The organism is Pseudomonas cuatrocienegasensis (assembly GCF_900110925.1).
Lineage (GTDB): Bacteria > Pseudomonadota > Gammaproteobacteria > Pseudomonadales > Pseudomonadaceae > Aquipseudomonas > Aquipseudomonas cuatrocienegasensis.
In genome coordinates, this window is sequence record NZ_FOFP01000002.1 from 401,788 (window position 1) to 458,341 (window position 56,554).

Sequence of the window (56,554 nt, forward strand, 5' to 3'; positions counted from 1 at the left end):
CGGGCAAATCGTCGGCCTGGTACCGCACTTCCAGGTCATCGCTTACGACATGCTTGGCCACGGTGCCAGCCCACGCCCACAGCCAGGGATCGGGATGGAGGGTTATGCCGAGCAATTGCACGAGCTGCTCGAGCATTTGCAGGTGCAGCAGGCCATGGTTGTCGGGTTTTCCATGGGCGGCTTGGTGGCGCGAGCATTTGCCCTGCATTACCCGCAGCACACACAAGCACTGGTGATTCTCAACAGCGTGTTCCAGCGCAGTGAGCAACAGCGCGCGAGCGTCGTTGAACGCACCCGCCAGGCGGCCGAACATGGCCCAGATGCCAACGCACAGGAAGCGCTGTCGCGCTGGTTCAGCCGTGAATACCAAGCGGCCAACCCGGCGCAGATTGCCGCCATCCGCCAGACCTTGGCGAGCAACGACCCCCTGGGCTACCTAACGGCTTACGAACTCTTTGCCACCCAGGACATGTACCGCGCCGACGACTTGACCAGTATCAAGGTGCCGACCCTGGTCGCGACCGGTGAGCTAGACCCCGGTTCAACCCCGCAGATGGCTCGGCAGCTGGCCGCGCAGATTGCCGACGCGCAGGTCGTGGTGCTCAAGGAGCAACGGCATATGATGCCGGTGGAGTCCCCGCGCCTGGTCAACCAGATGCTGCTGGACTTTCTGCAAACCGCCTGTCACCTGAGCCCACCGATAAAGGGAATAGTTGCATGAGCCTCGTCCGCTTTCAGATGTGCATCGACGGCCAGTGGGTCGACGCCGTATCCGGCGCGACCTTCCAGAGCTTCGACCCCTCATCGGCACTCGCCTGGGCCGAGTTGCCCGATGCCGATGAACGCGATGTCGAGCGCGCCGTGCAAGCGGCGCAGCAGGCGTTTGAGCAGCCGAGCTGGCGTAGCCTGAGTGCAACCGCCAGGGGTAAGTTGCTGCGCCGCCTGGGCGATCTGATTGCAGAAAACCAGGAGCAACTGGCGCAGTTGGAAAGCCGCGACAACGGCAAGCTGATCCGCGAGACCCGTGGCCAGGTCGGTTATTTACCGGAGTTCTTTCATTACACCGCCGGGCTGGCCGACAAGTTGGAGGGCGGCACCCTGCCCTTGGACAAGCCAGATATGTTGGCTTATACCCTGCATGAACCGCTGGGTGTGGTGGCCGCCATCATCCCGTGGAACAGCCCCCTCTACCTCGCGGCGATCAAGCTGGCGCCGGCCCTGGCGGCTGGCAATACCATTGTCCTCAAGCCTTCGGAACACGCCTCGGCCACCATCCTTGAGTTGGCTCGCCTGGCCCTGCAAGCCGGCATACCGCCCGGTGTAGTCAACGTGCTCACCGGCTTCGGTCCCAGCGCCGGCGCCGCCCTCTCCCGCCATCCTCTGGTGCGCAAGGTCGCCTTTACCGGCGGTGCTGCCACCGCGCGCCACGTCGTGCGCAACAGCGCAGAGAACTTCGCCAAGCTGTCCCTGGAACTGGGAGGTAAGTCGCCCAATATTATTTTTGCCGATGCCGATCTGGACAGCGCCATCAATGGCGCGGTGGCCGGCATCTACGCCGCCTCCGGGCAAAGCTGCGTAGCCGGCTCACGTTTGCTGGTGCAAGACAGCATCTACGACGAGTTCGTCCAGCGCCTGGTGCAACGCGCCCAGCGCATCCGCATCGGCAGCCCTCAGGACAACGCCAGCGAGATGGGCCCATTGGCCACGGCGCAACAACTGGCGGTGGTCGAAGGCCTGGTGGCCGACGCCCTGGCCGAGGGTGCGCGCCTGCGTTTGGGTGGCAAGCGCCCCACGCTCGACAGCAACGGCTGGTACTACGAACCAACGCTGTTCGAGTGCGACCGCAACTCGATGAAGATCATGCAGGAAGAAGTCTTCGGCCCCGTGGCCTCCGTCATCCGCTTCAAGGACGAAGCCGAGGCCCTGGCGATGGCCAACGACTCACAGTTTGGCCTGGCAGCCGGCATCTGGACTCGCGACCTGGGCCGAGCGCACCGCATGGCGCGGGATATTCGCTCCGGCATCGTCTGGATCAACACCTACCGCGCAGTGTCGGCCATGGCGCCAATCGGCGGATTCAACAACAGCGGCTATGGCCGCGAGAGCGGCATCGACTCGGTGCTGGCCTACACCGAACTGAAGACGGTGTGGATCAACCTCTCGCAAGCGCCCATGGCCGACCCCTTCATCATGCGTTAATGAGGACGCCTGACATGATCGATGCCGCACGCTACAAAGAAGTCATGGGTGCCTTCCCCTCAGGCGTGACCGTTGTCACCACGCTGGATGGCAATGGCGCGCTGGTCGGCCTCACCGCCAGCGCGTTCAGCGCCCTCTCGCTGGACCCCGCGCTGGTGCTGTTCTGCCCTAACTATGCCTCGGACACCTACCCGGTTCTGCGCGACAGCCAGCAGTTCGCCATCCACCTCCTGGCGGGCGACCAACAGGCCGAAGCCTATGCGTTTGCCAGCAAGGGTAAGGACAAAGCCCAGGGCATCGAGTGGTACCTAAGCGAACTGGGCAACCCGCTGCTGATGAAGGCCACGGCGATTATCGAATGCGCGCTCTGGCGTGAGTACGATGGTGGCGACCACGCCATTATCGTCGGTGCCGTGCAAAACCTGATCCTGCCGACAACCCCAGTCATGCCAATGCTCTATCACCGCGGCAAGCTCGGCGCCCTGCCTGAAATTGCCTGCTCCTGAGGAGGCTTGATGAACACTAACAAATACGCCAAAGGCCTGGAAATTCGCACCCAGGTTTTAGGCGAAGCCTATGTGAAGCAGTCCATCGCGAACGCCGATGACTTCAGCCGCCCCCTGCAAGAGCTGGTCACCGAGTACTGCTGGGGCCACGTCTGGGGGCGGGAGGGCTTATCGCTGCAAGAACGCAGCATGATAAACTTGGCCATGATTTCGGCGCTCAATCGGCCCCACGAACTGAAGTTGCATATCCAAGGCGCCCTGCGCAACGGCCTGAGTCAGGAGCAGATCCGCGAAATACTCCTGCAAGTCGGCATATACTGCGGCGTGCCCGCAGCGGTAGACAGCTTCAGGGTGGCCAAGGAAGCCTTTGCTGACTTCGACGCCAACGCCCAACCATAAACACCACGCCATGGCTGCGTAGCGTTGAGGGCGTCATGCTTGCCGACGTTTCAGTCATTTTCAGAGCGGACCTTATGAAACGCATGCCCCTCGACGACAGCTTCAAAGTCAACCACAACCCCATCACCCTGCGTGAAATAGTCCTCGAAAAACTGCGTGGCGCTATCCTCAACTTCCAACTGATGCCGGGTGACCGACTGGTTGAGCGAGACCTCTGCGAGCGCTTGGGAGTCAGCCGCACCTCGGTACGCGAAGCCCTGCGCCACCTGGAGTCCGAAGGGCTGGTGGAGTTCGCCGATGCCAAAGGCCCACGGGTGGCCATCATCACCCTGGCTGACGCCTGCGACATCTACGAGCTGCGCTGCGTACTGGAGGGCTTGATCGTCCAACTCTTTACCCTCAACGCCGACACCAAGGCCATCCGCGCCCTTGAGCGCGCGCTCGAGGAAAACCGCACGGCGCTGGAGGAAGGCGAGCTGCAGCAGGTGCTGGAGTCTGTGCAGCGCTTCTACGATGTACTGATGGAAGGCTCCGGCAACCCGATCGCAGCGACCCAACTGCGCCAGCTGCAGGCACGCATCAGCTACCTGCGCGCCACCTCGGTATCCCAGGCGAATCGCCGCGGGGCCAGTAACCTGGAGATGGAGCGCATCGTCGAGGCGATCAAGAGCGGTGATCCCCTGGCCGCTCACCAAGCTTCAGTGGACCATGTTCGCTCAGCCGCAAAAGTCGCCCTGGACTACCTCAAGGCCAAACAGGATGAGCCGAGCAACATTCGCGAGATCACGGTGCCCATCGCCCTGCAAGAGCCCCGCATAGGACGCTAACGGCATGCCCACCCTGCGCTTCTGCCCCTGCTGCGGCGCCGATGGGCTCAGCTATAGCCTGCCACCTGGCGATACGCATGCGCGCCTGAGCTGCCAGGCATGCGGCTATATCCACTACCAAAATCCGAAGATCATCGCCGGCTGCATTATCGAGCAAGACGGCAAATACCTGCTCTGCCAGCGCGCCATCCCCCCGCGCCCAGGCACCTGGACCCTACCCGCCGGATTTATGGAGCAAGGCGAAACCACCGAACAGGCGGCCTTGCGCGAAGTCTGGGAAGAAAGCGGCGTGCGGGCGGAAATTCTCTCGCCCTACTCTATCTTCAGTGTCCCGACGATCAGCGAGGTCTACATCATCTTCCGTGCCACGGCCCTGGAAGTGACCGGCCACTTCGGCCCGGAAACCCTCGCCTGCCACTTCTTCGCGCCCGAAGACATCCCGTGGCAGCACATCTATTACCCTGCCATCCAGCAGATACTCGAACGCTATATCGCAGAACGTCAGGCCGGGGTCTATGGCCTCTATATGGGCAGCGACGACAGTGGCAACGTACACTTTATCCGCTAGGGGCTGTTGAGGCGTGTTTGCGGCGGCGGTGGAAACTGAGATCAAGCGAATGGGAATTTGGGATCGGATTTTTGGTGGCAGCTTTAGCATGCCGCCACCAGAAGGCACTAACCTCAGCGACAGCGAATGCTTCAAGGCATTAAGACCGGAACTACCTCAGCAACGTCGGGCCTTGAAAGCGCTTCTCGAAGCTATATTAATCTGCACGCCCGACGCCGAGCGCAGCAGGCTGGTGCGACGCGCACTACGAAAGTTAGACAATGGGTACTGCCCCAGTGATGCTTTATACGAAGGCCTCGTTGAGGAAAAGCGCGGGCAAAAACTGAATGAGCTAGCACTAATGGCCTGTGACTTCCGTGGCTTCGACTCCTTCGAGTACCTCGCCCCGCACCTCGTTCGCGCGAGCGGCATCACAACGCCCTTTGTCTACTCAAACAACAGTCTGATGACTCTGGCCGAGGTCTTAACGGAATTTGACCTCTGGTTGAAACCCTACGGCCGACGCTATTTGCACCTGAATACTGGGGGCGATGAGTATGTAGGATTTATCGCGAGAGAAGAACGCGTAGCTGAGATCATCGTGCTGGCAAAAGAGGCAATGGTTCAGGTCAGCCTAGAGAATTTCTAGTGTCGTGCTAGCAATGATCTGTCGCGCTATCGCGAATAAATTCGATCCTACAAAAGTCTGGATCGCCCGCAAGCGGGCTCCTACAAGAAGCACCTCCCGCGCAGCCTGCCATTGACCGACAGTTAATGCTTGAGACGACGCAAGGTGTAGGCCTGGCCTAACGATTTTCCGCAGCAACCCCGCTCACACCATCCCCTCCACAGTCCCAAGCCCCTCCACCACAATCACTTCGACGATGGCCGCGCCCTGGCGATGTTGGGCGGCGTGTTGGTACTCGGGTGAGTGGTAGCACGCCAGCGCTTGCTCATAGGAGGCAAATTCGATCACCACGCTGCGTTGCGGGGTGCTTCGGCCCTCCAGTGCCTGCGCGCGCCCGCCCCGTGCCAGTAGGCGGCCGCCGTACTGGGCAAATACTGCTGGCGCACGGGCGGTGTATTCGCCGTATTGCTCGGGGTTGGTCACGTCGACCTGTGCGATCCAATAGCCTTTCATGGCATTCCCTCTGTTGTTAAATTTGTATTATGGTATACCAAAATACCATGACACATTCCAACGGGGACGCCGGTATGCCTTTTAATAGCACCGAAGAGATCATCGAGGATTTTCGCCAAGGCAAAATGGTTTTGCTGGTCGACGATGAGGACCGGGAAAACGAAGGCGACTTGCTCCTCGCCGCCGAGGCCTGTACCCCCGAGGCCATTAATTTCATGGCGCGAGAGGCGCGCGGCCTGATCTGCCTGACGCTGACCGACGCACATTGTCAGCGCCTCGGGCTTGAGCAAATGGTGCCAAATAATGGCAGCGCGTTTGCCACCGCCTTTACCGTTTCGATCGAAGCCGCCCAGGGGGTGACGACCGGCATATCTGCGGCTGATCGCAACCGCACCATAGAGGCAGCGGTGGCGGCTGATGCCTGCGCCGATGACCTGGTCCAACCCGGCCATGTCTTCCCTCTACGCGCCCGCGAAGGTGGCGTGCTGAGCCGTGCCGGGCACACCGAGGCCGGCTGCGACCTGGCGCGCCTGGCGGGCTTTAGCCCGGCTGCGGTGATCGTCGAGGTCATGAACGACGACGGCAGCATGGCTCGCCGCCCGGAGCTGGAGGCCTTCGCCGCGCGCCACGGGATCAAGATCGGCACCATCGCCGACCTCATCCATTACCGCCTCAGTACGGAACACACGGTCCGCCGTATTGGTGAGCGGGAACTGCCCACCGTGCACGGCACTTTCCGCCTGGTGACCTATGAAGACTGCCTCGACGGAGGCGTCCACCTGGCCATGGTGATGGGCGATATACAGCGCGATCACGCCTGCCTGGTGCGCGTGCATGCCCTGGATCCGCTGCGCGACCTGGTGGGCGCGGAATACAGCGGCCCGCCAGCGTGGACGCTTTGGGCCGCTCTGCAAAAGGTCGCAGCCGCAGGCAACGGCGTGGTGGTCGTGTTGGCCAACCACGAGTCTTCCCAGGCGCTGCTGGAACGGGTACCGCAGCTGACGCAAGCCAAGCGCCCATTCAATCAGGTCGCGTCGCGCAGTTACTCGGAGGTGGGGACAGGTGCACAGATATTGCAGGACCTGGGCGTGGGCGTCTTTCACCACCTGGGGCCGCCGCTGAAATATGTCGGCCTGGCGGGCTATAACCTGGAGGTGCTGAGCAGCATTCCATATGAGCCGGCACCTGCCAGCTGAGCATCAGCGGCCCTGGCTGCAGATTAATACCTTACAAATCAAAAGCTCCTGTGTACGACCTGGAAAAAGACAAAGAGATCGCGGTAATCGACCCTGGCAAAGGCTTGCAGAAAGTTTGGAATACCATAATATGACATTCCGTAGGCCGAGCTAATTGATGAAGCGCCCGCAAGGGAAAGTCCTAATAACAGCTTCCGATCTGGCCACCTTTTTAAGGCCCCCATGGACCTACTGCTCCTTAAAGCGTGTGTGGGCATACGTGATGCTCATGTGCGTAAACCACAAGAAAGAGGGCATTCATGATGGTGTTGAAAAAATCTGCATTAACGCTGATCGCAGCAGGGCTTCTGGGCATGGGCGTGGCCAACGCCGCTGAGCAGAGCATGAGTTTCGTCAGCTGGGGCGGTACCACTCAAGACGCCCAGAAAGAGGCCTGGGCTGACCCATTCACCGACGCCACCGGCATCAAGGTGCTGCAGGACGGCCCCACCGACTACGGCAAGCTCAAGGCCATGGTCGAAAGCGGCAACGTGCAATGGGATGTGGTCGATGTTGAGGCCGACTTCGCCCTGCGGGCCGCCAGCGAAGGCTTGCTGGAACCCCTGGACTTCAACGTCATCGCACGCGATAAAATCGACCCGCGCTTCGTCTCCGATCACGGTGTCGGCTCCTTCTACTTTTCCTTCGTGCTCGGTTACAATCAGAAACGCAGTGGCGATAAAGCCCCGCAAGACTGGAGTGCCCTGTTCGACACCACGACCTTCCCCGGCAAACGTGCACTCTACAAATGGCCAAGCCCTGGGGTGATCGAGCTGGCGCTGCTGGCCGACGGCGTAACGCCGGACAAGCTCTACCCGCTGGACCTGGACCGCGCCTTCACGAAACTCGACACCATCAAGAAAGACATCATCTGGTGGGGCAGCGGCGCACAATCCCAGCAGTTTCTGGCCTCAGGAGAAGCCGCTATCGGCCAGTTCTGGAACGGGCGGGTGCATGCCCTGATGCAAGAAGGTGCATCGGTTGGCGTGAGCTGGAAACAGAACCTGGTCATGGCTGACTTCCTGGTCATTCCCAAAGGTGCCAAGAACAAAGAGGCCGCCATGAAGTTTCTGGCCCAGGCCAGCAGTGCCGCCGGCCAGGCCGAGTTTGCCAACCTGACAGCCTACGCACCGGTCAACGTCGACAGCGTCAGCTTGCTGGAGCCTGACCTGGCCAGCAGCCTGCCCACCGCCCACGCCGCCGATCAGATCACGCTCGACTACGCCTACTGGGCCAAGAACGGCGCCGAAATCGCGACACGCTGGAATGAGTGGCTGGTGAAATGAAGATGGCCGCGCGCCCAACTCCGGCGGCGAACCTGGCAGCGCGCGCAAGTCGCGCGCCCACGGCCCAATCGCACAGTGGCGAGCAGGCGGTGCGCTGGCGCGGTGCAACGTACCTGCTACCCGCGCTGCTGTTCCTGGGTTTGTTCTTCCTCGTACCGCTACTGGGGTTGCTGCTGCGCGGTGTGCTGGAGCCAACGCCTGGCCTGGGCAATTACGAACAACTTTTTGCCAGCTCGGCCTACTCGAAGGTGCTGTTCAACACTTTCGCAGTGGCCAGTCTGGTGACTCTGTTCAGTCTGCTGCTGGGTTTCCCCCTGGCCTGGGCGATTACTCTGACACCCAATGGCTGGGGCCGCTGGTTGCTGAACATCGTACTGCTGTCGATGTGGACCAGCCTGCTGGCACGTACCTATTCATGGCTGGTGTTGCTGCAATCATCAGGGGTGATCAATAGCACCTTGCAAAGCCTGGGGCTGATCAATGAACCGCTGGCGATGGTGCATAACCTCACCGGCGTGGTGATCGGCATGAGCTACATCATGATCCCGTTCATTGTGCTGCCGTTGCAGGCCACCATGAGCGCCATCGACCCCATGGTGCTGCAGGCCGGCTCGATATGCGGCGCGAGCCCACTGCGCAGCTTCTTCAAGGTCTTTCTGCCGCTGTGCCGACCGGGCATTTTTTCCGGCGGTCTGATGGTCTTCGTCATGTCCCTCGGCTACTACGTCACTCCGGCGCTGCTCGGCGGGGCGCAGAACATGATGCTGCCGGAGTTCATCATCCAACAGGTGCAATCGTTCCTCAATTGGGGGCTGGCCAGTGCGGCAGCGGCCTTGTTGATCCTGATTACCCTGGTGCTGTTCTATGTCTACTTGAAGCTGCAAGCGGAATCGCCTGTGGCTTCCAGCACAGCGAGGTAAGTTGTCATGCTGCTATCGCCCAATGCCATGGGACGGCGCCTGCGCTATGGCCTGTTCTGCACCACGGCAATTATCGCGCTGTTTTTACTGCTGCCGATCGTCTTCATTGTGCTGCTGTCCTTCGGCTCGTCGCAGTGGCTGATTTTCCCACCGCCGGGCTGGACCCTGAAATGGTACGGCCAGTTCTTCGCCAATGAACAATGGATGACCTCCGCCCTGGTCAGCCTCAAGGTGGCCGTGCTGACTACGATCTGCGCACTCGCGCTGGGCCTGCCAGCTGCCTTTGCCTTGGTGCGCGGGCGCTTCCCTGGGCGCGAGCTGCTCTATGCACTGTTCACCCTGCCCATGATTGTGCCGCTGGTGATTATCGCGGTGGCGGTCTACGCGCTGTTTCTCAAGCTTGGCTACACCGGCACGCTGTTCGCCTTCGTGGTCAGCCATGTGATCGTCGCCTTGCCGTTCACCGTCATCTCGCTGATCAACTCGCTCAAGCTCTTCGATCAAGCCATCGAAGATGCGGCGGTGATTTGTGGTGCCTCGCGCCTGCAAGCCATCCTCAAGGTGACCTTCCCGGCGATTCGTCCAGGCATCGTGGCCGGCGCGCTGTTTGCGTTTCTGGTGTCATGGGATGAAGTGGTACTCAGCGTGATGATGGCCAGCCCGAGCCTGCAGACCTTGCCAGTGAAAATGTGGACCACCCTGCGCCAGGACCTGACCCCTGTGATTGCCGTCGCCTCGACACTGCTGATCGGCCTGTCTTTTCTGGTGATGCTGATCGCCGCCCTGCTGCGCCGACGCACGTCACCCACCCGTTGATCCCGAGGAGAACTGCATGAGTGCCGTGATCACCGATACCTCCCAGGCCGCCGCGACACCCTTGGTACGCCTGAGCAAATTGAATAAGCACTACGGCGACTTCGTCGCGGTGGACAACCTCTCGCTGGATATCCATGAAGGCGAGTTTCTAACCTTCCTCGGCTCCAGCGGCTCCGGCAAAAGCACCACCCTGTCGATGCTCGCGGGCTTCGAGACGCCCAGCTCCGGGGAGATCCTGGTGCAAGGCAAATCACTGATCAATGTGCCGCCGCACAAACGCGATATCGGTATGGTGTTCCAGCGTTACTCGCTGTTCCCGCACCTCTCCGTACGCGGCAATATCAGCTTCCCCCTGGATATCCGCAAACTCGCCGCCGATGAATGCGAGCGCCGGGTCGAGGCTATGCTCAAGCTGGTACAACTGGAGAGCTTCGCCCACCGCCGCCCTTCTCAACTCTCGGGTGGCCAGCAGCAACGGGTGGCGATTGCTCGGGCGCTGGTCTACGAGCCGCGCATTCTGCTGATGGACGAACCCCTCGGTGCGCTGGATAAAAAACTCCGCGAGGATTTGCAAGACGAACTGCGCCACCTGCATCGCCGCCTGGGCATCACCATTGTCTACGTGACCCATGACCAAGAGGAAGCCATGCGTCTATCCCAGCGCATTGCCATCTTCAGCCACGGCCGCATCGTCGGCCTCGGCACCGGGCAGACGCTGTACCAGAACCCGCCCAACGCCTTCGTTGCCTCCTTTCTCGGTAACTCCAACTTCCTCCAGGGCACCCTCACGGGCAATGCCTCGGTGCAGTTCGAGCAGCAAGCGTTAGCCATAAAACCGCAAAACCTGCCCCTCAACAGCGACGTGCTGCTTATGGTGCGCCCGGAAAAAGCCCAGGTGCTGCCACTGGACGCGCCAACGCCGCTGCTGACCGGCTGGAACGAAATAACCGCCCAGGTCAGCGAAGTGGTGTTCCTCGGTGACAGCCTGACCTGCAGCGTCGTGACCCCAGGGGGCAGTCGTCTGACCGTAAAAGCCCTGCCCCATGGTCAGGCACCGTTGCACAGTGGTGCTCAGGTGCGGGTGCGCTGGGCCGCGGCGGATGCCTGCGTGTACAGCGAATGGAATGCCGCCGACCTGAGCAAAAGCGCCGCACACTAACTCAAGCGGCGTCCTGCACAGTCATCCGCCAGGCAAACGTGGCCTGAGTCACACCCCCTCACGCCTTCAGGCCCATCGACCTACAGAAATATGGCATACCGGCATACAACTTGCGTCTTTCATTCGTTCAATCACAGAGCAGCCTCCCATGCACTGAATAGAGGATGAATGCGTATGAGTATGTCGTTGAAGGTTCGTCGGCTCGCCATCTGCTTGGCGTTTGTCTGCCTGCCCACCTACGCACAGGACCCTCTGACATTGGTCAGTTGGGGCGGCACCACCCAGGCAGCCCAGCAAAGCACCTGGGCCGACGGGTTCACCCAGGAAACCGGTATCCCGGTGCGCCAGGCGGGGCCCACCGACTACGAAGCGTTCCGCGCCATGGTGCAGAGCGGCGACGTGCAATGGGATGTGGTGGATGTCGAGGCCGATTTCGCCCTCAAGGCCGGCCGTGAAGGCTTGCTCGAACCCCTGGACTTGAAACAGGTCGGTCAGCGCAACATCGACCCGCGTTTCGTCACCATCTATGGGGTGGGTTCGTTCTATTTTTCATTTGTGCTGGGCTACAACAGTTCGCAACTGACCAGCGCCCCCGAGGGCTGGACTGCCCTCTTCGACACCCAGAAATACCCCGGCAAACGTGCCCTCTACAAATGGCCAAGCCCCGGCGTGCTGGAAATGGCCCTGCTCGCCGATGGTGTTGCGCCAGAGCGCCTCTACCCGTTGGATGTGGACAGAGCATTTCGCAAACTCGACACCCTGAAACCGCACATTCTCTGGTGGGGCAGCGGCGACGAGTCACAACAGTTACTGTCGAGCGGGCAAGCCAGTCTGGGGATGTTCTGGAATGGCCGCGTCCATGCGCTCCAGCAAAGCGGCTCGCCGGTGGCAATCAACTGGCAGCAGAACCTCGTCTCCGGCGATTTCCTGGTGATCCCGCGGGGCTCGAAAAATGCCGCGGCGGCCAAACAATTTCTCGGCTATGTCACCGCACCGCAACCTCAGGCCGACTTCGCCATCCAGACCGGTTATGCCCCGGTCAACCTGAAAAGCGCCGCGCTTATCCCCGCCAACCTGGCCAGCAACTTACCCAGCGCCAATACCGACAGCCAGATCACCCTGAACTTCAAGTTCTGGAGCAAGCAGGGCGATGCCATTGCCAAGCGCTGGTACGCCTGGCAAGCCGAATAAGCCCAACCGTTGTGCGGTCGCGCAGCATGCACAAGGAGTTGCAAGAATACAATATTATGGTATACCAGATAACAACATAAGCAGTGAGTGGCTACGTCCAGCGCGGGGCATTGCTGCCCAGGCAATGGGTAAATGCCGCCAGGATCACTCAGATCACGCCCCACCCGGCCACCCAGGCCGATGATTAATACTGCCGAGGTAAGCGTCATGAAGTTTTCGTTGTTCGTACACATGGAGCGCTACGATGAGCACAGCAGCCATCGCCAGTTGTTTGAAGACCTCTGCGAGCTGACCTTGCTCGCCGAAGCCGGTGGTTTCAGTACGGTGTGGATCGGCGAACACCATGCGATGGACTACACCATCTCGCCAAGTCCCATGCCGCTGCTGGCTTACCTGGCTGCGCGCACCCAGACTATCCGCCTAGGTGCTGGCACCATCATTGCGCCGTTCTGGCACCCCATCCGCGTCGCGGGCGAGTGCGCTCTGCTCGATGTCATCAGCAATGGCCGTATGGAAGTGGGGCTGGCCCGAGGTGCCTACCAGTATGAGTTCGACCGCATGGCGGGCGGCATTCCAGCATCATCCGGCGGCCAGCACCTGCGGGAAATGGTGCCGGTGGTCAAAGCCTTGTGGCAGGGCGACTGTGCCCATGACGGCGACATCTGGAAATTCCCCACCGCCACCTCCTCCCCCCGGCCCATACAGCACCCTCACCCGCCGATGTGGATCGCCGCCCGCGACCCTGACTCCCACGACTTCGCCGTCAAGCATGGCTGCAACGTCATGGTCACACCGCTGATGAAAGGCGATGAAGAAGTCCTCGATCTGAAGAACAAATTCGATACCGCCCTGGCCAACCACCCCGAAGTGCCTCGCCCACAACTGATGGTGCTGCGCCATACCCATGTACACAGCCCGCAGGAGCCGGACGGCTGGAAAGTCGGCGCCGAGGCCATCTCGCATTTTTACCGCACCTTCGATGCCTGGTTCGGCAATAAACAGACCCCAGTCAACGGCCTGCTACCGGCCAGCCCGCTGGAGAAGTTCAAGGACCGTCCCGAGTTCGAACTGCAGAACATCCGCAAGAACACCATGATCGGTACCCCCGCCGAAGTCATCGCACGGATCCGCCATTACCAGGAGCTGGGGGTCGACGAGTTCAGCTTCTGGGCCGACAACAGCCTGCCCCATGCCGAGAAGAAAAAGTCCCTGCAACTGTTTATCGAGCAGGTCATGCCGGCGTTTAACTAGTGTCGCGTCACCCATCAAATGTCGGTCAATGTCAGGAGCGCGGGAGGGACCGGGCGGCGCTCCGCTTTAGCCGCGATGCTTTCGGCGATTTCAAGGTCTATCGCGAATAAATTCGCTCCTACAGATAGCGACCTATCATTTTTGTCGCGACACGAGGCGCGCCCTCCGCGCCTACAGGCCGGATCACTCCTGATTGCAGCGCACCGCTTGCTTGCGCGCATCGACCAGCACACCGCTCAGCCCTTTCTGCTCCATGTCGAACAGCACCAGCACGCCATCGATACACTGCGCCACCTGGCTGGCGGGCTTGAGTGAGACTTTGTAGTCCTCACCGGGAATGGTCTTGAGCATGGTGAATTCGGACAGCAGCAAAGCATCCTCAGGCTTGGCGACATGCAGGTAGCCGTAGTAACCGAGCACCGCCACGGTGGCGCAGACACTGCCAATACCGGTGAGGATGAAGGGAATCAGGTTGCGTTCACTCATTGTGCACTCTCTACAGAAGGAACTTCAGCCAGACGCCGCAAGCCGGTAAAACCGTGCGGATCGCCCATAAACAGCAGCATCACCTGGCGCCAGGTCGGGTCGGCGAAGGTCTGCACGTGGCCACCGCGAGTCGGCTGGAACACCCGCGGCGGGGGCGCAGCTTGATACAAGCGCACGCCGTTGGAAAGAGGCACCACGGCATCGTCGATGCTGTGGTAGATCAGCAGTGGCAAGCCCTGCAAGCCGCCAATGGCCTGGATGGCGCTGTCGCCGTCGGGCACAAACCAGGACAGCGGCACCTGCAGCGGCCAGGTCAGCCAGGCGTTGCCGAGAGTGAAGCGCGCCACCTCGCGGTAACTGGCCGGCACACCGTCGAGCACCAGAGCACTCAGGCGTTCACGCTGCAGCCCGTGCTCAGCCAGGTAATGCACGGCAATCGCACCGCCCAGGCTCTGGCCGAGCAGCACCAGGGGCGTGCCTTGCACCTCGGGAGCAGTGGCCAGCCAGGCAAAGGCGGCGTCGACATCCTGGTAGACATCGGGCAGCTTCGGTGCCCCTTCGGACAGACCGTAGCCGCGATAATCCAGCATCAACACCTGATAACCCTGCTCAGGCAGCCAGTAACTGCCGCCCAGGTGGGTGGCCAGGTTGCCGCCATTGCCATGCAGGTGCAGCACCGTGCCTTTGACCGCCACCCCTGGTTTGGCCGGCAGCCACCAGGCATGCAAGCGTGTGCCATCGGCGGCCGTCAGTTGCACATCACGGTAAGCCAGGCCAGCGCGCTCGGGAGTGAACGGCAATTGCCGCTGCGGGTAAAACAGCAGGCTGCTGCAGCCCTGCAGCAACAGCAGAGCCAGGACCAGCAGCGCCCTCATTTGCCGCCCGCGCGAACTTCCTCGCGCGCCTTGAAGGTCGACTCATAGACCCGCGCCGCCAGCCGCGAAAACGGCAGGCTCTGAATCCATACCGTACCGCTGCCCTTGAGCGTGGCCAGCACGATACCCTCGCCGCCGAACAGCATGCTGCGCAGGCCACCCGACAGGGCAATGTCGTAATCGATGCCAGCGGTAAAACCTACCAGACAGCCAGTATCCAGACGCAGGGTTTCATTGTTGAGCTGCTTGCGGATCACCGTGCCACCGGCATGCACGAAGGCCAGGCCATCGCCCTGAAGCTTTTGCAGAATAAAGCCCTCGCCGCCAAAAAAGCCGGCGCCCAGGCGCTTGTTAAAGCTGATGCCCACCGAGGTGCCGTAGGCGGCGCAGAGAAAGGCGTCCTTCTGGCAGATCAAGGTGCCACCGATCTCACTCAGGGCGATGGGCACCACGGTGCCAGGGTAAGGCGCGGCGAAAGCGACCCGTGCGGGGGTTTTGCCGGCGTTGGAAAAATGCGTCATAAACAGCGACTCGCCGGTGAGCATGCGCTTGCCCACGCCCCACAATTTACCCAGCACACCGCTGGCCGAGCCATCGCCCATGCGCGTTTCAAAGCGGATGCCGTCGGTCATGTAATTCATCGCCCCGGCTTCGGCGATCACCGTTTCACCGGGGTCGAGGATGATTTCGATACTTTGCGCCGAAGCGCCGAGGATCTCGTAATCGAGTTGATGGCTAGGCATGGGGGAACCTTCGGTTAGCGGCAAGCTTCAATCGGCAAGTGGAGCAGGTAAACCGCTTGTAACTTGCCGCTTGCGGCTTTAAAGAATATTGGCGTAGTCGGCTTCGATACGGTCCAGGCTCAAGTGGTTGAGGAAGTTGGAGAAGCACATCCAGGCCGACAATGAGTTGAGGTCACGGAACTGCGGCGGCAGGTACTTGGGCGGCACCACCAGGCCCTCGTCGACCAACTGACGCAGGGTGCGCATGTCTTCCAGGGTGGTCTTGCCGCAGAACAGCAGCGGAATCTGCTCCAGCTTGCCTTTGCGCACGGCGAGCTGGATGTAGTTGTAAACCATGATGAAACCCTTCAAATAGGACAGGTCCTTGGTGAAGGGCAGCCCAGTCGGGCTGGAGCCGCGAAACGCGCGGCTGGCATTGCTATAGCTGTCTTCCAGGGTGAAGCCCTGTTCGCGGTAGAAGTCGCAGACCTGCACGAAGTCAGCGCCCTGCTCGGCCATATGGATGGCGCGAGTGCGGTTGGTCAATTTGCGCAGGCGACTGGGGTAGGAGGCGAAGGCGATCACTTCCATAAGGATCGCCAGGCCTTCCTGGGTCACGGTCGAGGACGGCGGCCCCTTGGCCAGGAAGGTGCAAATCGGCTGGTTCTGCCCGTTCAGGGTGGTCGCCACATGCACCAGCCCCTCGTGGACTTCCAGGGCCTTGACGTCGCGTTCGTTGAACAGCGCATCGCTGCGGATCTTGATGTAATCGGCACCGGCCGCCGCGTCGGCCAGAATACCGTCGGACTCGAACACGCGGATGGTGTCATCGGCTTCGCCGAACACCCGATTAAGTCGCTGCTGCAACAGCGCCACGGCATCCTTGGCAGTGAGCAGCTTAGGCTCGTCCTTGAGGTCGCCGCGCTTATCGATGTTGTTGAGAAAGTCGGAAAACATCACCCCCAGATCAGCCAGCGTCGGGTCGCCGGCATGGAAAGCGTCCGAGGCCGCGCCATAGAGTTCCTGGGAGATCAGGCCGAAGTCCTCGGTGCCGCGGGCTTCGAGCATGCGAATGACCATGCGGTACTCGCGGCACATGCGGCGCATGATCTGCCCCACCGGGTTGAACTGGCCGAGCAGGCGGGTGATGTCGCGCTCGATGTTCTGGAATTCGAGCTTCTTGGCCGTAGCATCGAACGCCAGCGGACGGTTGAGGTAGTAGTCGCGGTCCACGGCGGGCAACTCGCGGCCTTTGGCCTTGATAAACCCGCGGCGTACCGACTCGTCCCATTTCACCGCGTCCAGCACGCGAATCGGCGTTTGTGCATCGACGATACGGTCGGACAGCGCCCGCACCGTCAGTTGGTAGTCATCCAGCCCGGCAACACTGTTCATGGGCGCTTCAAGTCTCCTGGGGCGGCTGGCTCAGTCACCAGCACGTTGAAAACGGGCCACTTCGATAAACACATCGGCATTGGCCTGGTCGTCGAGGTAGGCAAAGACCTCATCCAGCGGGCTGGTGATGAGCACGCCATCGCCTTCGGACATATCCACGCTCTGCCCCTTCAAGCGTCCGGCCTGCATCTCCTGGCTGATGCGACCGACATCGAGGTTATAAAGAACCAGCTCATTGCCCGTGGTCAGTTCGAAGCCGGCAATGGCGAAGTTTGCCCCCAGGCTCTTCGGCAGGCCCGCCGAGAGGTACCAGCGGCGACCATGATGGGCAACGGTGAAGCCGTATTCATCGAGGCTCTCTTCGCTATCCGGGCTGTCGATCCAGGTACGTGCCTTGTAGACGTTGGAGCCGGCCCGACTGATCTGCAGAAACTGCTGCTCGCCCCACTCATTGGTGCGTGACCACTCGCCGAGCAGGGGGATAGGCGCCGCCTCGTTGGCAGGAATCGGATCGGTGAAGGTAACCAGGCAGCCACTCAGCAGCAGGCAGGACACGGCGACCAGTACGCGCCAGGCTTTCATTTCGCTCTCCTTGGACAAACACCCGACATGGGCCTCACGCGCGTGCAGCAGCACAGCGATAGTCCATCCACCTCAGGATAGCCGTCAAGCGCAGTGCATGACGGCCGTGATCAGGGCATGAAAAAGCCGCCCGAAGGCGGCTTGATTTCAACCCTGTGGACGCATATGCGGGAACAGGATGACATCGCGGATCGACGGTGAGTTGGTCAACAGCATCACCAGGCGGTCGATACCAATGCCCTCGCCCGCAGTCGGCGGCATGCCGTACTCCAGGGCGCGGACGAAGTCAGCGTCGTAGTGCATGGCTTCGTCATCGCCGGCGTCCTTGTCGGCCACTTGCTGCATAAAACGCGCAGCCTGGTCTTCCGCGTCATTCAACTCGGAGTAGGCGTTGGCAATCTCGCGGCCACCGATAAATAGCTCGAAGCGGTCGGTAACGCTCGGATCATCGTCGCTACGACGGGCCAGCGGCGAGACTTCGAACGGGTAGCGGGTAATGAAGTGCGGCTGCTCCAGCTTGTGCTCGACCAGCTCTTCGAAAATCATTACCTGCAGTTTGCCCAGACCCTCGAAGCCGAGCACCTTGGCGCCGGCTTTCTTGGCGATTTCACGGGCCTTGTCGATATCCTGCAGGTCCGCTGCGCTGATCTCCGGGTTGTACTTGAGGATCGAGTCGAACACCGACAGGCGCACGAACGGCTCGCCGAAGTGGAACACCTTGTCGCCGTAGGGCACGTCGGTGCTGCCGAGGACCAACTGGGCCAGCTCGCGGAACAGCTCCTCGGTCAGGTCCATGTTGTCCTCGTAATCGGCGTAGGCCTGGTAGAACTCAAGCATGGTGAACTCGGGGTTGTGCCGAGTGGAGACGCCTTCGTTACGGAAGTTGCGGTTGATCTCGAAGACCTTCTCAAAGCCACCGACAACAAGGCGCTTGAGGTACAGCTCCGGGGCGATACGCAGGAACATCTGCATATCCAGGGCGTTGTGGTGGGTCTCGAACGGTTTGGCCGCCGCACCGCCGGGGATGGTCTGCAGCATCGGCGTTTCCACTTCGAGGAAGTCACGCTGCATCAGGAAGCTGCGGATGTGCGCGATGACCTGCGAACGTACACGGAAGGTCTGACGCACCTCTTCATTGACCATCAGGTCGACGTAACGCTGACGGTAACGCTGCTCGGTGTCGGTCAGGCCGTGGTGCTTGTCCGGCAGCGGGCGCAGCGACTTGGTCAGCAGGCGCACGTCGGTCATTTCCACGTACAGGTCGCCCTTGCCGGAACGGGCCAGGGTGCCAACGGCGGAGATGATGTCGCCCATGTCCCAGGTTTTCACCGCGGCCAGGGTCTCTTCCGACAGGGTCTTGCGGTTGACGTAGACCTGGATGCGCCCGGTCATGTCCTGGATCACCATGAACGAGCCACGGTTGAGCATGATGCGCCCGGCAACCTTGACCACAATACCGGCCTCGGCCAGCTCTTCCTTGCTCGATTCGGCGTACTGTTTCTGCAGGTCGGCGCAGTAGTTGTCACGGCGGAAGTCGTTGGGGAAGGCGTTGCCCTGCTCACGGAGGGCAGCAAGCTTGTCCTTGCGCTGGGCAATCAGCTTGTTTTCTTCCTGTTGCAGTTGCTGCTGGTCGAGTTGTTGGTCGCTCATGTTCGTCAGGATTCCATCACGGTATAGTCGCCGCCCCTCTCAGGGCGGAACCAAAAGGTATTACAGACCTTGTTTGAGGCTGGCTTCGAGGTATTCGTCGAGGTCGCCGTCGAGCACCTTGTCGCAGTCGCTACGCTCGATGTTGGTACGCAGATCCTTGATCCGCGAGGCATCCAGCACGTAGGAGCGAATCTGGTGGCCCCAGCCGATATCCGACTTGGTGTCCTCCAGCGCCTGGGAGGCGGCGTTGCGTTTCTGCACTTCCTGCTCATACAAGCGCGCACGCAGCATCTTCATCGCGGTGTCCTTGTTGGCGTGCTGAGAACGTTCGTTCTGGCAGCTGACCACGGTGTTGGTCGGCACGTGGGTAATCCGCACCGCCGAATCGGTGGTGTTAACGTGCTGACCACCGGCACCGGAGGAGCGATAGGTGTCGATACGCAGGTCGGCCGGGTTGATCTCGATTTCGATGTTGTCGTCGATTTCCGGCGAGACGAACACCGCGGTAAACGAGGTGTGGCGGCGGTTACCGGAGTCGAACGGGCTCTTGCGCACCAGACGGTGCACGCCGATCTCGGTGCGCAGCCAGCCAAAGGCGTACTCGCCCTTGATGTGCACGGTCGCGCCCTTGATCCCGGCCACTTCGCCGGCGGACAGCTCCATGATGGTCGCGTCGAAACCGCGCTTGTCGGCCCAGCGCAGGTACATGCGCAGAAGCATGTTGGCCCAGTCTTGCGCTTCGGTACCGCCAGAGCCGGCCTGGATGTCCAGGTAGGCGTTGTTGGGGTCCATTTCGCCACTGAACATGCGGCGGAACTCGAGTTTCTCGAGGATCCCGCGCAGGCGCTCGACCTCACTGGCGACATCGTCGGCAGCGTCCTGGTCGTCTTCTTCAGCGGCCATCTGCAACAAGTCACGCGAATCGCCGAGGCTGCCCTCGAGGTCGTCGATGGTCTCGACGATCTGCGCCAGGGTAGCGCGCTCACGGCCCAGGTTCTGGGCGTACTCGGGGTTGTTCCAGACGTTCGGGTCTTCGAGTTCGCGGTTTACTTCGACAAGACGATCATGCTTTTGATCGTAGTCAAAGATACCCCCGAATGGACTGGGTGCGTTCGGACAGGTCCTTGATGCTGTTGAGGATCGGGTTGATTTCCATGGCTGGCAGCACTCGCAGGTCAAACTTTCGGAAAAGCCGGCGAGTATACCTTAACTACCGGGTCGCCGGCAGTGCGCAATCGGCGGTGCGGCGCAGCCCCTAAGTGCGCTGAGCGCTTATACTGCCAGGCAAAATCCTGCTTGCCTCTGGAGTTCCCCCCTGCATGCGCTCAACGCACAGCCTGCGCAGTCGCTTCGCTATCCTCATCGCCCTGCTGGTCGGCTCATTGACCTGGCTGCTCGGCACCCTGATGGGCAACGACGCCAGCGAGCGCATTCGCGAGGAGGTGGGGCGGGACCTGGCCGAGCTGTCGTACATGATGATCGACAGGCTGGATCGCGACATGGAAAGCCGCGCCGGCATGCTGCAGGTGCTGGGTCAGCTGCAAGTACTGGGGCAATCCCGCGACACAGCCCAGGTGCGCCGCCTGCTTGATCGCTTGCAGGCCGAATTCCCCAGCATTGCCTGGATCGGCCTGACCGATGAGGCGGGCACGGTGCTGGCATCCAGCAATGGCATTCTGGAAAACGTCAGTATTGCCCAGCGCCCGGTGTTTCTCGAAGGTAGCAAAGGCTTGTTTATCGGTGATGTGCACGAGGCGGTACTGCTGGCCAAGCTGCTGCCCAACCCCACGGGTGAGGCGATGAAGTTCGTCGATATCAGCTTGCCGGTGCACGATGCCGCCGGCAGTCTGCGCGGCGTGCTGGCCTCGCACTTGTCCTGGTCCTGGGCTGATGAAGTGCGCCAATCGATCCTTGAGCCGATCCAGCAGCGCCGGCATGTCGACTTTTTCGTTATCGGCAGCGACCGCACTCTGATCCTCGGGCCCAAGGAGCTGATCGGACAGCGCCTGCACCTGGCGGCCCTGGACGACCTCAAGCCCGGCGAGAGCCGCTGGGCTGTTGAGCAATGGCCAGATGGCACCGAGTACCTCACGGGCCTGTCTCTGAGCCATGGGCACAATGACTATGCCGGCCTTGGCTGGACGGTAATCGCCCGCCAGCCACTTGAGGACGCCTATGCGCCGGCCTACGAGGTCCTGCGCGCGATTCTGATCTGGGGCAGTGCCCTGGCGTTGCTATTTGCCTTTATCGGCTGGCTGCTGGCGGGCTATTTCACCCGTCCACTGCAGCAGATCGCCGACGCCGCCGACCGCCTGAGTGCCGGGCAGCCCAGTGCCATCCCCGAACTGAGTGGCACGCGAGAAATCGAACAGCTCAGCCAGTCGATCCGCCACCTGGTCGAGAGCCTGACAAACCAGGAAGCCGCCCTCGGCACCCTGGAAAACCTCGCCCACCACGATGCACTCACCGGCCTGCCCAACCGCACAGCCCTGGACAGGTTCCTGCTGCACGCCCAGCAACGCTGCCAGTTGACCAACAGCACGCTCGCTCTGCTCTACCTGGACCTGGACGGTTTCAAGCCGATCAACGACCGCTTTGGTCATGCCACCGGTGACCAGGTATTGCGCGAAACGGCGATTCGCCTGCGCGGCTGCCTGCGCGAAGGCGATCTGGTAGCCCGCTTGGGCGGCGATGAGTTTCTTATGGTGCTGATGGTGCCCACCGAGGACGCCCTGCAGCAGGCTGAACTGATTGCCCAGCGCACCCTTAGCGCGCTCAGCGCGCCGGTACGTCTGGAAGATCAACAGCTACAGGTCGGCTGCAGCATCGGCGGGGCGCTCTGGCCATTGCACAGCGAGCAGCTCGATGAAGCGCTGAAACTGGCGGATCAGGCACTTTATCGAGCCAAACACGCAGGGCGTAATCGCGTGCTGTTTCACTCGGGCCCGACCAGCTGACGTTAAACAGCAAGGACAGTTTCGCGTAACGGCGCCTGAGCGAGACGCTGATGCCCTTGCAGGATCAGCTCGGCCGCTTTCTCCGCAATCATCAACACCGGCGAGCAGGTGTTGCCGGAGACGATCGACGGCATGATCGAGGCATCGGCAATGCGCAGCCCGGCAATCCCATGCACCCGCAGCTGCGCATCGACCACCGCATCCGGTCCCTGGCCCATCTTGCAGGTACCGACCGGGTGGAAGATGGTCGTGCCAATCTCCGCCGCCGCACGGTGCAGGTCTTCTTCACTCTGGTAGTCCGGGCCGGGCTTGTACTCGACCGGTTTGAAAGCAGCCAGGGCTGGCGCAGCGGCAATGCGCCGGGTCAGGCGAATGGCATCGGCTGCCACCGCCAGGTCCCGCGTGTCGCTCAGGTAGTTGGGCTGAATCAGTGGCGCATCGGCCACATCCAGCGAACGGATGGCCACCGAGCCACGGCTGTACGGCCGCAAATTGCACACCGAGGCGGTAAAGGCCGGGAAGGCATGCAGCGGCTCACCGAAGCGCTCCAACGACAGCGGCTGCACGTGGTACTGCAAATTGGCCGACGCCTGCTCGGGGCTCGACCGGGCAAAGGCGCCCAACTGACTCGGCGCCATGGCCAGCGGCCCGCTGCGCTTGAACAGATACTCCAGGCCCATGCCGGCCTTGCCCCACAGGCTGCCGGCGATCTGGTTGAGCGTCGGCACGCCGCTGACCTGGTAAACCAGGCGCAGCTGTAAATGATCCTGCAAGTTGGCGCCCACGCCAGGCAATGCATGGGCCACGCCAACCCCCACCTGCTGCAGCAGCGAGGGTGCACCTATACCGGAGCGTTGCAGAATCGCCGGCGTGCCGATGGCACCACTGCACAGCAGCACCTCGCGGCGCGCCCGAAGCAATTGCTCACGCCCCTGCCAGCGCACGTGCAGCCCTTCCGCCCGCCCGCTAGCCAGCGCCACCCGCTGCACTTCGGCACCCGTCAGCACCCGCAGGTTGGGGCGCTCGGCAATGCCGCGCAAAAAGGCTTTGGACGCATTCCAACGCACACCACTGCGCTGGTTGACCTGAAAGTAGCTGCACCCTTCGTTATCGCCGCCGTTGAAATCCTCGATGCTGGCGATACCGCTCTGCGCCGCCGCACCGCGAAAGGCCTCAAGCAGCGCCCAGGACAACCGCTGACGCTCCACCCGCCACTCGCCCGCCGCACCATGCAGGGCACTGTCGCCGGCATAGTGGTTTTCCGTACGTTTGAACAGCGGCAAGACATCCTGCCACGCCCACCCAGGATTGCCGGCGGCAGCCCAGGCATCGTAATCACCGGCCTGGCCACGCATGTAGATCATGCCGTTGATCGACGAACTGCCGCCGAGCACACGCCCCCGCGGATAACGCAACGCCCGGCCGTTCAGCCCTGCTTGCGGTTCGGTGTCGTAGCACCAGTCCGTACGTGGATTGCCGATGCAGTAGAGGTAGCCAACGGGGATATGAATCCAGGGGTAGTTATCGCGTCCACCCGCTTCGAGCAGCAGGACACTGACACTGGGGTCAGCTGATAAGCGATTGGCCAACAGGCAACCGGCCGGGCCGGCACCTGCGATAAGGTAGTCGTAGCTGTCTTGGAGTGGGTCCACGCGTGCCTCGCATCATCCTGTCGATGCGACTGAGACTAGACGCAAGCCCGACGCAGGGGAAATGCCCCTTTGGTCGCACGCGTGACGACAGCACTGCCGGCTTAGACCTCGGCCAACTCGCGGCGCGTCTGTGCTTCCAACTCAGCCTTGAGCTGCGGGTCGAGCTTGAGCTGGCGGGCCAGTTCGTCCAGGTAGGCGCGCTCCATAAAGTGCTCCTCATCGACCATCAGCACGCTGGCCACGTACATTTCTGCGGCCATTTCCGGGGTGCTGGCCGCGCGGGCCACATCGGCCGGATCGAGCGGTTTGTTCAGCTCACTCTCCAGCCAGCGCTGCACCTCGGCATCGCCGGTCAGTTTGACGAACTCGCCTTCGATCAGCTCGCGCTCGCGGGCATCGACATGGCCGTCGGCCTTTGCCGCAGCCACCAGGGCCTTGAGAATCGCCTGGCTGTGCAGCTCGACCTGGGGCGCGGGCAGGCGATCCAGGGTCTGCGGGTCACCCTGCGGTGCCTGGGCCTGCTGCGCCTGCCAGTTGCCGTAGGCCTTGTAGGCAATCACCCCGAGCGCCGCCAGGCCACCGTAGGTCAGCGCCTTGCCACCAAACTTGCGCGCGCTCTTGTTACCCAGCAACAGCCCCAGCGCCCCACCTGCCAGCGCGCCCTTACCGGCGCCACCACCCAGCACACTGCCCAGGCCGCCTTTGCCGGCACCGGACAACAGACCACCCAGGCCGCCGCCAGCCGATGAACCGCCCGCCTTGTTCTGCAGCAGGTCCTGGCCGGATTTGAGCAACTGATCGAGCAAACCGCGCGTATTCATTGATTGTTCTCCATATCGGGATGCAAATCAGAACACAGGCGGCGAACAAAAATTCCGCTATTGCAGCCGCGATATGCGACCAGATATTGCCGCTCAGCGCGGCGCCAGGTGGGCGATCATCAGCTGTACACTCTCGTTGCCACGAAACTCGTTGAGGTCGAGTTTGTAGGCCAGTTCGGCCCAGCGCACCGTGGGGTTGGGCCAGATCTCACGGTCGACGTTGAAGGCGATGGCGTCGAGTTGCATGCTGCCGCACTCGGTCTTGAGTACCAACTTGAGATGGCGCTCGCCGACCACCCGCTGGTTGACGATCTGGAACACGCCATGGAACAGCGGCTCGGGAAAATGCTGGCCCCAGGGCCCGGCATTGCGCAGCGCACGGGCCAGTTCCAGATGGAACTCGGTGACGCCGAGCTGGCCATCGGAGAGCAGGCGCCCGGTCAGGTCATCCTCACAGAGCTGACGGCGCACTTCGGCATCAAAGGCGGCGGCGAAAGCGCCGAAGTTTTCCTGCGGCAGCGACAACCCGGCCGCCATGGCATGGCCACCGAATTTGCTGATCAGTTGCGGGTGCCTGGCGGCCACCGCATCCAATGCATCGCGAATATGGAAACCCGGCACCGAGCGCGCCGAACCTTTGAGCACGCCCTCGCCGGCATCGGCAAAGGCAATGGTCGGGCGGTGGTAGCGTTCCTTGAGACGCGAGGCGAGGATGCCGATCACCCCCTGGTGCCAATCGGCCTCGAACAGGCACAGGCCGAACGGCATGTCATCCAGCGGCAGGTCCTTGAGCTGGGCCAGGGCTTCGCGCTGCATGCCCTGCTCGATGGCCTTGCGGTCCTGGTTCAGTTGGTCGAGCTGCACCGCCATGTCGCGGGCCAGGGCTTCGTCTTCGCAGAGCAGGCATTCGATGCCCAGGGCCATGTCATCCAGACGCCCGGCGGCATTCAAGCGTGGACCGAGGATAAAACCGAGGTCGGTGGAAGTGATGCGCCGGTGATCGCGCCCCGCCACCTCCAGAATCGCCCGCAAACCAGGCCGCGCCCGACCGGCACGGATGCGCGCCAGGCCCTGATGCACCAGGATGCGGTTATTGGCATCCAGCGGCACCACATCGGCCACGCTGCCCAGGGCCACCAGGTCGAGCAGCTCACCCAGATTCGGCTCCTGCCGCGTAGCGAACCAGCCCATCTCACGCAGGCGCGCGCGCAGCGCCAGCAGCACGTAGAACATCACACCGACGCCGGCCATGGCCTTGCTGGGGAAATCGCAACCCGGCTGGTTGGGGTTGACGATGGCATCGGCTGCCGGCAATTCAGCACCTGGCAAGTGGTGGTCGGTGACCAGCACGCGCAAGCCGGCGGCCTTGGCTGCGGCGACGCCGTCGACGCTGGAAATGCCGTTATCCACAGTGAGCAGCAGATCCGGCTGGCGCTCAAGCGCCACGGCGACGATCTCGGGGGTCAGGCCATAGCCGTATTCAAAGCGATTCGGCACCAGGTAATCGACATGGGCTGCGCCGAGCAGACGCAAGCCGAGCACGCCGACCGTGCTGGCGGTGGCACCGTCGGCATCGAAGTCGCCGACAATCAGGATGCGCTGACGCTGCTCCAGCGCCTCGACCAGCAACTGCACCGCCGCGTCGATACCCTTGAGCTGCTGATAGGGGATCAAGCGCGCCAGGCCCTTGTCCAGCTCCTCGGCGGATTGCACACCGCGGGCGGCATACAAACGGGTCAACAGCGGCGGCAGGTTGCCCAGGTCGGGCAGCGTAGCGGGAAGGGGGCGGGCTTCAATGCGCATGGGGGTTGTGTCTACCAGGTGAAAGGTCGCTCAGGTGAGCGCCGGCATTGGCGTGAATCAAGGACCCCAGCAACGCGCCAAGGCCCGCGCGGCTCAGCGTTCGCCCGCCAGCCATTGCATGGGGATCTCGTGCTGACCAAGCTCGTCGGTGACGAACAGCTCGCCGTCGCTGATCATCACGCTCCAGTTCAAGGCCCGCGGCATGTTCAGCGCCAGGCTGGCCAGCGCCTCCTGGTCCAGGGCCACGACGTTGATATTCTTCAGGCTGCGTACCGGGTCCAGGGCCTTGGTCTGCCACACGCGCAGGTTGCCGTAGGCCACCAGGCTGAACTTCTCGGTGCGCCGCGAACACCAGGTGATACGGTCGCTGTCTGGCTGGCCGACTTCGATCCAGTGCAGCACCCGGTCATCCAGGCTCTTTTCCCACAACGCCGGCTCGTCGACATCCGACAGGCCACGGCCAAACGCCAGGTGCTCGTGATAGAACAGGGCGTAGCCAATCAACCGTGCGGCCAGGCGTTCCTCGGTTTCCGACGGGTGTCGGGCCACGGTAAAACGCAGGCTCTCGTAGACACTGCGGTCCATGTCCGTGAGGTTCAGGTCGATTTTGTAGGTGGTGGACGGCTGTGCCATGGGTGAACTTCTTGATTGAGCGACGTAGCGCGCCAGTCTACCCCATGCGCGGTCTGCGGTCAGGCGGCCTGATCGGATGAACGCCTGACGCACCCTGTCGTCTACCCTGTACAGACCGGAGAACCACAGATGCCGACACCTCTACCCCCGCTGCCTGAGGATATCGCCCGCGCCGTACGCTTCGGCGAACGGGATTACGCCCTGCAGCGCCTGCGTGAGCACCTCAACCTGAGCGAAGCAGACGCCAGCGAACTGCTCAATCGTTACCAGGAAGACACCCCGCCGATTCGCTTACGCGGTGCCGGAATCATCCGCCGCAGCCCGCTCAATGCACTGGTGTGGCTGGCCTTCATCCTGATACTGGCCGTCGTCGGGCTACTCCTGAGCCGCTGAGCTATTAAAAGGCTAGCCTTGGCAGCGTCTCTGCAATGCGTATGATGCGGCGCTTTTGGACTGCCCCTGCATGCCCCTGCGCCGTACGCTTGTTCTGCTCTGCTCGCTTCTGTGTACCCCTGCTCTCGCCAATCCACCCACCAGCTTCAGCGCCGCCAAGAAAATTGGCTGGACCCTCTACGCCCGTCAGTCAGTCGAGTTCTACTGCGGCTGCAAATTCACCGGCACCCGCGTCGACCTCAAGAGCTGCGGCTACGTACCGCGCAAGAACGCTAACCGCGCCGCGCGCATCGAATGGGAGCATATAGTTCCAGCCTGGCAGATCGGTCATCAGCGCCAGTGCTGGCAGAACGGCGGGCGCAAGAACTGCAGCAAGAACGACAGCGTATTCCGCCGCGCCGAGGCCGACCTGCACAATCTGGTGCCGGCCATCGGCGAGGTCAATGGCGACCGCAGCAACTATGACTTCGCCTGGCTACCCCAGGCGCCCAACCAATACGGCGCCTGCCCCACAGTGGTCGACTTCAAGGCGCGCAAGGTCATGCCGCGCAAGGAGATACGCGGGATGATCGCGCGCACTTATCTGTACATGGGCGAGCGCTACAAGCTGCGCCTGTCGAAACAGAATCGCCAACTGTTCAGCGCCTGGCATAAGACCTATCCCGCGCAGCCGTGGGAGCGCCAGCGCAACCAGTTGATGAGCTGCGTAATGGGCTGGAGCAATCCCTATGTCGGCCCCTACGACAAAGCCGCTTGCCCACCGGCACAGACGTTGGTGCGACGTTGACGTTGCCCACGCACAAGAACGCCCTGCATCTGCCGGCTGTTTTAACGTCAATTCAGCTCCTGTAGGAGCGAATTTATTCGCGAATGAATTCGTTCCACAGATGCAGCAGCTAATACACATAACCAAGAAAAAGGCCGGTCTCTTGCGAGTACCGGCCTTGTTCATCACTGTTTGAGTTACAGCGGCTTACCACGGTTGCCATGATTGGCGACAAAGGCCTGCACGGTCAGCAGGTCATTGGCCAGCACGGTGCAGCGCTCGTCGCGCTCGAACAGGTCAGCCAGGTGCGCCGGCAGCTCCAGTTCGTTGGCCACCCCGGCTTTTTCCACCGCCTCGGGGAATTTGACCGGGTGGGCGGTGCCGAGGATCACCATGGGCACGGCCAGGCTGCGCCGGCACTCGCGCGCAGCACGCACGCCGATAGCCGTGTGCGGGTCGAGCAGCTCGCCGGACTCGGCCAGAACCTGGGCGATGGTCTCGCTGGTCTGCTCGTCGCTGACCGCCAGGGAATCGAACAGCTTGCGCGCTTCGGTCCAGCGGTCTTGCTCGACGCTGAAACCGCCACCCTGCTTGAAGTTGGCCATCAGCTCGGCAATCGCCGCGCCGTTGCGGCCGTGCAGGTCGAACAGCAGACGCTCGAAATTCGAGGAGACCATGATGTCCATCGACGGCGACAGGGTCGGATACAGGTCGCCCTTGACGTACTGATTGCCGCTCATAAAGCGGTGCAGAATGTCGTTGCGGTTGGTCGCGACGATCAGTTGGCTGATCGGCAGGCCCATGTTACGCGCCAGGTAGCCAGCGAAGATGTCGCCAAAGTTACCGGTCGGCACCGAGAACGCCACGGAACGCGCCGGCCCGCCGAGCTGCAGGGCGGCGTGAAAGTAGTAGACGATCTGGGCCATGATCCGCGCCCAGTTGATCGAGTTGACCGCCACCAAACGGGTGCCCTTGAGGAAGCCCTGGTCGGCGAAGCTGGCCTTGACCATTTCCTGGCAGTCGTCGAAGTTACCTTCGATGGCGATGTTGTGGATATTCTCGCCGAAGATGGTCGTCATCTGCCGACGCTGCACCTCGGACACGCGCTGGTGCGGGTGCATGATAAAGATGTCGACATTCTCGCAGGCCTTGCAGCCTTCGATGGCAGCCGAGCCGGTATCGCCCGAGGTGGCGCCCATGATCACCACACGCTCGTTGCGCTTGGCCAGCACGTAATCGAGCAGGCGGCCGAGCAACTGCAGGGCAAAGTCCTTGAACGCCAGGGTCGGGCCGTGGAACAGCTCCAGTACCCATTCGTTGCCATTGAGCTGGCGCAGTGGCGCCACGGCATTGTGAGCGAACACACCATCGGCGCCGGTCGCATATGTCTGTTCGAGGATCTGCTTGAAATCGGCGTCCGGAATACTGCCGGTAACGAACGGGCGCATCACCCGGAAGGCCAGCTCGTGGTACGGCAGGCCAGCCCAGGACGCGATTTCTTCCTGGGTGAAGCGCGGCAGATTTTCCGGCACATAGAGGCCGCCATCGGTCGCCAGACCGGCCAGCAGCACATCTTCAAAATTGAGGGCCGGTGCCTGGCCGCGGGTGCTGATATAACGCATGACTACTTCCTCAGACCAGTTGCTCGACGCGGATGCGCACGACAGGACCAACCACGTCGTCCAGGGCCTCCAGGGCGCTGATCGCCTCATTGATATGCACTTCGAGCACGCGATGGGTGACCAGGATCATCGGCACCAGGCCATCGTGCTCCTCGGCCTCCTTCTGCATGATCGACTCGATATTGATACCGCGCCCGGAAAGAATGCTCGCCACCTGGGCCAGCACGCCGGGGCGGTCCTTGGCCTGAATGCGCAGGTAGTAAGCGCTCTCGCAGGCACTGATCGGCAGGATCGGGTGCTCGGATAGCGCATCGGGCTGGAAGGCCAGATGCGGTACGCGGTTGCTCGGGTCAGCAGTTAGCGCGCGGACCACGTCGACCAGATCAGCGACCACCGAAGAAGCGGTCGGCTCCATACCAGCGCCGGCACCGTAATACAGGGTGCTACCGGCGGCATCGCCGTTGACCATCACCGCGTTCATCACGCCGTTGACGTTGGCGATCAGGCGATCGGCAGGGATCAGCGTCGGGTGCACGCGCAGCTCGATTCCTGCGTCGGTACGCCGGGCCACACCCAGGTGCTTGATGCGGTAGCCCAGCGCTTCGGCATAGTTCACGTCAGCGGTGGTCAGCTGGGTGATGCCTTCGGTATAGGCCTTGTCGAACTGCAGCGGGATGCCGAAGGCAATGGACGCCAGGATGGTCAGCTTGTGCGCCGCATCGATGCCTTCGACGTCGAAGGTTGGATCGGCTTCGGCATAACCCAGCGCCTGTGCTTCCTTGAGCACGTCGTCGAAGGCACGGCCTTTTTCGCGCATCTCACTGAGAATGAAGTTGCCGGTGCCGTTGATGATGCCGGCCAGCCAGTTGATGCGGTTGGCCGCCAGACCTTCGCGAATCGCCTTGATCACCGGAATACCACCGGCCACCGCCGCTTCAAAGGCGACGATCACACCCTTCTCGCGGGCCTTGGCGAAGATCTCATTGCCGTGCACGGCGATCAGCGCCTTGTTCGCGGTAACCACGTGCTTGCCATTGTCGATGGCTTTAAGCACCAGTTCCTTGGCCAGGGTGTAACCACCGATCAGCTCGACCACTATGTCGATTTCAGGGTTGTTGACCAGCTCGAACGCATCGCTGGTCATGCTAATACCGGTCGTATCGTACTGCGGCTTGGGCGAACGAATAGCAATCTGGGCAACTTCAATACCGCGCCCTGCGCGCCGGGTAATTTCCTCGGCATTACGCTTGAGTACATTCAACGTACCGCCACCGACGGTACCGAGCCCACAGATGCCTACTTTGACCGGTTTCACACTGAACTCCCATCTGCACTGCGTAAAACGGCCGGAGCATGCTCCGGCCGTGGAATAAAAGAGCCGCACCTTACGAAGCGGCTGTTTAATAGTCAATTGGCGGGGCGGGGTCTGAGCGAAGGAAACGGGAACAGACCCAAGGCCTCACTGCGCGTCGAGCGCCAGCTTGGCCAACTGCGGCGCAGGCTGGTAACCGGGGATCATCTTGCCATTGGCTAGGACGATGGCCGGCGTGCCACTGACACCAATCATCTGTCCCAGCTCGTACTGCTTGGCCACCGGGTTGTCGCACTGCGCGGTATCGACGCTCTGACGATTCTTCGCCCGGTTCATCGCCGACTGTTTGTCCTTGGCGCACCAAACGTTGACCAGCTCCTGTGCCGCCGGGCTATTCAGCCCCTGACGCGGGAACGCCACATAACGGACTTCGACGCCAAGGCGGTTAAGTTCCGGCACTTCGCTGTGCAGTTTCTGGCAATAACCGCAATCGGTGTCGGTAAACACAGTGATATGGGTCTTGGGCTTATCGGCACCAAATACCACCATATCCTTGGCTGGAATGGCATCGATCACCTTGGCGATGCCCCGCCCCTCTTCCTGCTCGGTCAGGTTGACCGCTTTGCCATCCTTGAACTGGAACAGATAACCCTGCAGCAGGAACTGGCCATCGGCACTGGCATACAGTTGACGGCCACCGGTGAGCTGAACCTGATAAACCCCTGGCATCGGGCTCTCGGCAATGGCCTCGATCGGCAGGTCGGGCTGGATCGACTGCAGGTTCTTGCGGATCGCCTGATCAGGATCGGCAGCCAGGACAATACTGCTGGCGAGGCCCAGGGCCGCGACGGCGAAAAGACGGGAAACGCGCATGAAAACTCCTGTCGAGCGACGGACTGTCGAAGATGGACAAAGCCTACCATAGAAGCACCCAAACACCGACCGCAGGCGGGTAGGCGGTTCTCTTAGCCGCGCGGGTGGTGCTGGCTGTGCAGGGCTTGCAAACGGGCACGGGCGACATGGGTGTAGATTTGCGTAGTCGACAAATCACTGTGGCCGAGCAACAGCTGCACCACCCGTAAATCCGCCCCATGGTTGAGCAGGTGCGTGGCAAAGGCATGGCGCAGGGTATGGGGCGACAAGCTGCTGGCAATCCCGGCCACCCGCGCATGCAGCTTGATCCGGTGCCAGAAGGTCTGCCGGGTCATCTGCTCGCCGCGCAGGCTGGGAAACAACACATCGCTGGGCCGCCCGGCCAACAGCAACGCCCGCGCCTCGCGCTGATAACGCTCCAGCCACTCGATGGCCTCCTCGCCCAACGGCACCAGGCGCTCCTTGCTGCCCTTGCCAAATACACGCAGCACACCCTGGCGCAAATTGACCTGCTCCAGCGTCAACCCGGTCAGCTCGCTGACGCGCAAGCCGCAGGCGTAAAGCACCTCAAGCATCGCCCGGTCGCGCATACCCAACGGATCATCGGTATCCGGCGCGGCCAGCAATGCGTCAACATCGGCCTCGGACAACGACTTGGGCAATGGCCGACCCAACTGCGGCAAATCAACCTGCAGGGTCGGGTCCACAGCGATCACGCCTTCGCGCAGGAGAAAACGGTAAAAGCCGCGCAACCCAGAGATCATCCGCGCCGTGGAGCGCGCCTTGTAGCCCTCATTGACCCGCCAGGCCAGATGATCGAGGATCACCGCGCGCTCTGCCGTGGCCAGCTCGACACCACGCTCCTGCAACCAGCCGTTGAACAGCGCCAGGTCACTGCGGTAGGCCGCACGAGTGTGAACGGACAAGCCTTTCTCCAGCCACAAGGCCTCGAGAAAGCGATCTATGAGCGGGTGATCAATAGCCGACATACAGGTCTCCGCGTACCCCGTGCCCCAGAAACGAAAAAAGCAGCCCGTAGGCTGCTTTTTTCCGAAAACCGAACCTTAGCCCAGTTTTTCCTTGATGCGTGCTGCCTTGCCGGACAGGTCGCGCAGGTAGTACAGCTTGGCTTTACGAACGTCACCGCGACGCTTCACAGCCAGGCTGTCGACCAGCGGGCTGTAGGTCTGGAAAGTACGCTCGACGCCGACACCGTTGGAGATTTTGCGAACGGTGAATGCGCTGTTCAGGCCGCGATTACGCTTGGCGATTACTACGCCTTCGAAAGCCTGCAGACGCTGACGGTCACCTTCTTTCACTTTAACCTGAACGACGATGGTGTCGCCCGGTGCGAAAGTCGGGATCTCTTTGCTCATCTGCTCAGCTTCGATCTGCTGAATGATCTTGTTGGTCATGCTGCGCTCCTAAGACAGGCAATCAGGCCTGCCATCGATACGTTAACTATCGTCCCGCTGGCGGATGTATTCCTCCAGCAGCTTCTTCTCTTCTCCAGAAAGCGAGCGGCTTTCCAGAAGATCGACGCGTCGTTCGTAGGTCCGACCAAGGGACTGCTGCAAACGCCAGCGCCGGATGTGTTTGTGGTTACCGCTAAGCAGCACCTCGGGAACACGTTTATCCGCATACACCTCCGGGCGGGTGTAGTGCGGGCAGTCGAGCAAGCCGTCCGTAAAGGAGTCTTCCTCGGCCGAGGCTGCATGACCCAATGCACCAGGCAAAAGGCGCGTTACCGCATCGATCAGCACCATGGCCGGCAGCTCACCGCCAGACAGGACGTAATCCCCGATCGACCATTCTTCATCCACATGCGCCTCAATAAAGCGCTCGTCGATGCCTTCGTAGCGGCCGGCGATCAGGATCAACGCATCCTCGTTCGCCAGCTCGCGTACTGCCGCCTGCGTCAGCGGGCGACCTTGCGGCGACAGATAAATCACCTTCGCGGCTCCACCTGTGGCCTGCTTGGCATTGAGCAAAGCATCCTCAAGCGGCTTGATCTTCATTACCATGCCGGGGCCGCCACCGAAGGGGCGATCATCGACCGTATGATGACGATCAGTGGTGTAGCTGCGCGGGTTCCAGCAGGTCAATTGCAACAACCCCTGTTTCACCGCACGGCTGGTGATGCCGTAATCACTAATGGCAGCAAACATTTCCGGGAACAGCGTGATGACGTCTACGCGCAGATTCGGCATCAGGCTTAGAAGTCCGCATCCCAGTCGACCTGCATCTCGCCAGCGGCCAGGTCAATCGACAGCACACATTGCCCGGTATAGGGCAACAGGCGTTCACGATCATCCAGGCTGCCCGCACAGGGCTTGACCACCATTACATCGTTGGCACCAGTCTCAAACAGATGGTCGATAGTGCCGAGCAATTGCCCTGCCTGATCAATGACCTTGAGACCTTCCAGCTGATACCAGTAAAACTCGCCATCGCTCAGATCAGGCAACTGGCTGCGCGGAACACAGATCTCGAAGCCGGCGTAGGTACGCGCCACTTCACGATCATCAAGCCCCTTGAGCTTTGCTACCAGAACCTTGCCTTGCAAGCGTCCACTGGCTAATTCGACCTGCTTTACCTCGTGGTCACGCCGAAGCGTCCAGCGAGGATAATCGAGCACGTTGGTCAAAGGATCGGTAAAGGAATACACCTTCACATCCCCTTTTATGCCATGCACCGAAACAATCTTGCCGAGTACGACGAGGTCTTCGGCGGGAGCTGGCGACATGCTCATAAGGATGCTTAGGCAGCAGCCTTAGCAGCTTCCTTGAGCAGCTGAGCAACGCGCTCAGACGGCTGTGCACCCTGGGCGAGCCAGTAAGTGGCGCGTTCCTGGTCAACGGACAGCTTGATTTCTGCGCCGGTAGCAACCGGGTTGAAGAAACCAATACGCTCGACGAAGCGACCATCGCGCGCATTGCGGCTGTTGGTCACGGTCAGGTGGTAAAAGGGGCGCTTTTTAGAGCCGCCACGGGCAAGACGGATGGTTACCATTGAACTTCGTTCCTGTAGTCGGTGCTGCAAAACTGAAATGCACGCATAGGGCACTAGGCCCGAAAGGCCGCATATTCTAAGGATTATCCGGACATTTGCAAATGTCTTTTTCGACCAGCCGGATAGGTGGGACCCGGCGCAGCATGCGCCGGTTTGATATCAACGCTTGGGCAACCCGCCAAGACCGCCGGGCAGCATGCCGCCCATACCGCGCATCATCTTGGCCATGCCGCCCTTGGCGGTGAATTTCTTCATCATCTTCTGCATCTGTTTGTGCTGCTTGATCAGCCGACCGATGTCCTGCACCTGAGTGCCCGAGCCCATGGCGATGCGGCGCTTGCGCGACCCGCTGATCAGCTCAGGGTCACGGCGCTCGGCCGGGGTCATCGAGTTGATGATCGCCTCCATCTGCTTGAACTGCTTCTCGGCCGCGCCCTGGGCGCCGCCCATCTGCGCCAGATTGACGCCGCCCATCTGCGGCAGCTTGTCCATCAGGCCACCGAGACCGCCCATGCTTTTCATCTGGATCAGCTGATCGCGGAAGTCTTCAAGGTCGAAGCCCTTGCCTTTCTTCAGCTTGTTGGTGAGCTTCTGCGCCTTGTCCCGATCCAGGGTCTGCTCAGCCTGCTCGATCAGGCTGAGCACGTCACCCATGCCAAGGATGCGCGAAGCGATACGGTCCGGGTGGAAGGGTTCGAGCGCGTCGCTCTTCTCGCCCATACCGATAAATTTGATCGGCTTGCCGGTGATATGGCGCACCGACAGGGCCGCACCACCACGCGCATCACCGTCGACCTTGGTCAGCACCACGCCGGTCAGCGGCAACGCGTCATTGAAGGCCTTGGCCGTATTGGCCGCATCCTGACCGGTCATGGCGTCAACCACGAACAGCGTTTCCGCCGGCTTGACCGCGGCATGCAGCGCCTGAATCTCGGCCATCATCTCGGCATCGATGGCCAGGCGACCGGCGGTATCCACCAGCACCACATCAATGAACTTGAGCTTGGCTTCACGGATTGCCGCTTCCGCGATCGCGATCGGCTTCTGGCTGATATCGGAGGGGAAGAAGGTCACACCCACTTCAGCAGCCAGGGTTTCCAGCTGCTTGATCGCGGCAGGCCGGTAAACGTCGGCCGAAACCACCATCACGGTCTTTTTCTTACGCTCCTTGAGGAAGCGCGCCAGCTTGCCCACGGTGGTGGTCTTGCCCGCACCCTGCAGACCGGCCATCAGCACCACGGCCGGCGGCGTGACATTCAGCGCGAGGTCTTCGTTGGCCGCACCCATCAGACCTTCCAGCTCGGCCTGGACGATTTTCACAAAGGCCTGGCCGGGTGTCAGGCTGCGCGACACTTCGGTGCCGACCGCGCGATCCCGGACCTTATTGACGAAGTCCTTGACCACCGGCAGCGCGACGTCTGCTTCGAGCAGCGCCATGCGCACTTCGCGCAGCGTGTCCTTGATATTGTCTTCGGTCAGCTTGGCCTTGCCAGTGACGTTTCGCAGGCTCTGCGAGAGGCGATCTGTCAGATTTTCGAACATGCAGGTTCCTTTCAGGCCGACGGCCGAGGCGGTGGTCATGCAGCAAGCCGCAGATTATAACCAACTGCCCGCCCCACCGACACCGCCAGCAGTCTTTCGTCAATTCGGCAGCTATGCCACACTCAGGCCTTTCGGGCTCGCCTCTCCAGGATTTATGCACCCTTTGTTCCCCAGCCTCGCGGCTGCCTGCCTGTATTTCGGCGCCACCGCCTACCAGGGCCGCCACCTGATCCGTCGCAGCACACCCGACAAACGCCTATTGGCCATCCTCGGCGTGCTCGCCCTGCTGCTGCATGGCGCCAGCCTTTATATGCAGATGCTCAATAGCGCCGGCATGACCCTGGACTTTTTCAATGCCGCCAGCCTGATCGCCTTTGCCGTCATCGCTCTGATCCTGCTGGCCTGCCGCAACCTGCCAGTGGACAACCTGCTGCTGCCGCTCTTCCCGCTCGGCGCCCTGACCACGCTGCTGGCCCAGTTCATGCCATCAGGCACGCTCCAGCCGCTGGATGAAGAGCCGGGCATTCTGGCGCACATCCTGCTGTCGATCATGGCCTACGGCATGCTGACCATTGCGGTGTTTCAGGCGTTGTTACTGCTTTTGCAGGATCACCAACTCAAGCACAAGCACCCCTCCGGGCTGATTCGCAACTTCCCTCCCCTGCAAACCATGGAAAGCCTGCTGTTCGGTTTTCTCTGGGCAGGCTGGGCGCTGCTCTCGCTGTCGCTGCTCTCCGGCGCGTTGTTTATCGACGATCTGTTCGCCCAGCATCTGGTGCACAAGACCATCCTCTCGTGCTTTGCCTGGGTGGTGTTCGCGGTGCTGCTCTGGGGCCGCCACCAACTCGGCTGGCGTGGCCACAAGGCGATTCGCTGGACCCTGGCCGGCTTCTGCCTGCTGATGCTGGCCTACTTCGGTAGCAAGCTGGTCCGTGAATTCATCCTGCACATCTAATTCAAGCCCAAAGGCATTTTCGTGGACAACGCACACCCTGGCTTTCTGATCGGCCTGCTGATCTTTCTGCTGGCCTGCTCGGCATTCTTTTCCAGCTCCGAGACCGGCATTCTCAGCCTCAACCGCTACCGCCTACGCCACATGGCCAAAGAAGGACACCGCGGGGCCAAGCGCGTCAGCGCCCTGCTCAGCCGCCCAGACCGGTTGCTGGGCACCATTCTGATCGGCAACAACTTCGTCAACATTCTCGCCTCCTCGATCGCCACCGTTCTGGCGATCAAGCTGTACGGCGAAGCCGGGATCGCCATCGCCACCCTGGGCCTGACCATCGCCCTGCTGATCTTTGGCGAAATCACCCCCAAGACCCTGGCCGCCCTGCACCCGGAAAAAGTCGCCTACCCGGCCAGCCTGCCGCTGCAAGTGCTGCTAAAGCTGTTCTACCCGCTGGTGATTTCCCTCGGCTGGATCAGCAACGGTCTGCTGCGCCTGCTCGGGGTGGATCCGGCGAGCAAAAGCAATGACGCACTGACCACCGAGGAGCTGCGCAGCGTGGTGCGTGAGTCTGGCCATGAGCTGCCGAAGAACCGCCAGAGCATGCTGCTGGGCATCCTCGATCTGGAGCGGGTCACGGTCAACGACATCATGATCCCGCGCAACGAGGTAATCGGCATCAACCTGCAGGACGACCTGACGACCATCATCGACCAGCTGCGCACCACGACCCACACCCGCCTGCCGGTATTCGAACAGGACATCAACCAGATCAAGGGCATCGTGCACATGCGCCAGCTGGCCCGGCTGCTGACTCACGATCAGTTAACCAAGGAGTCGTTGCTGGCGACTTGCAGCGAGCCCTACTTCGTCCCGGAAAGCACACCGCTGTCGACCCAGCTGTTCAACTTCCAGAAACAGAAGCGGCGCATCGGCATTGTGGTCGACGAATACGGTGACGTGATTGGTATCGTCACCCTGGAAGATATCCTCGAAGAGATCGTCGGCGACTTCAATAATCAGGACACCCTGCGCAGCCCCGACATCCACCCTCAGGAAGACGGCACCCAGGTCATCGACGGCGCGGCCTATATTCGCGAGATCAACAAGGCGCTTGGCTGGCACCTGCCAATCGACGGCCCCAAGACCCTCAACGGCCTGATCACCGAAGCCATGGAGAGCATTCCGGAAAGCGCGGTGTGCTTGAAGATCGGCGGCTATCGCCTGGAGATTCTGCAGTCATCGGATAACCGGGTAAAAAGCGTGCGCGCCTGGAAAGCCACTGACAAACTCAGCAGTGACGAGCCAGACGAGCAGCAGGACTAAGCCTCCGGCAACGCCAGCTGTGCCGCCAGACCTTGAGCCCAGGCTCGATAACCTGCTGCCGACGGATGAAAGCCGTCGAGCGCCAGGTAATCACCCTGAAACGGCAGCTCCAGCGCCAAGTGCTGCGCCGCCTCGCTGAGCGCGACCTCACGCGCTACAGCATCGAGCAGGCGAGCCCTGGCACCCAACACCTGCCGCAACAGCCATGGCAACGCGCGAAAATGCTGCAGCGGCGGCACCGCCGTGAGCGCGACCTGCTGGCCGCCCTGCCCCAACGCCTGGCACAAGCAAAGCAACGCCTGCCGCCATGCGTCAATAGAAGTCAGTTGGGTGCTGTCGTTAACCCCGAAGACCAGCACCACCCAATCCGCGGCGATGCCCTGCGCTTCAGGTAACAGGCGACTGACGGCTTGGCCGGCAGTCAGGCCGTTCTCTCCGCAAAGCTGCCACAGCACCGGACGCTGCAGACGCTCAGCCAACGCGCGCGCCAACTGCGCCGCCAGCGCGTCATCCAGCTGTTCGACACCCACACCGACGACGGGTGACTCGCCCACTAGCAGCACGCGCAAAGGCCTGCCTGGATGCTCAGTACCCACGGCGCCCTGTCGGGCACCGGCAGCCGCCGGCAGGCGCAAAGCCTGCCGGCGAGTGACCAGTGCCAGCGGGATAAGCACGGGCAGCAATGGCAGGGTCAGCGCCCACCAGCGTGCCGCCCGCCAGCGGCTCACAGCTCGACGTTGACCGCCTGCGCCGCGCGGGTTGCCTTGGCCCGTGCGGTCTCCAGCGAAGTGTCCCGCGCCAGGGCCACACCCATGCGGCGCTGGCCACTGACCTCGGGCTTGCCGAACAGACGCAGCGCCGTATCCGGCTCGGCCAGCGCCGCACTGAGGTTGCCGAAGCTCACTTGCTGCGACTCACCCTCGACCAGCACTACGGCTGAGGCCGATGGGCCATGCTGGCGAATCACCGGGATCGGCAGGCCGAGAATCGCCCGGGCATGCAGGGCGAACTCGGAGAGGTCCTGAGAAATCAGGGTCACCAGACCGGTGTCGTGGGGGCGCGGCGAAATCTCGCAGAACCACACCTGGTCGCCCTTGACGAACAGCTCGACGCCGAACAGGCCACGGCCACCCAGGGAGCCGGTCACGGCCAGGGCAATGCGCTCGGCTTCGGCCTGGGCCTTGGGGCTCATTGGTTGCGGCTGCCAGGACTCCTGGTAGTCGCCCTTGACCTGACGATGGCCGACCGGCGCGCAGAAGGTGGTACCGCCGGCATGACGCACGGTCAGCAAGGCGATCTCGTAATCGAAATCGATAAAGCCTTCAACAATCACCCGACCCTTACCCGCGCGACCACCGGCCTGCGCATAGTCCCAGGCGTGCTGCAGGTCGGCAGCGCTCTTGAGCACCGACTGGCCCTTGCCCGAGGAACTCATGATCGGCTTGATCAGGCACGGATAGCCGATGGCCTCGACCGCCGCCTGGCACTCCTCGAACGAATCGGCAAAACGATACGGCGAGGTCGGCAGACCGAGCTCTTCAGCGGCCAGGCGGCGAATGCCTTCACGGTTCATGGTCAGCTGTGCGGCACGGGCGCTGGGGATCACGGTGTAGCCTTCGTTCTCCAGCTCAACCAGCGTCGCCGTGGCGATGGCTTCGATTTCCGGCACGATGTAGTGCGGTTTTTCCAGCTCGATCACCGCGCGCAGCGCGGCGCCGTCGAGCATGTTGATCACGTGGCTGCGATGCGCCACTTGCATGGCCGGCGCGTTGGCGTAACGGTCCACGGCGATCACTTCAACGCCGAGGCGCTGCAGCTCGATCACCACTTCCTTACCCAGCTCGCCAGAGCCACAGAGCAATACACGGGTCGCGCTCGGCGACAGCGGGGTTCCGATACGGGGCATACACAGGTTCCTTGATGGGCAGTAAAAGATGGGCCGACTAGGCCCAGGAATCAGTCAAACGAATGGGACAGCGCACAGCACTCACAAGAGGATGCCCTTGGCTTCGGCACGCTGGTGACAGCGCTGCAACACCTCACGCCGCTCGGGGTTGTCCATGCGCCCCCAGCGGGTAATTTCCGCCACGTTGCGCTGGCAACCGATACAGATGTCGTCCTCATCCAGCGCGCAGACATGCACGCAGGGCGAGGCCACCGGACGCTCTTCGCTCATGCCTCGTCCTGCTCCTGCAGTTCGCGAGCATAGCGCTCGGCGTTGTGTACGTAGTGCGCGGCGCTGGCTTCGAGCATCTTGCGCTGCGCCTCAGTAAGTTCGCGCACGACCTTGCCGGGCGAGCCGACCACCAGCGAGCCATCGGGTATTTCCTTGCCTTCGGCGATCAGGGTATTAGCACCGATGATGCAGTACTTGCCGATTTTCGCGCCGTTGAGCACCACGGCGTTGATGCCGATCAGGCTGTAATCACCGACGCTGCAGCCGTGCAGCATCGCGTTGTGGCCCACGGTGACGCCCTTGCCAAGGGTCAGCGGGTAGCCCATATCGGTGTGCATGACGCTGCCGTCCTGCACATTGCTGTGCTCGCCGATATGGATCAGCTCGTTGTCGCCGCGCAACACGGCGTTGAACCAGACACTGGCGCCGGCCTCGAGGCGCACCTTGCCCACCAGGGTGGCGTTGGGCGCGACCCAGCTGTCGGGATGGGTGTCGACCTGCGATTGTCCCAGGCGATACTTCATGGATGCTTCCTCGGCTCAGCTCAGCGTAATGAAATGCGCAGGCGGGCGATGCAGCTCGATGCCGGCGTCGTAGACCAGGTTGACCAACTCGACCAGCATGATCGCCGTCAGCCCCCAGATTTTATAGTCGCCGTAGCGATAGCTGGGCACATACCAACTGTGGCCCTGGTAATCGATACGGTGGGTGGTTTCGCGCACGTCTTCGCAGAAGAACGCCAGCGGCACGGAAAACACCGCGGCAATTTCGCCGTCGTTCGGCTGATACTCGACAAAGTCCGGGACCAGGCCAACATAGGGCGTGACCTGGATGCCATGGCGCGACACCAGCGTACTCAACGGCCCGACTACCTCGACCAGCCCTGGCGGCAAACCGATTTCCTCTTCGGCTTCGCGCAAGGCGGTGCGGATCAGGTCCGGGTCTTCCGGGTCGCGCCGACCGCCGGGAAAGGCAACCTCACCGCCGTGGGTCGACAACCCGCTGGCCCGCAGGGTGAGCACCACCTCGGGTGCATCGCTGCGCGTGATCGGCACCAGCACCGCCGCTTCCGGAAAGTTCCCGTCGGTCCCCAGCAGCCGTGGGCTGTAACCGCGCACGCGGTGGAGCAGCTCATCGAGCATGATCGTTCTCGCTTTTTTTCTGCCTCGGATGATGGCATGAAAGCAGCGCGACACCCAAGCCCCACGCTACCTCTAGCCCACCCACAGCGCTTGCCGAGCAGCCCGGCGCACGCCAAGATAGCGACCAGCAAAGAGGACTCCCGATGAAATTCTGCAGCCAGTGCGGCAGCCCCGTCAGCCAGTCGATCCCCAAGGGAGACAACCGGCTGCGCCATGTCTGCAACCAATGCGCGACCATCCACTACGAGAACCCGCGCATCGTCGCCGGCTGCTTACCGGTATGGCGTGATCAGGTGCTGCTGTGTCGCCGCGCCATTGAGCCGCGCCGAGGCTACTGGACCTTGCCCGCCGGCTTTATGGAAAACGGCGAGACCGTCGAGCAGGCCGCCGCCCGTGAAACCCACGAGGAAGCCTGCGCGCGGGTGCAGGCACTGAGCCTGTACACACTCTTCGACCTGCCGCACATCAACCAGGTGTACATGATCTTTCGCGCCGAGCTGGTCGACCTGGATTTCGCCGCGGGGGAAGAGAGCCTGGAGGTGCGCCTGTTCGAGGAGCATGAAATCCCCTGGCGCGAGCTGGCCTTCCCCACCATCGGCCGGACCCTGGAATGCTACTTCGCCGACCGCCCACACCAGCACTACCCCGTGCGCAACGAACCGCTGGCTGCGCTGCGCGCCCACAGCAACATCCCCCTCTGAACGGAATCGCGTCAATGCGCTGGCTGCTTGCCCTGCTCTGCCTCACCCTGACCCCGGTGGCTATCGCCAGTAGTCCGGCCACGCCGCCAATCGACAAGGTTCTGGTGATCAAGTCCGAACGCGTGCTGCACCTGATCCACGCCGATCAGCCGGTCAAGTCTTACCGGGTCTCGCTGGGCAAACAGCCCACCGGCGCCAAACAGCGCGAGGGCGACCTGCGCACCCCGGAAGGCTATTACTGGATCGACTGGCGCAAGCCGAGCGACAACTACCAGCTGTCGCTGCACATCTCCTACCCCAACGCCCGCGATCAGGTGCGGGCCAAGGCCGAAGGTGTGCCGCCGGGCGGCATGATCATGATTCATGGCACCCCGGTGGACGAGGAATACCCCGAATGGTTCTTCCACACCCTGGACTGGACCGAAGGCTGCATCGCCATGAAGAACGCCGACATGCGTGAAGTCTGGTCGCTGGTCAAGGATGGCACGCTGATCGAGATTCGCCCCTGAAGGGGCTGGCGCATCAGGGACGATGCGCCGAGCAGACTTACACCAGAGTCATCAAGGCTTCGCGGCTGAAGGGCTTGATGTCCTGCTCGCGGCCATCGCGCACCTTGACCGCCCAATCCGGGTCGACCAGCAGCGCACGACCGACTGCCACCAGGTCGAACTCCTCACGGTTCAAGCGCTCCAGCAGGTTCTCCAGGCTCGCCGGCTCAGCCACCTTGTCGGTGTTGACCATAAACTGCAGGAACTCGCCATCCAGGCCGACGCTGCCTACGGTAATGGTCGGTTTGCCGGTCAGTTTGCGCGTCCAGCCGGCCAGGTTGAGGTCAGAGCCCTCGAACTCCGGCTCCCAGAAACGCCGCGTGGAGCAATGGAAAATATCCACCCCGGCATCGGCAAGCGGCTTAAGGAAAGCGCCCAGGGCTTCCGGGGTTTCCACCAGGCGGGCGCTGTAGTCCTGCTGCTTCCACTGGGAAAAGCGCAAGATGATTGGGAAGTCAGGGCCAACCGCGGCCCGCACGGCCCGCACCAGCTCGATGGCAAAGCGCGAGCGCTGGGCCAGGTCGCCGCCGTATTCGTCCGTGCGCTGGTTGCTGCCAGCCCAGAAGAACTGGTCGACCAGGTAGCCGTGGGCGCCGTGGATTTCCACACCGTCCATACCGATGGCCTGGGCATCCTTGGCCGCCTGGGCGAATGCAGCGATGACCTCGTCGATGTCGGCTTTACTCATGCCGTGCACCACCACCTGACCATCCTTGAGCTTTTCGCACGGGCCGTAGCCAGGCACGCTGGCATCCGGTTCGGTACCCAGCTTGCGCACATTACCCACATGCCACAGCTGCGGGACGATCTTGCCGCCCTCGGCGTGCACGGCCTCGACCACCTGCTTCCAGCCAGCCAGAGCATCTTCGCCATAGAAGCGCGGCACATTCGGGTAGCCGTTAGCAGCCTTGTGACCCACGGTGGTGCCTTCGGTAACGATCAGGCCGACACCAGCGGCGGCACGCCGACGGTAGTACTCGACGACTTTGGCGTTGGGCACGCCGCCGGGTGAGAAAGAGCGCGTCATGGGCGCCATCACCACACGGGTCGGCAGCGTCAGCGCACCCAGGCTGAAGGGTTGGAACAGGGCTTTTACCGGATCAGTCATCATCAGTCCTTTCGCCAGCCAGCAGGCCGGTCGCTTCGTCGATGGGGTCAAGTGCACGCAGGCAGGCGGCCGTGGAGGCCGGCAGTGATCAGCACGTAAAGGGCGGGAGACCGCCGTTCATGGCTCTGAGCATAGGGCCGCGGCACGGTCTGCGCCCAGCACTATTGATAGCAGTGATCGGCAGGCAGAAGCTCGGCTGGCGGCAAGCATCCAGGCAGCTGCGGCCTGGATTCGCCTGCGAAGCTGCAGGCGAACGGCGTAGAAATCAGCCGAGGGCTTTTTCGATGGCCTGGATCAGCGCTGGGTCATCCGGGGTAGTACGCGGCGAGAAACGCGCCAGCACTCGCCCATCCTGACCGACAAGAAACTTTTCGAAGTTCCAGGTGATGTCGCCAGGAAACTCCGCGCCCTCGCCTGCCAGCAGGCGATACAACGGATGCCGCCCGGGGCCGTTGACCTCCAGCTTGCTGCTCAACGGGAAGCTGACCCCGTAATTGAGGCTGCAGAAGGCCTGGATTGCCTCCTCGCTGTCCGGTTCCTGACCCGCGAACTGGTTGCACGGCAGGCCGAGTACGCTGAAACCCTGATCACGGTATTGCTGGTGGAGCTTTTCCAGACCGGCATACTGAGGCGTCAGGCCGCACTTGGACGCCACATTGACCACCAGCAACACCTGCCCCTTGAAGGGTGCGAGAGGCAGATCCTGGCCATCCAGCGCACGCAGATTGAGGTCGTGAAAGGCACTCATGATGAAACTCCTTGGAAAACAGCAGCTCTCGACGCGACGGACAAAAAAGGCGCCTATCAAAGGCGCCTTTCGCTTACGTCATATTAGCAGCCGGCTAGGCAGTTGCGACGACCATAAGTCGTCTTGCGAGCACCGCCTGGGGGCTGTTCCCGTTTCGCTCGCGGCAGCGCCGGAACGGGAGCGAACCCTCGCCTCACTGCATCAATGGTGGTGACCGCCTTCGCCGTGGATGTGGCCATGGGCGATTTCTTCGGCGCTGGCGTCACGTACATCGACGACCTTGACCTTGAAGTTCAGACGCTGACCAGCCAGCGGGTGGTTGCCGTCGACGATCACGTCGTCGCCGTCCAGGTCACGAATGGTGACGATCTGCATGCTGCCGTCCGGGCCGGAGGCGTGGAACTGCATGCCCACTTCCAGCTCGTCGACACCCTCGAACATCGAACGATTGAGAGTGGCGACCAGCTCGGCGCTGTATTCGCCGTAGGCATCTTCGGGCTCGACGGAAACGTCCAGCTCGTCACCCGCCTGCTTGCCGAGCAGGGCTTTTTCCAGGCCGCCGATGATGTTGCCGGCACCTTGCAGATAAACCAGCGGAGCACCGCCAGCAGAACTATCGATCACCTCACCGGCATCGTTGGTCAGGGTATAGTCGATGGAGACGGCCTTATTGGCGGCGATCAGCATGGGGCAGGACCTTTTGCTCGAAAATAATGAGTTGGCCAGTTTAACCAAGGGTGCGCCCGAAAGCGAACCTGACGCAGACGGACGGCCCACATCGGGTCCCCTCACAACCGTACGCCTGCTTGACTTCCGTCAGGACGAAGAGGGCCACTGGGTGGCAATCTTGTCCTGCGGGCACACCCAACACCTGCGTCACCAGCCACCCTGGCAGGGTCGTGCCTGGGTGCTCGATCCCGCTCAGCGCCAGGCTGCTCGCGGCCGTCCATTCACCTGCGGCTGGTGCGCGCAGAACAGCACGTTATCCAACAAGGAGTCCTAATGCCTGCACGCACGATTCTGGTGATCAACTGCGGAAGCTCATCAATCAAATTTGCCCTGGTCGCCGCCCAACCCGGTCCATTCATTCTCAGCGGCCTGGCCGAACGCCTGGGCAGCACGACGGCGGTGCTGCACTGGCAACAGGACGGCCAGCAACACAGTGAAGCGCTGCATGGCGGCGATCACCGCGCCGCCCTCGCGGCCCTGCTACCAAAGGTCCAGGCCGCAAGCGCAGGCAGCTTGCTGGGCATCGGCCACCGCGTGGTACATGGCGGTGAACACTTTACCCAGGCCTGCCGCCTGGATGCCGAGGTGATCGCCTCGATCCGCGCTATTGCGCCGCTGGCACCGCTGCACAACCCGGCCAGCCTGCAGGGCATCGAAGCCGCATTGGCGGTGTACCCGCAGTTGCCGCAGGTGGCGGTATTCGACACCGCCTTTCATCAGACCCTGCCCGAACACGCCTACCGCTACGCCTTGCCGGAATCGCTGTACCGCGAGCATGGCGTGCGCCGCTACGGCTTCCACGGCACCAGCCACCGCTATGTCAGCCAGCAGGCCGCGCAACTGGCCGGGCTGGCCGTTGACGGCAGCAGCTGGCTGGTCGCCCACCTGGGTAATGGCTGCTCGACCTGCGCAGTGGTCAATGGCCAGAGCCGCGACACCAGCATGGGCCTGACCCCGCTCGAAGGGCTGGTGATGGGCACCCGCAGTGGCGACGTCGATCCCAACCTGCATGGTCATCTGTCCCGCACCCTCGGCTGGAGCCTGGCGCGCATCGACGCCATGCTCAACCAGGAAAGCGGCCTGCTCGGCCTCTCCGGGCTGTCCAACGACATGCGGACTTTGGAACAAGCGCGGGCTGACGGGCATAGCGGTGCCACCCTGGCCATCGAGGTGTTCTGCTACCGCCTGGCCAAATCCCTCGCCGCCATGGCCTGCGCGCTGCCGCAACTCGACGGTCTGATCTTTACCGGAGGGATTGGCGAGCACTCACCGCTGATCCGCGCCACCACGGTGGCCCACCTCAAACTGCTCGGTCTGGCCCTCGACGAGACCGCCAACCAGCGTACGCGCGGCGGCGCCAGTGGGCCGATTCATGCCCCAGGCTCGCCCCGGGTGCTGGTGGTCCCGACCAATGAAGAACGGCAGATTGCCCTCGACACCCTCACCCTGCTCTCGGCCTGATCATAAGGAAGCCCCATGCACACGTTTTTCATCGCGCCCACCGGCTTCGGCGTCGGCCTCACCTCCATCAGCCTGGGCATGGTCGGCGCCCTGCAGCGCGCCGGGCTCAAGGTTGGCTTTCTCAAGCCGATCGCCCAGCCGCACCCCGGTGACCTCGGCCCCGAGCGCTCCAGTGAGCTGATCGCGCGCACCCATGACCTGCATTCGCCGCGCCCCCTGGCCCTGCATCACGTCGAGCGCCTGCTGGGCGACGGCGACCTGGATGCCCTGCTCGAAGAAATCATCAGCCAGTATCAGGAAGCCGCCCGCGACAAGGATGTGGTCATCGTCGAAGGCATGGTGCCGACGCGCCAGGCCAGCTACGCCGCGCGGGTCAACGTGCACCTGGCCAAGAGCCTGGATGCCGACGTGATTCTGGTCTCTGCGCCCGAACAGGAAAGCCTCAACGAACTGGCCGACCGAGTGGATATTCAGGCGCAGCTGTTCGGCGGGCCGAAAGATCCCAAGGTGCTCGGCGTGATCCTCAACAAGGTGCGCAGTGAAGACGGCACCGAGGCCTTCGCGGCGCGCCTGCGCGAGCACTCGCCGCTGTTGCGACGTGACGACTTCCGCCTGCTTGGCTGCATCCCCTGGCTGGAGGAGCTGAATGCGCCGCGTACCCGCGACATCGCTGACCTGCTCGGCGCGCGGGTGCTCAACGCCGGCGACTACGACCAGCGACGCATGCTGAAGATCGTCCTCTGCGCCCGTGCCGTGGCCAACACCGTGCAGTTGCTCAAACCTGGCACCCTGGTGGTCACCCCCGGCGACCGTGACGACATCATCCTCGCCGCCAGCCTGGCGGCGATGAATGGCACGCCCCTGGCCGGCCTGCTGTTGTGCAGCGATTTCCTGCCAGACCCGCGCATCATGGAACTGTGCCGTGGCGCCCTGCAGACCGGCTTGCCAGTGATGACCGTGGCCACTGGCTCCTACGACACCGCCACCCACCTGAACCGGCTGAACAAGGAAATCCCGGTCGACGACACCGAGCGCGCCTTCAAGGTGGCCGACCATGTGGCTGGACACCTCGACCACGACTGGCTGAGCGCCCGCTGCGACACGCCGCGCGAGCTGCGCCTGTCGCCGCCAGCGTTCCGCTACCAACTGGTGCAACGCGCCAAGGCGGCGAACAAACGCATCGTCCTGCCCGAAGGCAGCGAGCCACGCACCGTGCAGGCGGCCGCCATCTGCCAGGCCCGTGGGATCGCCCGCTGCGTGCTGCTGGCCAAGCCCGAAGCGGTGCTCGCCGTGGCCAAGGCTCAGGGTATCGAGCTGCCGCCAGGCCTGGAAATTCTCGACCCGGACCTGATCCGCTCGCGTTACGTCGAGCCCATGGTCGCCCTGCGCAAAGGCAAGGGACTGAACGCGCCCATGGCCCTGGCTCAGCTCGAAGACACCGTAGTTCTGGGCACCATGATGCTCGCCCTGGATGAGGTCGACGGCCTGGTTTCCGGGGCCATTCACACCACCGCCAACACCATTCGCCCAGCACTGCAATTGATCAAGACTGCGCCCGGCTACAACCTGGTGTCTTCGGTGTTCTTCATGCTCTTGCCGGATCAGGTGGTGGTTTACGGCGACTGCGCAGTCAACCCCGACCCCAGCGCCCCGGAGCTGGCAGAAATCGCCCTGCAGAGCGCGGCCTCGGCTCTGGCCTTCGGCATCGAACCGCGGGTCGCCATGCTCAGCTATTCCACCGGAGACTCGGGCAGCGGCGAAGAAGTGGAGAAGGTTCGCGAAGCCACGCGCCTGGCCCGTGCTCTGGCGCCCACCCTGCTGCTGGACGGCCCGTTGCAGTACGACGCCGCGGCCATCGACAGCGTCGGCCAGCAGAAGGCGCCCGGCAGTCCGGTGGCCGGACGCGCCACGGTGTTCGTGTTCCCCGACCTGAACACCGGCAACACCACCTACAAGGCGGTGCAGCGCAGTGCCGACTGCGTCAGTGTGGGGCCGATGCTGCAGGGCCTGCGCAAACCGGTGAACGACCTGTCGCGCGGCGCCCTGGTCGATGACATTGTCTACACCATCGCCCTGACGGCCATTCAGGCAGCCAATCCGCCCGCGACAACTGCGCAGTGATGGGGCAATAGGCACCGATTGGCCGCGATCATCAGGGTTAAGCCGGGCTTGCAGTTCGTTGCACAACCGCTAACCTGTGCGCCGACCGACCTGCCCGGAGCAGGTCCCTGATGAGCTGCGCCCCTGCGCGGTCGACCGCCACCACTGTGTGACTGTCGCCCGCCTGCGCCCTGTTTCGGAGGCAAACGCCGCCATGCTGCATGTTCTGCCCGCGCCCCTGAGAGGCGTTATTGGCGCCAGCCTGTTGGCCCTCAACACGCTGTTCTGGTGCTGCCCGTTGTTCGCCGTGACGCTGCTCAAGGTGTGCCTGCCCTTCCCGGCGGCCCAGCGCGCCTGCGCGGCGGTGATGAACGTGGTTCACGAGGGCTGGATCAGCTGCAACAAAGTCTGGATGAAGGGGCTGGGGCGTACGCGCTGGCATGTCGAAGGCCTCGACACGCTGGACTACCAGCACAGCTACCTGGTCACCAGTAACCACCAGAGCTGGGTCGATATTCTGGTGTTGCAGTACCTGATGAACCGTCGCGTGCGGCCGCTGAAATTCTTCCTCAAGCAGGAGCTGATCTGGGTGCCGGTGATAGGCCTGTGCTGGTGGGCCCTGGGCTTCCCGTTTATGAAGCGCTACAGCAAGGCCTACTTGGCCCGCCATCCGGAGAAAAAAGGCCAGGACCTGCTGACCACCCAACGCACCTGCGCGCGTTTTCGCGGCACCTCGGTGGGGATCTTCAACTTTATCGAAGGCACGCGTTTCACCCCCGCCAAGCATGCCGAACAGCAGTCACCTTACCGCTACCTGCTCAAGCCCAAGGCCGGTGGCATTGCCTTCGTACTCGATGCCATGGGCGACCAGTTGCACCGGATCGTCAACGTCACCATCCACTATCCGGCAGGCAACCCCGGCTTCTGGGCGCTGCTCAGCGGCGAGGTCTCGGAGGTGGTGGTGAGGTTTCAGGCCTTGCCGATACCAGCGGCCTTTCTCGGTCGCAACTACGACCAGGACAGCGAGTATCGCCAGGCCTTCCAACAGTGGGTTAACGAGCTCTGGGAAGCCAAGGACGCCGAACTGGCCGAGCTGCACGATCGCTACGCGGCATCAACGCCGCGCTGAAACATGGGCCGCTAAACGTCCGTCAACACATTCCAGTCCAGTTGCGCCGGCAGGGCCAGAGCGCGCTCGATGGGCAAACCCGGGGCAACCAGGAAGCCCTGCATGATCGCGCACTGATGGGCCACCAGCCATTCGCGCTGGGCCTGGGTCTCCACCCCCTCGGCGATCACCTCCAGGCCCAAGTGCCGGCCCAGGTCGATGATGGTGCTGACCACCGCCGCGTCACGCGGCGAGTCGAGCATATTGGCAATGAACAGGCGGTCGATCTTCAGGGTGTCGAGTTCGAAATGCCGCAGGTAGGCCAGCGATGAGTAGCCGGTCCCGAAATCATCAATGGCAATCAGCACCCCGAGCCGGCGCAGCTGGCCGAGCTGTTCGCGCGCTGCATCGATATCCTGCATCAATGCACTTTCGGTGATTTCCACTTCCAGTTGGGCGGGCTGCAGCCCATGGGCCTCTATCGCTTCACGCAGTAACTGGGCCAGGTTGGGCATGGCGAACTGCACGGGACTGACGTTCAGACTCAGAATGATGTCGTTGCCAAATTGCTGCTGCATGCACGCCAATTGCTCGGCGCCCTTGCGAAAGATCCAGGCACCGAGCCGGTTGATCAGGCGGGTTTCCTCAAGCAACGGGATAAACACGCCTGGGCCGATTTCGCCGGCCTGGCTGTGCTGCCAGCGCAACAGCGCCTCGAAACCGCGCAAGCGGCCGCTGTCCAGGTAAACCTGGGGCTGGAACACCAGGCGAAACTCGTCCTGCTCGATGGCGCGGCGCAAGCTCTCTTCAAGCATCAGACGGGAGCGGGCACGGCCATTCATCTCCTGGGTGAAGAAACGATACTGCTGGCGCCCCGCGCGCTTGGCCTCATACATGGCCATGTCGGCGGCACGCAGCAGTCCCTCGACGGTCCTGCCACACTCGGGAAAGCAGGCAATGCCGACGCTGGCACCGACGGTGAAATCAAGCCCCTCCACGCTGTGCCTTACGGCCAGGTGCTCCATCAGTTTTTCCGCAACCCGCGCGGCGTCTTCAGGATGATCCAGGTCATCAAGCAGTGCGGTGAACTCATCACCGCCAATGCGCGCCAGCACATCGTACGGGCGCAGACTCGCGCGAAGTTGCTCGCCCACCTGGCGCAATAGTTGGTCGCCCGCCTCATGCCCCAATGAGTCGTTAATACGCTTGAAGCCGTCCAGATCCAGATACAACACGGCCATACGCTGCTGGCCTTGACGCTCGGTGCGGGCCAGGGCATTGGCCAGCGCTTGATGAAAGCCGCGACGGTTGAGCAAGCCGGTGAGCGGATCGGTAATCGCCAGCGCTTCGAGCTGCGTATGCAGGCAATGCACGACCGTCATGTCCTGGATAACCAACACCATCGCCTGACGCGGGCTGGGCAGCGGCGCACAGGACAGCGCTACCGGCACATGCTGACCGTCGCAGGTCACCAGGCTGGTTTCATGCAGGCGGTACACCGTCTGTGCTCGCCAGTGCTGGTGAAAGGCCGACTCATGCCAGCCCTGAGCGCCCATTTCGGGCGGCAGACAGTCAACCAGAGAGCGCCCGAGCAACGCCTCCACCGGGTAACGCAACATCTGCGCGATGGCCGGGTTGGCGAACTGGATACCGCCGTCTTCGCCCACTACCAGAATGCCTTCGCCGGCATGCTCCAGAATCGAGGTACTGAACGCCCGCGCTTGCTCCAGCTGCTCGGTCAGGGCACGTAGTTCCTGACGATGGCGTGCGTGTTCGAGCAGCGAGCAGATCTTGTGGCGCAGCACACGGGTGTCGAAAGGCTTGAGCATGAAATCCACCGCACCGGTGGAATAGCCTTTGAGCACCGCGTCCTCGGTTTGCGCGATGGCCGACACAAAGATGATCGGTGTAAAACGCGTGCGCGGGTTACCGCGCATCAGCCGCGCCACCTCGAAACCGTCCATGTGGGGCATTTGCACATCCAGCAGCACCAGCCCGACGTCCTCTTCAAGCAAGCACTGCAAAGCCGCTTCGCCCGAAGCCACACAGCGCAATTGCCAGTCACCCTGCTCAAGCAGGGCCTCCATCGCTTCAAGATTTTCCTGCCGGTCATCGACCACCAGCAACACCTGCCGCCGAGCGTGATTGACCATTTGCACAACCGCCATGACGCACTCCTTGATTAATGCAGTGGCTTCTTCCCGAGCCTGCCGCAGAGCGTAGACCAGTTAACGTCGCTCAGCCGGCCGAGCCGACCTCCAGCCAATGCAGCAGGCGCTCGAGCAGCTCATCCTGGCCAACCGGTTTGGCCAGGTAATCGTCCGCCCCACAGGCCAGGCACTTGTCTCGATCCCCTTTCATCGCATGGGCGGTCAGGGCGATGATCGGAATCTGACAACCATGCTCCTGCTTGAGCAGACGGGTGGCGGTGTAGCCGTCCATGATCGGCATCGCCATGTCCATCAGAATCAAATCGTGGCCGCCCTGCAAAAACCGCTCAATGGCCTCGGCGCCATCCTTGGCCGTGCTGATCTGCAGCCCCGCTTCGTCGAGCAGAGCGCTAAGGGCATAGACGTTACGGATGTCATCATCGACCAGCAGCACTCGCCGCCCCTGCAAGCGACGAGCCCGGGGCTCGGGCGCAGACAAGGTGCTCGCCGGCACCCGTTCGAGAAAGCCCTGCACCGCCTGACTCAGTTGTTGCAGGTCATCGCCCTGCTTGCGCACGACCACCGCACTGAAGCGCCGCAACAGTTGCAGATGGCGCTGGCTTACATCCACGCCGGTATTGACGACGATGCGCTGACCGGCAAGCGGACGGATTTGGTCAAGTTGTTCAAGCAGCGCAAAGCCGTCCTGATCAGGCAGATCCAGGTCGACCACCAGCGCGGCGAACGACTGCTCGCGGTAAGCGGCCAACGCCTCGCTGCCATCGGCACAGGCGTGTACGGCAAAGCCCAAATGCTGCAAGTACTCGCGATAGTGCTCGCGCTCCACCGGTACATCCTCGACCAGCAGCAATGCCTGTTGGGGCGTATCGCTATCGCGCTGCAACCGCACGAATACGGCTGCCAGGTCATCCTGGCTGATCGGTTTGACCAGGTAGCGGGTGCCGTCCTCGTTCCAGTCGGCCGGCTGCGGCACGCAGGAAATGATATGTACGGGAACATGGCGATAAGAGGCCTGGCTGCGCAGGCGTCGGAACAGCTGCCAGCCACTGATATCCGGCAGCAGGATGTCGAGCACCACAGCACTGAAATGCTCTTGCTGCAGCAGTGTCAGCGCCTGCAGACCCGTCCGACAATGTACGCTGGCAAAGCCGTGGGCCTGGGCTTCCTCGACCAGCACAGCGGCAAAGTTGGCATCATCCTCGACGATCAGCACCGTCGACCCAGCACCCCGACGTACCGGCTGCGCACCGCTGGTAGCCGGTTCCTGCACGGTCGCGATCTGCACGGGCAAGCGAACGATAAAACAGGCGCCTTGCCCCGGCGCACTGCGCAGTTCGATCTCGCCATCCAGGGCCTGCACCAGTTGCCGGGTAATGGCCAGACCCAGACCGGTGCCGCCGAAGCGCCGGCTGGTAGAACCGTCAATCTGCTGAAACGCCTGGAAAATCAGCTCGTGCTGGTCGGCGGCAATACCGATGCCGCTGTCCTGCACGATAAAGCTCAGCCACTCGAGTTCGCCCTCCCCCTGCCGCTCGGCATCGACAAGCAGGCTGACATCGCCTTGCTCGGTGAACTTCAGCGCATTGGACAGCAGGTTGCGCAGGATCTGTGTCAGCCGCACCCGGTCTGCCAGCACCAGGCGCGGCACGGCATCGGCCAGGCGGGTTTGCAGACGCAAGCCCTTGAGCTCAGCCATTGGGCGCATGCCGGCATCCAGTTCGACGAGCATTTCCTGCAGGTCCATCGGCTCGATCTTCAGCTGCATGCGCCCGGACTCAACCTTGGCCAGGTCGAGAATATTGTTGATCAACTGCAATAGATCGCTCCCGGCGCGATAGACGATATCGGCGTGCTTGGTCTGCTTCTCCGAGAGATTGCCGGTGGTGTTCTGCCGCAGTTGATCGCTGAGAATCAGGATGCTGTTGAGCGGCGTGCGCAGCTCATGGGACATATTGGCCAGGAACTCCGACTTGTAGCGATTGGCCAATACCAATTGCTCGGCCTGCTCACGCAGGCGTTGCTCGGCGGCTTTGCGCTCGCTGATGTCGATAATCACCGCCTGTACCAACACCTCTCCGCCACTGTGCAGGGGCGACAGACCGACCTCCAGCGGAATCAGGTGGCCATCGCGGTGCTGGCCGAACAGGTCCCGATTGCCGCCCATGCGACGCGGCTCGGGGCTGACCTGATAGCCCTGGCGATAGGGCACATGCCCCTTGCGTAATGCCTCGGGCAGCAACATCTCCACGGGCTGGCCCAACAGTGCGTCCCGTGCATGGCCGAACAACTGCTCGGTCTGCCGATTGACCATGGCTATCTGCCCCCGGCTGTCGACCAGGACGATGGCATTGGGTGAAGCATCGACCACCAGACGAAAGCGTTCATCGGCACTCTTGCGCAGGCGCAGGTCGACCAGATTGAGCAGGTAGGTAGTCCCGGTCGAATCCTTCAGCGCACACAGGCTCAGGGATATCGGCAGCGCGCCGCCACTATCGGGACACAGGTCATAGTCACGGGTCGCCGCCGTATCGCCCAGCTCGTCAGCGAGATCGGCCAAGCCCCCCAACACGGGGATGAAGCGCCGCACGCGTTCACCCTGCAAACCAGCCAGTGGACAATTGAGCAGTTCTACTGCTCGCAGGTTGGCCATTTCGATGCGCCCTTGGGCATCACACAACAGCGTCGCGACGGGCAGGCGCTCGACCAATTGGCGGAAACGCTCTTCGCGCTCACGTAATAGCTCGGTGGCCCGCCGCGAACGCGATAGCTCACGCTCACGCACATACAGGTAGCCTCCGATCAGCAACGCCAACAAGCTCGCCGCACACAGCGCCAGCCCTAAGCCGAACTGGCTATGGCCTTTGCCCAGAGCGGCGTCATAGAGAGGCGTGCTGGCAACATCCAGCAGCCAGATACGGCCATACAACGGCAACTCCAGTTGCTGGCGGAAACGTGACGCATGCTGCGCTTCAAGCTGTTCGATACTCAGCAGCTCGCGGCCGTTCGCCGACTGATCGCGAATGGCGATAGAAAATAGCCGGCTCTGGGGACCGAGAATCCCGGCCATCAGCTCCTGGCTGCGGAATGCGCCATAGACCATTCCGGTCAACGCCTGGCTGCGCGCTTCAGGGTCTTGCAGCCGCGCATCTCGCGCATACACAGGCAGGTACAGCAGCACACCGGTCAGATGATTATCGTCGGCATCCTGGCGTAGCGTCAGTGGTGCGCTGAGCACTGCCTGACCACTGCGCCGGGCAGTCTCGATCGCAACCCGCCGGTTAGGGTCACCGAGCATGTCATAACCCTCGGTCTGACGATTCTGCCGGGTCGGCGGGCTCACGAAGTCCACCAGCACATATTCGTCCGCCGGTTCACGCGGAGCCGGATAGATCCCACGGCCGCCCTCACGAACCTCACGTATAAAGGTATCGAGCTGTTCGCGGTCAAGACGCCGGGCCCAGCCCAGGGCAAGCACACCGGGGTAGCGCTCTTCGATCTGCAACTGATCGACGGCCTCTTGCCACTCCTCGGCCGTGACCTGATCGCTGCCGATCATCAGCCCGGACAAGCCACGCAAGGTCATTTCATAGGCACGCATGCGCGTCTCGACCTGCTGGCCGATGCCCTGCACCTCTAGCTGGAAACGTTGTTGCAGCGCCTCTTCATTGCGCGCATCGAGTAAACGCCACTGCCAGACCACCACACCATTGAGGACCA

56 protein-coding genes (2 of these 56 running past the window's edge) are annotated in these 56,554 nt (G+C 62.3%); 25 read left to right on the forward strand and 31 right to left on the reverse strand.

Translation table 11 applies throughout. From position 1 onward, the window contains the following. From BMW49_RS04705 to BMW49_RS04735, 7 genes are all read left to right on the forward strand, one after another. A protein-coding gene (locus tag BMW49_RS04705; RefSeq protein WP_069516131.1) for an alpha/beta fold hydrolase crosses the window boundary here: on the forward strand, positions 1-721 show its 3' portion. The gene continues 113 nt to the left of window position 1, outside the view; the window shows 721 of its 834 coding nt (coding positions 114-834); its start codon lies beyond the left edge, outside the window; the stop codon is at positions 719-721. Next, on the forward strand, positions 718-2,199 hold the full coding sequence (locus BMW49_RS04710; RefSeq protein WP_069516132.1) for an aldehyde dehydrogenase: 1,482 nt from the start codon (positions 718-720) through the stop codon (positions 2,197-2,199). The genes BMW49_RS04705 and BMW49_RS04710 overlap by 4 nt, the downstream gene beginning before the upstream one ends. A 14-nt stretch (positions 2,200-2,213) precedes the next feature. Beyond that, positions 2,214-2,705, forward strand: coding sequence for a flavin reductase family protein (locus BMW49_RS04715; RefSeq protein ID WP_069516133.1), 492 nt, complete (start codon positions 2,214-2,216; stop codon positions 2,703-2,705). A gap of 9 nt (positions 2,706-2,714) precedes the next feature. Further along, the gene (locus BMW49_RS04720) at positions 2,715-3,104 is read left to right on the forward strand and encodes a carboxymuconolactone decarboxylase family protein (protein ID WP_069516134.1); all 390 of its coding nucleotides are present in this window, start codon (positions 2,715-2,717) and stop codon (positions 3,102-3,104) included. A 74-nt stretch (positions 3,105-3,178) separates the two neighbouring features. Further along, positions 3,179-3,931, forward strand: coding sequence for a GntR family transcriptional regulator (locus BMW49_RS04725; RefSeq protein ID WP_069516135.1), 753 nt, complete (start codon positions 3,179-3,181; stop codon positions 3,929-3,931). Between the two features lie 4 nt (positions 3,932-3,935). Beyond that, complete coding sequence (locus tag BMW49_RS04730) at positions 3,936-4,499, forward strand: NUDIX hydrolase (protein WP_069516136.1); 564 nt, start codon at positions 3,936-3,938, stop codon at positions 4,497-4,499. Between the two features lie 28 nt (positions 4,500-4,527). After that, on the forward strand, positions 4,528-5,127 hold the full coding sequence (locus BMW49_RS04735; protein WP_244168305.1) for a DUF6630 family protein: 600 nt from the start codon (positions 4,528-4,530) through the stop codon (positions 5,125-5,127). Between the two features lie 183 nt (positions 5,128-5,310). Here the strand turns inward: BMW49_RS04735 and BMW49_RS04740 are convergent, their stop codons facing one another. Continuing rightward, positions 5,311-5,619, reverse strand: coding sequence for a DUF1330 domain-containing protein (locus tag BMW49_RS04740; RefSeq protein ID WP_069516138.1), 309 nt, complete (start codon positions 5,617-5,619; stop codon positions 5,311-5,313). Between the two features lie 74 nt (positions 5,620-5,693). Here BMW49_RS04740 and ribBA point away from each other — a divergent pair, with 74 nt between their 5' ends. From ribBA to BMW49_RS04775, 7 genes are all read left to right on the forward strand, one after another. Continuing rightward, positions 5,694-6,815 carry a bifunctional 3,4-dihydroxy-2-butanone-4-phosphate synthase/GTP cyclohydrolase II gene (ribBA, locus tag BMW49_RS04745; RefSeq protein ID WP_069516139.1) on the forward strand — a complete coding sequence of 374 codons (1,122 nt, stop codon included), beginning with the start codon at positions 5,694-5,696 and terminating at the stop codon, positions 6,813-6,815. Between the two features lie 302 nt (positions 6,816-7,117). Next, the gene (locus tag BMW49_RS04750; RefSeq protein ID WP_069516244.1) at positions 7,118-8,140 is read left to right on the forward strand and encodes an ABC transporter substrate-binding protein; all 1,023 of its coding nucleotides are present in this window, start codon (positions 7,118-7,120) and stop codon (positions 8,138-8,140) included. Further along, positions 8,137-9,060, forward strand: a complete 924-nt coding sequence (locus BMW49_RS04755; RefSeq protein WP_069516140.1) for an ABC transporter permease — start codon at positions 8,137-8,139, stop codon at positions 9,058-9,060. The genes BMW49_RS04750 and BMW49_RS04755 overlap by 4 nt, the downstream gene beginning before the upstream one ends. Positions 9,061-9,066: 6 nt before the next feature. Further along, entirely contained in the window at positions 9,067-9,876 is an 810-nt protein-coding gene (locus BMW49_RS04760) for an ABC transporter permease (protein WP_069516141.1), read from the forward strand. Positions 9,877-9,892: 16 nt separating this feature from the next. After that, positions 9,893-11,035 carry an ABC transporter ATP-binding protein gene (locus tag BMW49_RS04765; RefSeq protein WP_069516142.1) on the forward strand — a complete coding sequence of 381 codons (1,143 nt, stop codon included), beginning with the start codon at positions 9,893-9,895 and terminating at the stop codon, positions 11,033-11,035. A 180-nt stretch (positions 11,036-11,215) separates the two neighbouring features. Next, complete coding sequence (locus BMW49_RS04770; protein ID WP_069516245.1) at positions 11,216-12,226, forward strand: ABC transporter substrate-binding protein; 1,011 nt, start codon at positions 11,216-11,218, stop codon at positions 12,224-12,226. A gap of 207 nt (positions 12,227-12,433) precedes the next feature. Next, a complete protein-coding gene (locus BMW49_RS04775) occupies positions 12,434-13,477 on the forward strand; it encodes an LLM class flavin-dependent oxidoreductase (protein WP_069516143.1) in 1,044 nt (347 codons plus the stop codon). Positions 13,478-13,660: 183 nt separating this feature from the next. Here BMW49_RS04775 and BMW49_RS04780 read toward each other — a convergent pair whose 3' ends face one another. The 7 genes from BMW49_RS04780 to prfB all read right to left on the reverse strand — a co-directional run bounded on the left by BMW49_RS04780 (position 13,661) and on the right by prfB (position 20,343). Beyond that, the gene (locus tag BMW49_RS04780) at positions 13,661-13,963 is read right to left on the reverse strand and encodes a PA3694 family proteiin (RefSeq protein ID WP_069516144.1); all 303 of its coding nucleotides are present in this window, start codon (positions 13,961-13,963) and stop codon (positions 13,661-13,663) included. Next, entirely contained in the window at positions 13,960-14,838 is an 879-nt protein-coding gene (locus BMW49_RS04785; RefSeq protein ID WP_069516145.1) for an alpha/beta hydrolase, read from the reverse strand. Before BMW49_RS04785 ends, BMW49_RS04780 begins: the two co-directional genes overlap by 4 nt. Continuing rightward, positions 14,835-15,581: a TIGR00266 family protein gene (locus tag BMW49_RS04790; protein ID WP_069516146.1), complete on the reverse strand. Its 747-nt coding sequence runs from the start codon at positions 15,579-15,581 to the stop codon at positions 14,835-14,837. Before BMW49_RS04790 ends, BMW49_RS04785 begins: the two co-directional genes overlap by 4 nt. A gap of 78 nt (positions 15,582-15,659) precedes the next feature. Then, the gene (locus BMW49_RS04795) at positions 15,660-16,955 is read right to left on the reverse strand and encodes a flavohemoglobin expression-modulating QEGLA motif protein (protein ID WP_170829023.1); all 1,296 of its coding nucleotides are present in this window, start codon (positions 16,953-16,955) and stop codon (positions 15,660-15,662) included. Positions 16,956-16,985: 30 nt separating this feature from the next. Further along, positions 16,986-17,537 (reverse strand): hypothetical protein, encoded by a 552-nt coding sequence (locus BMW49_RS04800; protein ID WP_069516147.1) that lies wholly within the window; start codon positions 17,535-17,537, stop codon positions 16,986-16,988. 147 nt (positions 17,538-17,684) lie between these two features. Further along, entirely contained in the window at positions 17,685-19,187 is a 1,503-nt protein-coding gene (gene lysS, locus BMW49_RS04805) for a lysine--tRNA ligase (protein ID WP_069516148.1), read from the reverse strand. Positions 19,188-19,247: 60 nt separating this feature from the next. Beyond that, a protein-coding gene (gene prfB, locus BMW49_RS04810; protein WP_139133782.1) for a peptide chain release factor 2 occupies positions 19,248-20,343 on the reverse strand; the annotation gives its coding sequence in 2 pieces (ribosomal slippage) (positions 19,248-20,270 and positions 20,272-20,343; 1,095 coding nt in all). 163 nt (positions 20,344-20,506) lie between these two features. On the opposite strand from prfB, the gene BMW49_RS04815 reads away from it, so the two are divergent. Further along, the gene (locus tag BMW49_RS04815) at positions 20,507-22,144 is read left to right on the forward strand and encodes a GGDEF domain-containing protein (RefSeq protein WP_069516149.1); all 1,638 of its coding nucleotides are present in this window, start codon (positions 20,507-20,509) and stop codon (positions 22,142-22,144) included. Between the two features lie 2 nt (positions 22,145-22,146). Here the strand turns inward: BMW49_RS04815 and BMW49_RS04820 are convergent, their stop codons facing one another. The 4 genes from BMW49_RS04820 to BMW49_RS04835 form a co-directional block, all read right to left on the reverse strand. Further along, positions 22,147-23,796 (reverse strand): GMC family oxidoreductase, encoded by a 1,650-nt coding sequence (locus BMW49_RS04820; protein ID WP_069516150.1) that lies wholly within the window; start codon positions 23,794-23,796, stop codon positions 22,147-22,149. Between the two features lie 101 nt (positions 23,797-23,897). Further along, positions 23,898-24,617, reverse strand: a complete 720-nt coding sequence (locus tag BMW49_RS04825) for a tellurite resistance TerB family protein (RefSeq protein WP_069516151.1) — start codon at positions 24,615-24,617, stop codon at positions 23,898-23,900. 93 nt (positions 24,618-24,710) lie between these two features. Continuing rightward, on the reverse strand, positions 24,711-26,420 hold the full coding sequence (gene recJ, locus BMW49_RS04830) for a single-stranded-DNA-specific exonuclease RecJ (protein WP_069516152.1): 1,710 nt from the start codon (positions 26,418-26,420) through the stop codon (positions 24,711-24,713). A 93-nt stretch (positions 26,421-26,513) separates the two neighbouring features. Beyond that, positions 26,514-27,053: a YaeQ family protein gene (locus tag BMW49_RS04835; RefSeq protein WP_069516153.1), complete on the reverse strand. Its 540-nt coding sequence runs from the start codon at positions 27,051-27,053 to the stop codon at positions 26,514-26,516. A 129-nt stretch (positions 27,054-27,182) separates the two neighbouring features. Between BMW49_RS04835 and BMW49_RS04840 the strand changes: the two genes are divergently transcribed. After that, positions 27,183-27,446, forward strand: a complete 264-nt coding sequence (locus BMW49_RS04840; protein WP_069516154.1) for a hypothetical protein — start codon at positions 27,183-27,185, stop codon at positions 27,444-27,446. A gap of 70 nt (positions 27,447-27,516) precedes the next feature. Continuing rightward, positions 27,517-28,233, forward strand: coding sequence for an endonuclease (locus BMW49_RS04845; RefSeq protein WP_069516155.1), 717 nt, complete (start codon positions 27,517-27,519; stop codon positions 28,231-28,233). A 176-nt stretch (positions 28,234-28,409) separates the two neighbouring features. Here BMW49_RS04845 and thrC read toward each other — a convergent pair whose 3' ends face one another. The 9 genes from thrC to ffh form a co-directional block, all read right to left on the reverse strand. Then, on the reverse strand, positions 28,410-29,834 hold the full coding sequence (gene thrC / locus BMW49_RS04850; RefSeq protein ID WP_069516156.1) for a threonine synthase: 1,425 nt from the start codon (positions 29,832-29,834) through the stop codon (positions 28,410-28,412). Positions 29,835-29,844: 10 nt separating this feature from the next. Further along, positions 29,845-31,149, reverse strand: coding sequence for a homoserine dehydrogenase (locus BMW49_RS04855; RefSeq protein WP_069516157.1), 1,305 nt, complete (start codon positions 31,147-31,149; stop codon positions 29,845-29,847). 144 nt (positions 31,150-31,293) lie between these two features. Then, entirely contained in the window at positions 31,294-32,019 is a 726-nt protein-coding gene (locus BMW49_RS04860; protein WP_069516158.1) for a thioredoxin fold domain-containing protein, read from the reverse strand. Between the two features lie 92 nt (positions 32,020-32,111). After that, the gene (xerD, locus tag BMW49_RS04865; protein ID WP_069516159.1) at positions 32,112-33,008 is read right to left on the reverse strand and encodes a site-specific tyrosine recombinase XerD; all 897 of its coding nucleotides are present in this window, start codon (positions 33,006-33,008) and stop codon (positions 32,112-32,114) included. 75 nt (positions 33,009-33,083) lie between these two features. Next, positions 33,084-33,434: a 50S ribosomal protein L19 gene (gene rplS / locus BMW49_RS04870; protein WP_069516160.1), complete on the reverse strand. Its 351-nt coding sequence runs from the start codon at positions 33,432-33,434 to the stop codon at positions 33,084-33,086. 42 nt (positions 33,435-33,476) lie between these two features. Beyond that, positions 33,477-34,229: a tRNA (guanosine(37)-N1)-methyltransferase TrmD gene (gene trmD / locus BMW49_RS04875; RefSeq protein WP_069516161.1), complete on the reverse strand. Its 753-nt coding sequence runs from the start codon at positions 34,227-34,229 to the stop codon at positions 33,477-33,479. A 5-nt stretch (positions 34,230-34,234) separates the two neighbouring features. Next, positions 34,235-34,771 carry a ribosome maturation factor RimM gene (rimM, locus tag BMW49_RS04880; protein WP_069516162.1) on the reverse strand — a complete coding sequence of 179 codons (537 nt, stop codon included), beginning with the start codon at positions 34,769-34,771 and terminating at the stop codon, positions 34,235-34,237. A gap of 8 nt (positions 34,772-34,779) precedes the next feature. Continuing rightward, on the reverse strand, positions 34,780-35,031 hold the full coding sequence (rpsP, locus tag BMW49_RS04885; protein ID WP_069516163.1) for a 30S ribosomal protein S16: 252 nt from the start codon (positions 35,029-35,031) through the stop codon (positions 34,780-34,782). Positions 35,032-35,190: 159 nt separating this feature from the next. Beyond that, positions 35,191-36,573: a signal recognition particle protein gene (gene ffh / locus BMW49_RS04890; protein WP_069516164.1), complete on the reverse strand. Its 1,383-nt coding sequence runs from the start codon at positions 36,571-36,573 to the stop codon at positions 35,191-35,193. Between the two features lie 154 nt (positions 36,574-36,727). On the opposite strand from ffh, the gene BMW49_RS04895 reads away from it, so the two are divergent. Both BMW49_RS04895 and BMW49_RS04900 read left to right on the forward strand, forming a co-directional pair. After that, positions 36,728-37,528, forward strand: a complete 801-nt coding sequence (locus tag BMW49_RS04895; protein WP_069516165.1) for a cytochrome C assembly family protein — start codon at positions 36,728-36,730, stop codon at positions 37,526-37,528. Between the two features lie 21 nt (positions 37,529-37,549). Next, on the forward strand, positions 37,550-38,845 hold the full coding sequence (locus tag BMW49_RS04900; protein WP_069516166.1) for an HlyC/CorC family transporter: 1,296 nt from the start codon (positions 37,550-37,552) through the stop codon (positions 38,843-38,845). Here BMW49_RS04900 and BMW49_RS04905 read toward each other — a convergent pair. The 5 genes from BMW49_RS04905 to BMW49_RS04925 all read right to left on the reverse strand — a co-directional run bounded on the left by BMW49_RS04905 (position 38,842) and on the right by BMW49_RS04925 (position 42,163). Then, positions 38,842-39,573, reverse strand: a complete 732-nt coding sequence (locus BMW49_RS04905) for an SGNH/GDSL hydrolase family protein (protein WP_069516167.1) — start codon at positions 39,571-39,573, stop codon at positions 38,842-38,844. The two genes, BMW49_RS04900 and BMW49_RS04905, sit on opposite strands and share 4 nt — an antisense overlap. Beyond that, complete coding sequence (gene purT, locus BMW49_RS04910) at positions 39,570-40,751, reverse strand: formate-dependent phosphoribosylglycinamide formyltransferase (protein WP_069516168.1); 1,182 nt, start codon at positions 40,749-40,751, stop codon at positions 39,570-39,572. Before purT ends, BMW49_RS04905 begins: the two co-directional genes overlap by 4 nt. A gap of 81 nt (positions 40,752-40,832) precedes the next feature. Then, a complete protein-coding gene (locus BMW49_RS04915; protein ID WP_069516169.1) occupies positions 40,833-41,021 on the reverse strand; it encodes a DUF1289 domain-containing protein in 189 nt (62 codons plus the stop codon). After that, entirely contained in the window at positions 41,018-41,545 is a 528-nt protein-coding gene (locus BMW49_RS04920; RefSeq protein ID WP_069516170.1) for a gamma carbonic anhydrase family protein, read from the reverse strand. The genes BMW49_RS04915 and BMW49_RS04920 overlap by 4 nt, the downstream gene beginning before the upstream one ends. Positions 41,546-41,560: 15 nt before the next feature. Then, a complete protein-coding gene (locus tag BMW49_RS04925) occupies positions 41,561-42,163 on the reverse strand; it encodes a CoA pyrophosphatase (protein ID WP_069516171.1) in 603 nt (200 codons plus the stop codon). A 143-nt stretch (positions 42,164-42,306) separates the two neighbouring features. On the opposite strand from BMW49_RS04925, the gene BMW49_RS04930 reads away from it, so the two are divergent. Then, the gene (locus BMW49_RS04930; protein WP_069516172.1) at positions 42,307-42,864 is read left to right on the forward strand and encodes an NUDIX hydrolase; all 558 of its coding nucleotides are present in this window, start codon (positions 42,307-42,309) and stop codon (positions 42,862-42,864) included. A gap of 14 nt (positions 42,865-42,878) precedes the next feature. Then, positions 42,879-43,373, forward strand: coding sequence for a L,D-transpeptidase family protein (locus tag BMW49_RS04935; protein ID WP_069516173.1), 495 nt, complete (start codon positions 42,879-42,881; stop codon positions 43,371-43,373). Positions 43,374-43,410: 37 nt separating this feature from the next. On the opposite strand, the gene BMW49_RS04940 is transcribed toward BMW49_RS04935, so the two are convergent. The 3 genes from BMW49_RS04940 to BMW49_RS04950 all read right to left on the reverse strand — a co-directional run bounded on the left by BMW49_RS04940 (position 43,411) and on the right by BMW49_RS04950 (position 45,955). After that, positions 43,411-44,520: an NADH:flavin oxidoreductase gene (locus BMW49_RS04940; RefSeq protein WP_069516174.1), complete on the reverse strand. Its 1,110-nt coding sequence runs from the start codon at positions 44,518-44,520 to the stop codon at positions 43,411-43,413. A 265-nt stretch (positions 44,521-44,785) separates the two neighbouring features. Continuing rightward, entirely contained in the window at positions 44,786-45,268 is a 483-nt protein-coding gene (locus tag BMW49_RS04945) for a glutathione peroxidase (protein WP_069516175.1), read from the reverse strand. 201 nt (positions 45,269-45,469) lie between these two features. Next, positions 45,470-45,955: an FKBP-type peptidyl-prolyl cis-trans isomerase gene (locus tag BMW49_RS04950; RefSeq protein ID WP_069516176.1), complete on the reverse strand. Its 486-nt coding sequence runs from the start codon at positions 45,953-45,955 to the stop codon at positions 45,470-45,472. Between BMW49_RS04950 and BMW49_RS04955 the strand changes: the two genes are divergently transcribed. The 4 genes from BMW49_RS04955 (at position 45,924) to BMW49_RS04970 (ending at position 50,687) form a co-directional block, all read left to right on the forward strand. Then, complete coding sequence (locus tag BMW49_RS04955) at positions 45,924-46,271, forward strand: DUF3565 domain-containing protein (protein ID WP_083251647.1); 348 nt, start codon at positions 45,924-45,926, stop codon at positions 46,269-46,271. The genes BMW49_RS04950 and BMW49_RS04955 overlap by 32 nt on opposite strands. Further along, a complete protein-coding gene (locus BMW49_RS04960; protein ID WP_069516178.1) occupies positions 46,271-47,458 on the forward strand; it encodes an acetate kinase in 1,188 nt (395 codons plus the stop codon). The genes BMW49_RS04955 and BMW49_RS04960 overlap by 1 nt, the downstream gene beginning before the upstream one ends. A gap of 15 nt (positions 47,459-47,473) precedes the next feature. Then, positions 47,474-49,579 carry a phosphate acetyltransferase gene (gene pta / locus BMW49_RS04965; protein ID WP_069516179.1) on the forward strand — a complete coding sequence of 702 codons (2,106 nt, stop codon included), beginning with the start codon at positions 47,474-47,476 and terminating at the stop codon, positions 49,577-49,579. A 193-nt stretch (positions 49,580-49,772) separates the two neighbouring features. Further along, a complete protein-coding gene (locus BMW49_RS04970; protein ID WP_069516181.1) occupies positions 49,773-50,687 on the forward strand; it encodes an acyltransferase in 915 nt (304 codons plus the stop codon). A gap of 11 nt (positions 50,688-50,698) precedes the next feature. On the opposite strand, the gene BMW49_RS04975 is transcribed toward BMW49_RS04970, so the two are convergent. Beyond that, positions 50,699-52,834, reverse strand: coding sequence for a putative bifunctional diguanylate cyclase/phosphodiesterase (locus BMW49_RS04975; RefSeq protein ID WP_069516183.1), 2,136 nt, complete (start codon positions 52,832-52,834; stop codon positions 50,699-50,701). A 70-nt stretch (positions 52,835-52,904) separates the two neighbouring features. Continuing rightward, on the reverse strand, positions 52,905-56,554 hold the 3' portion of the coding sequence (locus tag BMW49_RS04980; protein WP_069516184.1) for a response regulator. It continues 70 nt past the right edge of the window; 3,650 of the gene's 3,720 nt are visible here — the last part of the coding sequence; the start codon falls outside the window, past its right edge; it ends in the stop codon at positions 52,905-52,907.

Coding starts and splice junctions, on each gene's coding strand:
- thrC (WP_069516156.1), bottom strand. CDS start 29,834: ATGCGTTATATCAGCACCCGCGGCCAGGCACCGGCCCTCAATTTTGAA.
- BMW49_RS04780 (WP_069516144.1), bottom strand. CDS start 13,963: ATGAGTGAACGCAACCTGATTCCCTTCATCCTCACCGGTATTGGCAGT.
- BMW49_RS04815 (WP_069516149.1), top strand. CDS start 20,507: ATGCGCTCAACGCACAGCCTGCGCAGTCGCTTCGCTATCCTCATCGCC.
- trmD (WP_069516161.1), bottom strand. CDS start 34,229: ATGCCGAATCTGCGCGTAGACGTCATCACGCTGTTCCCGGAAATGTTT.
- BMW49_RS04755 (WP_069516140.1), top strand. CDS start 8,137: ATGAAGATGGCCGCGCGCCCAACTCCGGCGGCGAACCTGGCAGCGCGC.
- rimM (WP_069516162.1), bottom strand. CDS start 34,771: ATGAGCATGTCGCCAGCTCCCGCCGAAGACCTCGTCGTACTCGGCAAG.
- BMW49_RS04975 (WP_069516183.1), bottom strand. CDS start 52,834: ATGGCGGTTGTGCAAATGGTCAATCACGCTCGGCGGCAGGTGTTGCTG.
- BMW49_RS04840 (WP_069516154.1), top strand. CDS start 27,183: ATGCCGACACCTCTACCCCCGCTGCCTGAGGATATCGCCCGCGCCGTA.
- BMW49_RS04955 (WP_083251647.1), top strand. CDS start 45,924: ATGGAGACGGCCTTATTGGCGGCGATCAGCATGGGGCAGGACCTTTTG.
- BMW49_RS04725 (WP_069516135.1), top strand. CDS start 3,179: ATGAAACGCATGCCCCTCGACGACAGCTTCAAAGTCAACCACAACCCC.
- BMW49_RS04845 (WP_069516155.1), top strand. CDS start 27,517: ATGCCCCTGCGCCGTACGCTTGTTCTGCTCTGCTCGCTTCTGTGTACC.
- BMW49_RS04730 (WP_069516136.1), top strand. CDS start 3,936: ATGCCCACCCTGCGCTTCTGCCCCTGCTGCGGCGCCGATGGGCTCAGC.
- BMW49_RS04915 (WP_069516169.1), bottom strand. CDS start 41,021: ATGAGCGAAGAGCGTCCGGTGGCCTCGCCCTGCGTGCATGTCTGCGCG.
- BMW49_RS04750 (WP_069516244.1), top strand. CDS start 7,118: ATGGTGTTGAAAAAATCTGCATTAACGCTGATCGCAGCAGGGCTTCTG.
- BMW49_RS04740 (WP_069516138.1), bottom strand. CDS start 5,619: ATGAAAGGCTATTGGATCGCACAGGTCGACGTGACCAACCCCGAGCAA.
- BMW49_RS04940 (WP_069516174.1), bottom strand. CDS start 44,520: ATGACTGATCCGGTAAAAGCCCTGTTCCAACCCTTCAGCCTGGGTGCG.
- rplS (WP_069516160.1), bottom strand. CDS start 33,434: ATGACCAACAAGATCATTCAGCAGATCGAAGCTGAGCAGATGAGCAAA.
- BMW49_RS04775 (WP_069516143.1), top strand. CDS start 12,434: ATGAAGTTTTCGTTGTTCGTACACATGGAGCGCTACGATGAGCACAGC.
- BMW49_RS04935 (WP_069516173.1), top strand. CDS start 42,879: ATGCGCTGGCTGCTTGCCCTGCTCTGCCTCACCCTGACCCCGGTGGCT.
- BMW49_RS04760 (WP_069516141.1), top strand. CDS start 9,067: ATGCTGCTATCGCCCAATGCCATGGGACGGCGCCTGCGCTATGGCCTG.
- BMW49_RS04800 (WP_069516147.1), bottom strand. CDS start 17,537: ATGAAAGCCTGGCGCGTACTGGTCGCCGTGTCCTGCCTGCTGCTGAGT.
- xerD (WP_069516159.1), bottom strand. CDS start 33,008: ATGTCGGCTATTGATCACCCGCTCATAGATCGCTTTCTCGAGGCCTTG.
- BMW49_RS04720 (WP_069516134.1), top strand. CDS start 2,715: ATGAACACTAACAAATACGCCAAAGGCCTGGAAATTCGCACCCAGGTT.
- BMW49_RS04710 (WP_069516132.1), top strand. CDS start 718: ATGAGCCTCGTCCGCTTTCAGATGTGCATCGACGGCCAGTGGGTCGAC.
- BMW49_RS04785 (WP_069516145.1), bottom strand. CDS start 14,838: ATGAGGGCGCTGCTGGTCCTGGCTCTGCTGTTGCTGCAGGGCTGCAGC.
- ffh (WP_069516164.1), bottom strand. CDS start 36,573: ATGTTCGAAAATCTGACAGATCGCCTCTCGCAGAGCCTGCGAAACGTC.
- BMW49_RS04960 (WP_069516178.1), top strand. CDS start 46,271: ATGCCTGCACGCACGATTCTGGTGATCAACTGCGGAAGCTCATCAATC.
- purT (WP_069516168.1), bottom strand. CDS start 40,751: ATGCCCCGTATCGGAACCCCGCTGTCGCCGAGCGCGACCCGTGTATTG.
- recJ (WP_069516152.1), bottom strand. CDS start 26,420: ATGCGCATTGAAGCCCGCCCCCTTCCCGCTACGCTGCCCGACCTGGGC.
- pta (WP_069516179.1), top strand. CDS start 47,474: ATGCACACGTTTTTCATCGCGCCCACCGGCTTCGGCGTCGGCCTCACC.
- BMW49_RS04920 (WP_069516170.1), bottom strand. CDS start 41,545: ATGAAGTATCGCCTGGGACAATCGCAGGTCGACACCCATCCCGACAGC.
- BMW49_RS04770 (WP_069516245.1), top strand. CDS start 11,216: ATGTCGTTGAAGGTTCGTCGGCTCGCCATCTGCTTGGCGTTTGTCTGC.
- BMW49_RS04970 (WP_069516181.1), top strand. CDS start 49,773: ATGCTGCATGTTCTGCCCGCGCCCCTGAGAGGCGTTATTGGCGCCAGC.
- BMW49_RS04895 (WP_069516165.1), top strand. CDS start 36,728: ATGCACCCTTTGTTCCCCAGCCTCGCGGCTGCCTGCCTGTATTTCGGC.
- BMW49_RS04835 (WP_069516153.1), bottom strand. CDS start 27,053: ATGGCACAGCCGTCCACCACCTACAAAATCGACCTGAACCTCACGGAC.
- BMW49_RS04930 (WP_069516172.1), top strand. CDS start 42,307: ATGAAATTCTGCAGCCAGTGCGGCAGCCCCGTCAGCCAGTCGATCCCC.
- BMW49_RS04765 (WP_069516142.1), top strand. CDS start 9,893: ATGAGTGCCGTGATCACCGATACCTCCCAGGCCGCCGCGACACCCTTG.
- BMW49_RS04860 (WP_069516158.1), bottom strand. CDS start 32,019: ATGCGCGTTTCCCGTCTTTTCGCCGTCGCGGCCCTGGGCCTCGCCAGC.
- BMW49_RS04795 (WP_170829023.1), bottom strand. CDS start 16,955: ATGAACAGTGTTGCCGGGCTGGATGACTACCAACTGACGGTGCGGGCG.
- BMW49_RS04790 (WP_069516146.1), bottom strand. CDS start 15,581: ATGCCTAGCCATCAACTCGATTACGAGATCCTCGGCGCTTCGGCGCAA.
- BMW49_RS04715 (WP_069516133.1), top strand. CDS start 2,214: ATGATCGATGCCGCACGCTACAAAGAAGTCATGGGTGCCTTCCCCTCA.
- BMW49_RS04945 (WP_069516175.1), bottom strand. CDS start 45,268: ATGAGTGCCTTTCACGACCTCAATCTGCGTGCGCTGGATGGCCAGGAT.
- BMW49_RS04825 (WP_069516151.1), bottom strand. CDS start 24,617: ATGAATACGCGCGGTTTGCTCGATCAGTTGCTCAAATCCGGCCAGGAC.
- ribBA (WP_069516139.1), top strand. CDS start 5,694: ATGCCTTTTAATAGCACCGAAGAGATCATCGAGGATTTTCGCCAAGGC.
- rpsP (WP_069516163.1), bottom strand. CDS start 35,031: ATGGTAACCATCCGTCTTGCCCGTGGCGGCTCTAAAAAGCGCCCCTTT.
- lysS (WP_069516148.1), bottom strand. CDS start 19,187: ATGAGCGACCAACAACTCGACCAGCAGCAACTGCAACAGGAAGAAAAC.
- BMW49_RS04950 (WP_069516176.1), bottom strand. CDS start 45,955: ATGCTGATCGCCGCCAATAAGGCCGTCTCCATCGACTATACCCTGACC.
- BMW49_RS04925 (WP_069516171.1), bottom strand. CDS start 42,163: ATGCTCGATGAGCTGCTCCACCGCGTGCGCGGTTACAGCCCACGGCTG.